A 54,161-nucleotide genomic window follows, 5' to 3' on the forward strand; every position below is an offset into this window, starting at 1 on the left:
ACATCGCGGGCCAGTCTTCGTTGCCCGGGGCGTGGGATTGTCGTTGCGGCACTTGATTGAAGCCCGCAAAGACACCGCCTCCGGAAGGCGAAGGCCATTTTCCGTACCGTCCTTCGAAGTCGGATTGTGGCGAAGACGGAAACGAAGCATCAGGCGGAATAGCGGGTATCGGTGCGGGATCATTCGAGTCGAAAGCAGATCGATCGGACTTTCCGGCAGGCATCCTCCTCAAAACCCGGACATCTTTGGAACGGGACCGCGGCATCATATCCGCGTTTTGCAGATCTCGCTTGTACTCCGGAATGTAGGCCGGCGCAGGAACTGGATCGAACGGTCCCAGTGCATCCGCAAACGCACCTGGGTCAAGAACATTACCTGCAAGATCCTTGATTTGATAATGGACGTGGTGGTGCCCTGGATTGCCCTTCTTGTCAGAAAGACCGGTATTACCCATCGTGCCAATCACCTGACCCGCCGCAACCACATCGCCGACCTTCACCTTCCGAGAGTTGGTATGCAGTATCTGGTGACGCAAGCCGTTATTGTCTCTGATCGAGATTGTCTCCCATTGATCATCACCGGCGCGCTCGACGACGCCATTCACGGGAGATCGCAATTCTGGGTGACTCGTGTTCAGCCGAGCACTTTGACCACCAACATAATTGAAATCGATGCCCCGGTGTGGGTTGCTTGATCCGCGTGGCCTGCCTGTCTCCGCGCCGTATGGACTCGTGACATGGGGCGAGATGCCCTCGACGGGCTGAAGAATGCGCCGCATCATGTCGTCCCACATTTGAATATCCTTTGCGGTAGTTGACTAACTAGTTCGCGTGCGGTGTCTTGATCGAGCCGATCTTGCGTGGCCGAGGAATGAGGGGCTGACATGAAAAGAGCTATCCGCCGCGTTCTCACTGCGGCCGCGACGGTCGCTCTCGCACTTCCTGCCTTCGCACAGGAACCACCTGCTCCGACATCCGACAAGTGGCGTCCCAAGGCCGGCGTCTATGCCGAACCTGGCAAGAACTTCCAGTTAGACTGTGATGAAAGTGGCGGCCTGACAATCGATCTCGGCAGGAAATCGGTCAGCGGTTACGAATGGAGCTGCAAGGTCAAGAAGATCAACGATCTCGGCCCGGACTCGCTGAAGGTAGAAATGGTCTGTGACGATTACAATCTGGCGCAGAACCTCAACCCGCGCGATCCCAACTGGGATAGCAGACAATTCAACGAGATCATGTTCATCAAACAACTGGATGCGGCGGCGATCTCGGTCCAGAAAAGCCTGAACGGAAAGCTCAAGGATCCTCCCTGGCGCGCGGCTTACTGCCCTCTGAGTACACAGCGCGCGCTTGCTGAAGCGAGGCTAAGAGCCGAGGCAGAGGCCAAGCAAAAGGCCGAGGAAGCCAAGCGGAAGGCCGAAGAGGAGCTCGCTCTCAAGAGCGCTCATCCGCAAGATGGCGTCTACGCCGCACTGGGTGCCGATTTCGAGGACCGTTGCGCGAAACTCAGCGATACCGTCGTTGCGTTCGCCAAGAAGTCGATAGTTACGGCCTCGAACAAGTGCGATATCCGCCGGATGCGTGTTCAACTCCCAGACACCGTCAGGATCAACGCTACCTGCACCTTACAGGCGGCTTCCGGCCCTGACGCCGTCAGTGTGCAGGACCCGAGCACCATCCCGGACCGCGAGAACCTGATGTTCAAGAAGATCGACGACAAGACCGTCGTCCTCTGGATCATCAAGGACGGGCGCTTCACCGGTGACGGCCGAAAGCTGTCCTATTGCAGCGACCAGGTGCAGCGCGCCTATGCCGTGCAGCACAGGGCTGGCAAGCAGACCAGGAATTAGCCGAAGGCACCAACAAAAAACCCGCGCCGGATTGCATCCGCGCGGGTAACAGCAACTTCTGTCGATGATGCCATTCTGCCAGTGTTTTGCCCGACGGGTCAACGCTCAATCGAGACGCGGTTGCAGATCGGGATATCCACTGTCTCGAGCGTCGTGACGGCGTCGCCGCTGTTCGAGCTTCCCGGATGCACGATGATGCGCTCGATCCGGTGAATCAATTCCAGCACGCCGTCCTGGCCGTTCTCGACCGGCTGTGCGGCCTTGCCCCAGCCGCGATCGAGGATGGCGTTGGCCGCCGAGACGCGCGCCGCGGGCGTTGCATCCTCGCTACGCATGATGCCGACGAGCACCCTGATGGCGGTTCGGGTGTGGCTGCGCGCGAGCGAGCGGATCTCGGTCAGGTTACGCGCCCGCGGCGTCTTCCCGCGCGCGGGCAAGCGGACCGGTGCAGGCTCGAGCTCACCTTCGATGATGTCCTCGTTCACGCGAACGTCTCCCACAGCACGATGGCAACGAGGCCCGCGACGGCGAGCGATATCAGGTAGGCGGTCATCGTCTCTCCCTATAAAAGAAATGCGCGGCAGATCGCGCGAAGAGCGCGATCGTTTCGGGCGCGAACCCTATCTCGGTTGAACCCGGAGACCGCAGCGGCGCAGGCAAATGCCCGGCGCCGCGGGCCGGCACGTTCGCGCGTGCACGGCCAGCAATGGTTTCGGACGACGGCGCGCCGATCGGCGCTCTCTCAACGCGTTATCAAGCGAGTGCGTGGCCGCAATGCGCCGCCGCCGTCCGATTCCAAAATCGAGAACGAAAAAACCCGCGGCGGATCGCGTTCCGCGCGGGTGAACCAAACTCGTCTCGATGATGGCATTACGCCGGTGTTTTGCCCGACGTGTCAAAACCTTCCGCTGAATTGAAAAAGCCCGCCGCGGATTGCGTCCCGCGCGGGCCATCTCAAACTCGTTTCGATGATGCCATTCTGCCAGTGTTTTGCCCGACGTGTCAAACGAACGAATTCGCACGAGCCGCGTTGGACAATCAGGAGCGACCGGCCATGACCATCAAGACGACCTCACCCGGCACATCGCAAGACGAGACGTCGCGAGATCGTCCGGGCTCAAAGCCGCGCATCGACAAGAAACAGTCCACGCAGATCGTCGAAGATGCCGACGTGACGGCTGACGACGGCCGCGATCTCGCGCATGGCGAGGGCGGCAGCATCGATCTGCCTACACAACCCGGCGATTTGGCGAAGGACGATTAGCCCGCGGCACAAGCGGCGCGCATCTCGATGATGCCATTGTGCCGGTGTTTTGCCCGACGTGTCAACGCGCCGAACAGGCGAGAGCCTCATCTCCCACCTCGATATGTGGTGCGCAAGGGGCTTGCTTCAAGCCCCCGGTGATCGCGTAAGACCCCTCGGCCTGAACAACCAGTCGAGGGGTCACGACATGCCTTTCCCGCTTCCGACGTCACGCTCGCGCGGCCGAACCAGCGCGGAACGCGCAACTGCCGCCGGCCATCAGGTTGTCATCGCCGGCGCCGGCCCGACCGGCTTGATGCTGGCCGCCGAGCTCGCGCTGGCTCAAATCGACGTCGCAATCGTCGAGCGGCGCGCGAGCCAGGACATCGTCGAGACGCGCGCCGGCGGACTTCACGCGCGCAGCATCGAGATCCTCGATCAGCGCGGCATTGCCGAGCGCTTCCTGCGCGAAGGGCAAATCACCCAGCTCGCCGGCTTCGCCTGGACCAGGCTCGACATCGGCGATCTCCCCACCCGCCATCCTTATGGGCTCGCGCTGCGGCAGAACCAGATCGAGCGCCTGCTGGCCGAATGGGTCTCCGAGCTCGCGGTGCCGATCTATCGCAGCCGCGAGGTGACGGGCTTTGCGGAAGACGACACCGGCCTCGACGTCACGCTGTCCGGCGGGATGCGCTTGCGCGCGCTTTATCTCGTCGGCTGCGATGGCGGCCGCAGCCTGGTGCGCAAGAACGCCGGCATCGACTTCGCCGGCTCAGAACCTTCGCTCAGCAACCTCATGGCCGAGGTCGAGATGCGCGAAGAGCCCCAATTCGGCCTGCGTCACGACGCGCTCGGCTTCCACGGCCTCAGCAAGACGGGAAGCGGGCGCGTGCTGGTCGTCGTGACGGAAGCCGAGCTCGCGCGCAGCGGCGAGCCGAGCTTGCGCGATCTCAGCGAGGCGCTCGAAGCCGTGTACGGCACCGATTTCGGCGTCAACAACCCCGCCTGGATCTCCCGCTTCACCGACGCGGCGCGGCAGGCCGCGTCCTATCGCAGAGGCCGCGTGCTGCTCGCCGGCGATGCCGCGCACATTCATCATTCCGTCGGCGGCCAGGGCCTCAACCTCGGTGTGCAGGACGCGGTCAACCTCGGCTGGAAGCTGGCGCAGGTGGTCAAGGGCATTTCGCCCGAGAGCCTGCTCGACACCTATCACAGGGAGCGCCATCCCGTCGCCGCGCGCGTCCTGAAGAACACCATGGCGCAGATCACCCTGCTCCGCCGCGGCGACGACGGCCGCAAGGCCGAGCGCGAGGTGATCGCCGAGCTGCTCGCCATGGACGAGCCGCGACAGCGCTTTGGTGCGATGATGAGCGGGCTCGACATTGCTTACGACCTCGGCGAAGGCCACGCGCTGCTCGGCCGCCGCATGCCCGATCTCGATCTCGTGGCGGACGGGCAGCCGCTGAAATTGTTCACGCTGCTGCACGGCGCGCGCGGCGTGCTGATCAATTTCGGCAAGCCGGGCGGCCTCGACATCTCTCTCTCGACGGAGCGCATAGGGATCGTCGATGCCGATTACGATGGCCGGTGGCTGCTTCCGGCGATCGGCGAGGTCACCGCACCGAGCGCGGTACTGGTGCGGCCCGATGGTCATGTGGCCTGGGTGGGCGACGAGAACGGACACGGACTTGCGGAGGCGCTGACGCAGTGGTTCGGGCCGGGTGGTGCGTAGGGCGCGAACGTCTCGTGCCCCGCCAAAACAAACAAGCCCTCGGCAGATCCGCGGGCTTGTTCCGAACTTTTCGATGATGCCATTCTGCCAGTGTTTTGCCCGACGTGTCAAACGACCACTCTCGCTCCACTACACAAACGTCATTGCGGCGGAAGCAAAGGCCGTATCCAGCGCGAGAACCATTCCTCGCCATCATCGCGCGGATGGAGGGAGCCGTCCACTCCGAAGATCTGTGGAGGAATGAGATAACTCGGCTCGTCTGCAAACACGCCGATCGGCTTGCTGGGTTGCGGCTGCTGGCCGCGAGCGGCCGGGATAGTCCAATTGCCATACCGATCGTCGAATGCGGTAGACGGCAGATACGGGACTGGCGCACTGCCCGATATAAACACGTTGCCCGCGTTCGTCTCATTCACACGGGCGAGACGCCGGACATCTTCGGGCGCGACTGATGCGCTTAAGCGCGAGACTCCTGATTGAAGCGCTTGCGGCTGCTCAGTTGGTCCCTCAGAGGTCTCGTCCTGATTTCCGCGGTGCCCCATCGCCAAGGGCGTTGCGATCGTTTTGGCATCTTCGTTCGACCAAGGGCCCGCATTCAAGCCGCCAACATAGCTGCTCGTCTGGTCGCGATTGAATGGATCATATGCGGGCGCTCCGGTGGAGAACACTCCTCCGTCGCCAGTCCCAGCAGTTGCCAGCGTCGGTACGCTAGCAGCTAGCCCAGCGACCCCTACCCGAGCCCAGAGAGGCAAGAATTGTGGCGCTAACACCGCAGCCGCAGCAAGTCCCGCTCCCATGTAGAGGCCAGCCGGCGGCGTTGCATGAGACGGAGCGCCAGGGTCCAATATCGGTGAGCGTTCGGAGAATGGAAGGGGCCAACCGGTTGCTGGATCATACTTGAGCACTAAAGGATCCTCGGCCACCCCGGTGGTCGGAGGTAGTTGTCCAAAGCCTTGAGGATTGGTCGCCGGAAATCCCGGCAGCCCGTACGTGATAAGTGGATTGCTAGGAGTAAATCCTTCCGGTTCGTTGATTTCCTCAAGCGAAGGCGGAATAAAACCTGGCAAACGCGTATTGACGAAGGGCGGCACCAGGCCCGGAAGGTCGGGGACGGGTCCAACGTTAGTAAATTGCAGCGAGATAGGAGAGCCTTTCGGCGAACGCTTCAGGATTGCGATCCTCTCTGCCATGCTGAGACCGCTGGTTGGAGAGAGAAGCGGAAAGTCCAAGGCCGCGTCCGCGCGACCGGCAGCGAGGAATTGGTCCACTGTCTCCTGCATCTCCCGGATCTGCGTCTGATGATCGGCGGCGTATGCTCTCCAGTTGTCGAACCATTGCTTGTTCACCGCATTTGCGTTTTCGGTGGTCATTCCCGTAGGAGTATTGGCAAATAGATGACCGCTCGCCAGCGCGTACTTGGCGGCCGCCACGAGTGCGTTTACGTCCGACACCAGCTCATCGAGCTCATGCGAGTCACCCGCGAGAGCCGCCGCGTACCTCGGAGATTCTTCTACCGTCTTAAGGTAGTCGCCGAACCCCTGATGATACGCCCCGAGATGGCCTCCAGTATGAGGGCTCGCACCCAGATCGCTTGCCGCCGATTGTACGGAGGGCAAACTCATACGATTTCGAGTTGCGTCAACTTCGAACCGTCCACGTAAAAAGCGGACGACCGGGTGGTCGGCGAAATGCTGAAGTAAAATGTGGTGATTTTGAAACATGAAATTGCGGCTCCTGCCGTGCGCCGGCATCCGAGCTGCTCCTGAATGCAGCCGGCGTTCTGGTTTGAATGCTGTTTAGATGGCCTGCACGGGGGAGGCCGGCCGCTGGATTTGCGGGTTGTATCGTCCGACGTGCCGGTAAACGTTGTGGCACGAAGCTGTTGCCGACGTCGGCATCTGCCGGAAGGCTTCGGGACAGCGGAGCGCTTGGCTACATCACGTAGATCGGGGGAATCCCCCGCGCCAACAACACGCAAGCACCTTCGGACGCGGGCGGTTCACGTGCGTTGATAGATCATTGAGTCTTGGGAGACTTTCGACGGTATCTCAGTGCGCTACGTCTGGGATCAACCCCAATTGATGTAGGGATTTCCGAATCTTAGACCTTTCAGGCCTGCAGCCTTACAAGCATCCTTCATTGCTTGACTACAAACAACTTTGTTCAAAAAGCGGGCTCGGAAGATATGAGCCGAACCGATGACCTCTTCGCGAAAGACGAACGTGGAATCCATCGCCGTGCCGACATACCGCCTGAAATCAGTCCCATCGTCCAGGACTTTGAAGTTCGACTTCTCCTCATCGATGACATCGAGCTCACGGACGATGTCGCAGAGCCAATATACCGGTGCTTCTCCTCTCAACGACCGCGTTTCGCATCTCAGAAAAGCAACCCCCTCTCTGTCCACCGACTCGAGAACGTTTTTCATCCGATCGGACACGAGCCAAAAGTCGTGAAATGGCTCCCAATCGGCCGGCGGCCGCCCGAGAGATCTGGCGATCAGCAGCCGCGGCGTTTCTAGGAGCGGAGGAAAGCTTCGCTTGCCTCGTGGTGAATACAGCACGGGGCCAACGCCCAAGGCGTCGAAATTTTCCATGTTCCAACCGGGCGACGTGCTAACTCTAATATCCCGTTCGAACTTGTATAGCTTTGACGACTTTTTCTTTCGCGCTGCAATACCTGACTCGGGCATCGTTTGTCGCTCCCTTGCCTATCGCTCGGCCCACGGCGCTTCTCAGAGCTTTGAAGTTCTCAAGCCGATTTCTTTCACCATGGACTTGCACGTGGAACAAGGCTTGCGCGCAACAATAAAGCCCGCGGCTTCCCGCGAGCTTGATCGGCCTTTCTCCATGATGCCATTCTGCCAGTGTTTTGCCCGACGTGTCAAAGCGATTTCGAGCAGTGCAACTACCATTCGACACGTGCAAGAAGTTTGAGAGACTAGTGCTCGAATTCATCCGTACAATAGAACACCGGCAGACCTCCAAAAACATCAGAGTTCTTGTAGCGCACTGCAATCCGCTCGCTCGCAGTTGCTCCGATCGTATCACCGTCCTTCACCACGTTTCCGTGCTCGATCGGATACACGGAAAGTCCTGCCACCTTGTCGAACAACGCCGGAAGCGCGAGCTTACCGGTCACGAATTCGATCTCGCGGCCGACAAACGCGGACAAGCCCATCGTGATCGCTCCGATCTTCGCACCTGACCGGAACGGAAGAATGTCGACCCATAGTCTAAAGGGATAGTCCGGATACGGTGCGAGCGACCAGCGAGACGCATCGAGCCATAGATCGGCCGGCTGTGCCACCCGGCCCGCCCACACCACGCCGCAACATTCCGGCACGGTGGCAATCAATGCACCGATGACTGCAGTCGTAAGGCGGGCGGCGACCAGCGGCTGCTCAGATTTTCCGAGCAGCGAGACGATGATGTGGCCTTGATGGTTCGTTGCCACAGCCTCGCTTTCGGGCCAAGTTCGCGCAGCGCGCGCCCAAAGCCCTGGATCCTGCGGGATGGGCGCCGGCATCGACATGACCGCAACAAGCTCGTTGCCACAGCGGATGAGCGGCGAATTCGCTTGAGCCGGTTGCAGCTCGTCATCGTCCGGCGCCTCTGCTGCCAATTCCGGATGGCGAGCGTGAAGAACTTTGGCGACTGCTGACATGTCAGGCGTCACCGGTCTGCTCAACAGGACAAAAGAGAGAAGCGAGCTACTCATCAACGACCCCGCAGAAATTCCAGTGTGAGTCAAACTTCGGCTGTTCGCCCAGAGGTTGAAACCCTCTTTAGAACAAATAGGGAACAATGTCAATCGGCGTTTTCCGCGCTCCGAGTGAGCGCAAGATAGAGGGGTTCACGCAACAACAAGAAATACCGCGCGCGCCGTCGCCAGAGCCACACCGGGGCCGCCCTCCCATGAACAACCGGCAACACACCGCGTTGCACCGCCCATGTACGGATCAACGGCCGATCCTCTGTTGACGCGCGCCGATGCCGCCCTCCTCTAAGCAGAACGGCTTCGCCTCGCCCTGACGTCAGCGCGCGATCGCCCGCGCGATCTGTGACGACGCCGAGCAAACCCGCGCCCTGCAGGCCGGCCCTCGCCAACCATCGCGATTGCGCTGACGGTCAACGCTCCTCGGTCGGCGTAGCGTCGCCCTCGCGCTGGAAAGGCTCGTGCGTCCTGCGTCCCAGAAACGTATCGGGTGGCGATTGCTTCAACAGCTCGCGGCATTCGCGCACGATCTGGCGCATGTATTCGGTCTGCTCGTGGTCGGCTGGCAACGGCCGATAGACGGTCATCGCGGTGCTCCCTTGCTTTGCAGGCGGGAGCGCGCTCGGTCTCTCAGCCACCGACGCCTACGGACAAAGCCTTGGCCGGTGATGCAACATCAACTAACAGAGGTCGCTTCTGTTCAATATTGAACTTTAGGACTCGCGCGGCGCAAATTGAGTAAGCCGCTCAACACGCTCAAGCTTCTCGCGAAAATTAATCCGCGCACCATATCAAATGATGTGACTCCGCTGTGCCGGAGGCGTAAGGTAAATTCATCACCGCAAGGCCCGTGGCATCGATCGGTGATGAGAACGCCAGTTGCGCTCCCGCCCTACTCTAACGAGGGAGCACGCCGATGCAGAAGCGGCGTCGATTCAAACAGACCACCACCTTGCGCGAGAGACTCGCGGACGAAGCGGAGCGCTGCCGCGAGGAAGCGCGCAAATTGGCCCCTGGCCCTCGGCGCGACATGCTGCTGCGCCAGGCGCGCCGCGACGAAACCGCCATGCAGATCGATTCCTGGCTGCGCTCGCCCGGCCTGAGGGCGCCGACATGATGCAATATCGCGCTTATCTCATCGGCGAGAACGGCGTCTTCCGCTCCGCCGAAGCGTTCGAAGCCCCGTCCGATTCCTCCGCGGTCGATTTTGCGAAGCGGTTCACGCGGCTCGGCAAGGTCGAGGTCTGGCAGCTCGGCCGAAAGATCGCGGTGCTGGACTCCGAGCAGCTCTGCCCGCCCCTGCCCGAGCCGTCCCGGCCGACGCTGACGCGTCAATGACCGCGTGACTGCGGGCGCGACCTGAGATCTTCGATCTGGAAATTGAACTTCACCTGCATGACCGGGCCCGTCGCATCGCGCACCTCGATCGCCATTTCCTGCCGGTCGCCGGTGGGCGGCGCGCCGAGCATCGCATCGCGCGCAAAGTCGGCAACGGACTTGGCGGCCTCGGCCTGAACCGCACGCGCACTGGACAATTCCAGTCCCTCCTCGTCCAGCGCAATTCCCTTGTCGTCGCGAAGGTCAAAGTAATATCGCGTCATGACCGTAATCCTCTGCCCCCTATAGCGCAGAGGGCGAGCGAAGGTTGCAAAGAACCGCAAAAAATCACTTTGGAATCAGCAGGTTCCGGGAACACCGGGCGGCACGCGATCGGGCCGCGCCGGCTCACTCCTCCGCGAGCTTGTGCTCGATATAGGCGTCCACCGTCTCGGCGAACGAGCGCTGCACGCCGACCGCGGCATCGTGCTGGTCCAGCGCATCGCGTTGAAGCACGCGCAGGCCCCGCCCGCGCATGCTTAACGGTGCGGTGTTGAGGTACTGGTCGATGGCGCCCTTGGCAAGCGGGATGGCCTTGGGATCGCCCCTGGCGATCAGGAGCCTGAGCAGGCTCTGGCATTCGGCCAAACCGGGCATGGCGTCACTCACCTCTGCTGCGATTTCGGCTTCGGCCGCTGCGCCGGCTGAGTGTGGGTGCCAAACAGCGCCAGCAGCAGCGCGACTTCTTCCTTCGAACCGATCTGGATCATGATTGTCTCTCCGTTTCGCTTGGTTGGTCGGCCCCGGCGGGCGCCGAGTTCAGGACGATCTGGTTTCAGCACTGTTTCAGGCGTGTTTCGTCATCGCCCTGGGCTTGGCAGAAAAGGAAAAGCCGCCCTGAGGCGGCCAGTTTCAGACTTTCCTTTTTTGGCTATTTCTTGAGGGCGTCAGAGGCGTCCCGCGCTGCGTCCTTCACATCTCCAGCGACGTTGTGGGCGGATCCCTTGGCCTTATCCATCTTGCCTTCGGCTTCGAGGTCCTTGTCCCCGCTAAGCTTGCCAGCCCCCTCCTTGATCGCGCCTTTTGCCTTGTCAGCGGCGCCCTTCACATGTTCACGGTCCATGATCGTTATCCTCCTTGTCTAGAAGACGAGCACAACGAAAACGCTGCGCTGTCGTTCCTGCGAGACGCGCACCACACGAACAACGGTCGATTGCGATGTCCATGAGCTGTTTACGCAGCTTGTACTTGTTGCTCGCCGCGAGTGTGCAAAAGTGGACAGACAGGGCCGTTGAGGTTTGGTTTAGCTCCTGCATTGGACTTGTAATTCTTACTTGCGATCGGCCCGGACGCTCACACTCCGGGTTTTTCGCTTGGTGTCCTCATCCGCCTTGAGCGTGAAGCAGACACCGACCCGCTGACCGAGTGTCGACGAGTCCACGCCCCCAGCACGCGCTATTTGCCGCGCCTCTGCGTGACGCCGCGCAACGCAATGCCGTGCTGCCAGGCCCGCACCCGCACGGCCGCTTCGCTCCGGTTGAGCTCTGCGGCAATCTCGTCGGGCCGCCGGCCTGCTTCGGCCAGCGCTTTCAGCCGCTCATGCTCGTCCGCCGTCCACCGCTTCAGCAAGGGATAGCGTGATTGCATGGCTGGAGCTGGCTCACCCGTCGTTTATAGCGCTGGCGACAATCGGCCGGGACGGACCAAGTTCCTATCTGGCCGCGCGTGGCGGACCGACACTAATGAACTTTGCAGAAATTAAGCCCGCGACGGATCGCTCCGCGCGGGCTTTGTTTCGAGCGCGGGCTCGGGTGAGACCTTCGCTCAGTGCATCAGTTCGAGGTGCAGACCTTGACGGTCTTCATGCCGGCCTCGGCTTCCGCCCTGGTCTTGTACACGGTATCGCCGCTCACGACCGTCGTTTCCGTGGTCGTCGGCTTCGACTCGGTGATGGTGCACTTCTTCGTCTTGACGTCCTGCACAACGTAGAACGATTGCGCAAACGCGGGAGCCGCAACTGACGTCAGCACGGCGGCGGCAATGATCGCTTTGATCTTCATCGTGTCCTCCTCCAGCAGCCCGGTCCTCCAGGCGTGTGTTCTACAAACCCGACAAATTGCCACTTGTTCCCGGCCATCGCCCCCGAACCAACTCCGGGGGATTGCGTTAGCACGCAAACAGGAGGCTTCGATGCTGGACGTGCGGCTGATGACAACTTCCCTGGCGCTGCTGGTTGCATTGATGAGCGTAGCGCTGGCCGAGCCCGTCAAGGAACAGGCCGCACCCGTGGTTCAAAGCGCCGCTGAAGCCCGCCCCATCCGCGTGATCCTTCCGGCGCCGTGGGAGCCCACCAAGGGCCAGGCCGAGTCCGTGCAATCTTCAAAGTAGCAGGTGGCGGACGCATGTCCGGCCGCGGCGGCAACTCGCTCGTCGTCGTGACCAAAGAGCCGCGGCCGAAGAGCCGCAGCAAACTCATCCAAACCAATAGCAACCAATCCGACTCTCACTTGTTGTCGCCCGCACAATCACTTGCAGGAGACAACAACATGAAACATCTGACAGTTCTGGCCGCAACCTTGTTGCTGCTTGGTTCGGTGCCCGCGGGCGCTCAGTCGCAGCCGGCGCAAAGCGGGCCGGGCAACAACGCCGTGAACAGCTCCGACCAGAACAACTCCAACGCGCCGGTCGCGGGCCGTAACAGCTTCACCGAGGGACAGGCGAAATCGCGGATCGAGGGCGCGGGCTATTCCAACGTCTCCGGCCTTCAGAAGGACGACAACGGCGTCTGGCGCGGCAAGGCCGACAAGGCCGGCACCAAGACCGACGTCAGCGTCGACTTCCAGGGCAACGTCAACCCCGCCAAGTAATTCGCGCAAGTAATCGCTCAAGTCATCCGCGAGCAAGGAGATCCAGACATGACGACGACCATCTCTCGCCTGTACGACAATTACGCCGATGCCGAGCGGGCCGTGACCCGGCTCGAAAGCGCCGGCGTGCCGCATTCCGACATCAGCCTCGTCGCCAACAATTCGGACAATTGGTACGGCTCACGCTCCGGCAAGGTCGATCGTGACCGCGACGGCACCGATGATCGCGCCGAAGGCGCCGGCACGGGTGCCGGCATCGGCGCCGGGCTCGGCGGCGCCGCCGGCCTGCTCGCAGGTCTCGGCTTGCTCGCCATCCCCGGCCTCGGCCCGGTGGTCGCGGCCGGATGGCTCGCCTCGACCGCGGCCGGCGCGGCTGCCGGCGCGGCCACCGGCGGAATCATCGGCGCCCTGACCGAGGCCGGCGTCTCCAGGGAAGACGCATCGCGTTATGCCGAGGGCGTCCGCCGCGGCGGCACGCTGGTGTCCGCGAGGGTGCCGGACCAGGACCGCGCGCGCCTCGATGCGCTTCTGCACGAGCGATCGGTCAACCTCCAGGAGCGCAGCGCCGCCTGGCAGAAGTCCGGCTGGACCGACTTCGACGCCGCAAGCCCGCCGCTGTCGCCGGAGGATGTCGTCCGCGAGCGCGAACTCTACGGCGTAGGCTCGCGGCGATAGGGCGGTAAGCTCTGACACGACAAAGGCCCCGCGGTGCGGGGCCTTTTTGATGTCGACGACCGGTCATCACGCCGGCACGGTCGATTGTGCCATCTTGCCGGTGTTTTGCCCGACGGGTCAAACTTTATCTCAAATGCCGCAAAGTGGATTGGCCGAAGTGAAATCTCTTCGCCTCATGCTGGGACATGTCGCCTGGACGGGGCAAGCCGGAGAGACCTTCGATGTATTACGTCGCCGCTGCATTGCTGGTGCTGTCGGGACTGTTCTATTCCGCGAGCCGTCATGAGCTCGGCCAATTCGGCGCGGACGTGTGCAGCTACGGCGGCACGTTCTGCGACAACCCGGTGGTCCTCTTCACCGGCGCGGCGCTGGCCGCCGCCTGGGGCATGTTCGTCAGCATCAGGTAGGCCGATGATGGCAATATAGCCCTGTTTTGCCCGACGGAGCAAACTCGACTTAGCATTTTCGGAAATCAGCCGCCCGCTTCGGCAGCGGGAACTTATGGCATTCGATTCGCATTTGCTAAAGACGACGTCCCGCACCCGTTCGAGCCCGTTGATGAGCGACAGCGCCCTCACCCCAACGAAATCCGCGCCGACGCTGTTGCAACGGCTGGGGCCCGGCCTCATCACCGGAGCTGCCGACGACGACCCGTCGGGCATCGCCACCTATTCGCAGGCCGGCGCGCAATTCGGCTTCGGTCTCTTGTGGACCGTGTTTCTGACCACGCCGTTCATGATCGCGATCCAGCTCGTCAGCGCGCAGATCGGCCGCGTCACCGGCAAGGGGCTCGCCGCCAACGTCATGCGCGTCGCGCCGCGCTGGGCGGTGCTGGCGCTGGTGTCAATGCTGGTCGCCGCGAACACGTTCAACATCGCCGCCGACATCGCCGCGATGGCCGAGGCGCTCTCGCTCGTCATCGGCGGCCTCAACCACGAGCACGCGCTGATCTTCGCGGCCGGCTCGACCCTGCTGCAGGTGTTCGTGCCCTATCGCCGCTATTCGCCGGTGCTGAAATTCCTCACGCTGGCGCTGTTCGCCTATGTCGCGACCGCCTTCACGGTGCAGATTCCCTGGAGCACGGCGCTGCTCGCCGCGGTCTGGCCGAAGCCGAATGTCAGCGCCGATTATCTCCTGATGGTGGTCGCCGTGCTCGGCACCACCATCAGCCCCTATCTGTTCTTCTGGCAGGCCTCGCAGGAGGTCGAGGAGATGAACCAGGGCGAGCGCGACAAGCCGCTTCGCCAGCTCAAGCACGGCGGCGATCACGAGCTCGACCGCATCAAGACGGACACCATCTCCGGCATGCTGCTCTCGAACGGCATCGCCTTCTTCATCATCCTGACCACCGCATCGGTTCTGCACGCCAACGGCGTCACCAATATCGGCTCGGCGACGGAAGCGGCAGAAGCGCTGCGGCCGCTGGCCGGCGATTTCACCTTCGCCCTGTTCGCGACCGGCATCATCGGCACGGGCCTGCTCGCCATTCCCGTGCTGGCGGGCTCGGCGGCCTATGGCGTTGCCGAGATCTTCGGCTGGCGCGCCACGCTGGAGGCCAAGCCGGACGAGGCGGCCGGCTTCTACACCATCATCGCCGCGGCAACCCTCATCGGCTTCGGCCTCGGCTTCACCGGCATCGACTCGATCAACATGCTGGTGTGGAGCGCGGTGCTCAACGGCATCGTCGCCGTCCCCATCATGGCGATGATGATGCTGATCGTCTCGAACCGCACCATCATGGGCCGCTTCAGGGCCCGCTCCTGGCTGATCGCGCTGGGCTGGCTCGGCACCGCAGTCATGGCGCTCGCCGTTCTCGCTTTGCTCGGCTCGTCGGTGATCGGCTGACGCAAGGCCTGCTTCGGACGCGCTGCCGCGCCGCATGTCTGCATCTTCCCGCCGCCCCGCGCTTGGCTTAACAATGCGGTCCGGGCCCGGCTCAAGATCGGGCGACAAGAAAAGCCCGGCCGGGCGACAGGGAGCGACATGACCAAATCTTCAAAAGCAACGAGCCTCGAGATCCTCGCCTGCGATGCCGGCTGGAGAAACTATCATTTCGTCAAGCTGACGACCGAGGACGGCATCGTCGGCTGGAGCGAATTCGACGAAGGCTTTGGCTCGCCCGGCGTCGGCGCCGCGATCCAGCGCCTCTCGGCGCGGGTCATCGGGCAGAACGTCTTCCAGCACGAGCGCATCTTTGCCGAATTGTTCGCGGCGACGCGTCCTGCGGCCGGCGGCGTGGTGGCGCAAGCGCTCGGGGCGATCGAGAATGCGCTGCTCGATGCCAAGGCGAAATCGCTCGGCGTCCCCTGCTATGAGCTGCTCGGCGGCAAGGTCCGCGACCGCGTCAGGGTCTACTGGTCGCATTGCGCCACGTGGCGCATCAACCACCCGTCCTGGTACAAGCCGGCGATCGAAACTCTCGACGGCGTCAAGGCGATGGGGCGCGAGGTGCGCGAGAAGAAGTTCACCGCGCTGAAGACCAACATCTTCTCCTATGACGAGGGCAAGCCGACCGGCTGGCGCCCCGGCTTCGGCTCGCCCTTCGCGCCCGAGATCAACGTCGACCGCAAGATCCTGCGCGACCTGCACATGCATCTGGAAGCGATCCGCGACGGCGCCGGCCCCGACGTCGACATCCTTCTCGACTGCAACTTCAACGCCAAGACCGAAGGCTACTTGAAGATCCTGCGCACCATCGCCGACCTCGACATGTTCTGGGTCGAGATCGACAGCTTCAATCCGGAAGCGCTCGCCTACATACGCAAGCAAAGCCCGCACCCGATCTCGTCATGCGAGACGCTGCTCTCCTTGCGTGAATTCCTGCCCTACTTCCACGCGCAGGCCATGGATGTCGCGATCATCGACACGCCCTGGAACGGCGTCTGGCAGTCGATGAAGATCGCCGCGGCGGCCGAAGCCTTCGAGGTCAACGTCGCCCCGCACAATTTCTACGGCCATCTCTGCTCGATGATGAACGCGCATTTCTGCGCCGCGGTGCCCAACCTGCGCATCATGGAGATCGACATCGATCGTCTGTCCTGGGATCGCGAGCTGTTCACGCACGAGCCGGAGATCGAGAACGGCCATCTCATCATCCCGAACCGGCCCGGCTGGGGCACCGAGCCGAACGAGGAAGCCTTGCGGGCCCATCCGCCGAAGACGAGTGGCGGGCTCCTCAACTACGGCCGCAAGAGCTGAGAGGCTAAAGCATGATCCGGAAAAGTGTCTAGCGGTTTTCCGAAAAGATCATGCTCAAACGATAACCTAAAGCGCGATGACGATTCATCGCGCTTTACGGCGTCACGGGATTGACGGTTGGAGACGTCTTCGGCCGCTGCGGCTCGATCGGCGATTTCGGATCGGTCGGGAGCACCAGGGCGCCAGCGGCCCGTGCCGCTTCACCCGTGGTCGCGTACATCGCGACGTGGGCCGGCTGTGTCTTGGCCCGGCTCCACGGGCCGTGGTCGACGATCAGCATGGCCGCAATCGTCACGCCCGCCACGATCAACGCCATCACGCCGGGGTGACGCAGGGCTCTGGACATGGAGTACGCGAAGCGAGCATTTGTCATCGAAGGGTCCGAAATTTTCCTATCGCAGGTTAATTCGGTCGAGCCCCCTCCGGTTCCCCTACTGTTGCGGCTCGTAGCGTTGGCGATGCCGCGCCGGTCGTGGCCTCGCGCGAGGCGACGGGGTTGCTGGGTGAAGTTCCCGGCTCGGACACTCCGGGCGCAAGCTCTATCCCTCGCACACGACGCGCAAAACCGTCACGATGGTCGCCGAGATGAGACATGAAATCGCAAGCAGGGTCCAACTCGGCCTCGTGCTCGTGCGGGCCACGCGGACAACGAGCATCTTCATGCACGTCAACATTCATCCCTGGGAAGGCGGTGCAGGTAGGCTATCCCGAAAGAGGCGAGCTCTTCGGTATCGCTTGGGTGCTCTTCCCACCTCCTCTGCAGATGGCGTTCCAGCAGACAGCGCCTTGTGTCTTGCGCGGCGACCTCGGGGTGCCGCGCCCGGTACACCGTCCAGGCGGTGTCCGCGGCGTTCTTCAAGACCATGTCGTCGTCCATGCCTGCTCTCCGGAAATCCGAACCTCGTGGCGTCCCAACTTAAGGACACGCTCCAAAGTTTCCGGTTTTTCCCGGTGTTCGACCATTTGATGATTCAGGGGCGATTTGATCGGATTCTTTCTCGGCGCGCCGCGCGCCGCTCGGGGCAGTCCCGAACCTCTTGGAGGCATTGGGTCGAACTGATGGGAACTGCAGGCGTCGCAGTCCAGGCCCGAATTCTCGGTGACGCCGTCCCGACGCCGAGCACCCATTGGCTCTCGCCACCGGCCAGCAGCAACCATTGCTTATTCTTCCCGTTATTCCCTAGGGCAATTGATGTGAGAGGTATGTTGATGAAGAAGATTGCAATGTCAGCCCTGATGGCCGGCGCTCTGGGCCTGAGCTCGATCGCAGCAACGTCTCCCGCCGAAGCCCATTGGCGAGGTTGGGGACCTGGCATCGCCGGCGGCCTGGTCGCAGGCGCCGTCATCGGTGGCCTTGCCTCCTCCGCCTACGGCTGGGGACCCGGCTATGGCTACTATGGCGGTCCCCGCTATTACAGTGCCGGTTACTACGGCGGCCCCTACGCCTACGACTACGGATACGACGAACCCTATCGATGGGGCGGTGGCTACACCACCACCTACTACACGGCGCCTGTATCCTACGGCTATCGCTATCGTCGCGTCGTGCGCCCCGCCTACGCCTATTACGGCGGGTCCTATCCGGTCGTTCGGCACCACTGGCATCGGCACCACCGCCATTGGTGAGAGCAGCCGATCAGGCGCCACGAGAGCCGCGCTCGACATGGGCGCGGCCTTTCGCTTGCAGGCCAGCGGCCATCACTCGCCTGGTGCGATGGCATTGCTCGGCGTCGGCCGGTCGGTGATCTGCTGACCGAACAGGCTGCCGATCAATTCGACCGCCGTGCGCGCGGTCCGACCGCGTTCGTCCAGGAACGGATTGAGCTCGACGATGTCGACCGATCCGACGACGCCGGAATCGTGCAGCAGCTCCATGATCAGATGCGCCTCGCGATAGGTGGCGCCACCCGGCACGGTGGTGCCGACGCCCGGCGCCACGGAAGGATCGAGGAAATCGACGTCGAAGCTGACATGCAGCACGCCATTGCTCGCCTTGACCCGTTCGATGACGCGGCGGATCAGGACGGCGACACCGAACTCGTCGATCTGGCGCATGTCGACGATCCTGATCCGGCGCGTGCGCATCAGCTCTTTCTCGAGCTTGTCGATCGAACGCGCACCGAACAGATCGAGCTTGTCCGGGCCGATCGGGGCGCGTGGATCGTCGCCGAGCAGGCCGTCGAGCCCGGGCTCGCCGCACAGGAACGCGGCTGACATGCCGTGCATGTTCGCGGTGATCGTCGTCTCCGGCGTGTTGTAGTCGGCATGGGCGTCGAGCCAGAGCACGAACAGTTCGCGGCCGCGCTCCTGCCAATGCCGCGCCATGGCATTGACCGACCCCATCGACAACGTGTGATCGCCGCCGAGAAAGATCGGCAGCGCACCTGATGTCGCGATCTCGTAGCCTCTGCGGCTCAGAACGCGCGTCCAGCGCTGGATCTCGCGGTAATGATTGGCCTGTTCGGGCGGCCTGTCGGTGAGGTCCCGGACGTCGGCTATGGACAGATCGCCATAATCGACGACCTCGAAATCAAGGCTTTCCAGCAATGTGGCAAGGCCGGCGGTGCGCAGCGCCGCAGGCCCCATCAAGGTGCCGCGCTGCGAAGCCCCCATGTCGATGGGAGCGCCGAGCAAGGCGATGCGCCGGGGTCGATCCGTCATGGTCCGGTCGGTCACGGCTGCCTCCTGACGTCAGCAAGGTTCACCCAGCCTAACAGAGATTCGCACCCGTCGTTTCCCGGGGAGCGCGCAAGCCGCCGGCATATCATCCGGAACAAAATTCCCTGCGCTGAATTGCCCATCCAAGGCCGGCACCCGCCGTCAATCACGGCGCCTGTCGCGGATAGCCAAAGGTCACCAAGACCCGCTGTTCAAAACGAGCGCTCGCGCGGATAGCCAAAGGTGCCGGCTTCGATCATCACGCCAGGAGGTCGCGTCCTTGAGCACGGAGATACCGCAATCCTCGTCCCAGCCCGGCATGGCCGAGCGTGCCATCGATACGGCCGCGGACGTCTCCCGCACCATTGGTGAAGTCGCCGGAGGCCTGCACGCAGCGGTCGATCGCCTCACTTCCGCAGTCGAGGAATCGCGCAAGCCCGGCGGGGCACTCGCGACGGTTTCCGCGATCACGCGCGAAGCACCGCTTGCCAGCCTGTTCGTCGCCTTTCTGTTTGGCGTCGCGGTGGCGCGCCGGCGGTAGCTGTTCTGCGACCGCCCCCTCGGTGAGACCGTCCTGCGTCAGGCCTGGCTCGGCGCTGCGGTCCGGCCTCGGAGCCGATCTACGTCAGAGCCAAGCGGAGTGCTACTTTTACCAACGAAAGGTCAGCGCCACAGAGTGTGGCGCCAGCATCGCCTTATACGGTCGAGAACGGCTAATCTAGCTGATGCTTCACGAAAGCGGCACTTACGTGAAGCTGCTCGCCCCCGACGAAAATCTCCTCGCTTTATAATAGGAACGTCTCCGTTCCGGATGCTTTCCGGAAAGCAACGAGCCGGAGCTCCGCCAACAGTGCCGTGCTGCTGTTCACTTGCAGGGCAAGCCCGACGGATCGGCCCGCTATGCCGAGCACGTCAATTGCTACGTCCGCAATGGCGCGGAATATCCCAGCCTTGCCGCCCTGCTCCGCGCGATCGAGGCCGAACACGCTTACAACGAGACGTGATATGTAGGTGGTCCTCAGAACAGTCCCTACGCTCTTCTTCACTGGCTCAGATCAGACCCACGATCATCAAGACTCCGATCTCAATCATGAGGAGCGTAGCCGTTGCCGCGGAGATGAGAAACAAATCACCTAATGACAGGTGCATGATTTGCCTCACAATTTGCCCTAGAAGCGGCCCTTACATCCTTGGAACGGGGCGACAGGGCGGGATGATGAGGCCGCTTCTAGGAGGTCCTTGACGCGTTCATCCGGCGCCAAGCGGCCCTCATTCTATCCAAATTTAAATCTCGTCCAGCATTTAATTCATTTAAAATGGCGTATTATATTAATATTTAATTGCGCCAGGACTTGAACGATGCAGTCCGCTGGGGAATTAGTTTCTTCACGGCGAGCTATCTATCTGCCCGAGCATGCGAGGGACACAAGCTGTGGCTGGCGACAGCCGGCAAGCAAGCCTCCTCGGGGCCTGACTGGATCCAAGACGATGACCGAATGCTGGCATGCGTGACAACGAGCGCGTGCGGCTGCTCTCTCTCGCAATGGCACCGAGGGACCAAGCGGTACCTGGATCGATGAGGCGGCTCTGAAGAATCGCCAGACAAGGAACCAGCCCGGCGCCAGCGCAGTGCTCTGCGGGCACAAGCAGCTTTAATCTGCCCGGCACATGAGATTGGCTTCGGCGAAAAGCGGTGGCGAGCGGGAACGTTGAGACGGAGCTGAGGTTGATCGAAAAAGAAGAGATTGGCGGCGCCAGCTGAGCACACTGATGGACAAGACCTTCGTCTATGATGCGTTGAGGCAGGTCGAGCGCGATGTAGTTGAAGGAGAACGACGCCTTGCAGAGCAAGAGAGAGCGATCCTTCAGTTGAAGCGGGAAGGAAAGGATACCGCTACCGCTGAAGCAGAGCTGGACACATTGCGCAGAGCCCAGCGTGTTCTTGATCAGGACCGACAACGCCTCCTTTCGCTGTTACAGCCTTGAACGGGTGACGGCATTCGACGCCTCTGTGCGTTAGAGCATGATCCGGAAAAGTGCGTAGCGGTTTTCCGATAAGATCATACTCAAACAATAACCTAAAGCGCGATGACGATTCATCCTAATCGCATCGCGCTTTGGTGCATCGTGAAAATCGCTGCGGAGCCAAAGCTGACGCGAACCAATGTCCCTCAACGCTGTTGTCTGCGACCGCCCCCTAGTGAGACCATCCTCCGTCAGGACTGGCTCGCGCTGCGGTTCGGTCCCGGAGCCGAGTACCGAAGGCACTATTCGTCGCATTGCCGCGGTGGCACCTGCCAACGGTAGACTTCACCTTGAAAGGTCGAATGCTGAGCGCGGCTCGCGCAAGCGTCCGCCGATTGCGTTCGCGATGTCGCCGTGCTTTAGGCAGCAGCACGGCCGCTTGAGCAACTTGCCAACGCGAACAGCCTAACGTCTGCCGTGGGGTCATAAGCGCGCTTCACGCGCGAGCCGCCCCTTTCCTTGGCACGAATAGCCAGCGCAGGCAGATCATCGCCTTATGCGTAAACGCCGCGCAGTCGTTTGAGGGTGCGTTCTGTCAGAAAGCCGGAAAGCCGGGGCGGGTCTGCTGGTGGATTAGTCTTCTTGTTTCTCGCCTGCGCTTCTTCCATCGGAGCTTTTCGAGCGCTCTTCGAAACGATCAGCGCCCTTAGCTAGATCCTGCCCCATCTTGCTCTCGGTTTTTTCTTCCTCCTTGGAAGCTGCTTCGCGCAAGCCTTCAGCGGCCCGTTTCCCCGTTTTTGATGATTTTCGTTCGTCGTCCATTTTTGGCTCCCTCCTCATCAAGATGCTTGCCAAGAAACCGCTGGTCCTCAGCTGGGATGGACAACGTTCCAATTAGATCGTCTGAACATGGTTCCAAGTTCCGCGGGGCTCTCAGTCGGATCGCGTGCGACTCCGTCGAATACCGTGATAGAGTAATCACGAAAGCAGCAGCGGTTGTTCGGAGTTTCCAATGAAAGCCAAGTGGGCTCTCTTTGTGAGCTTCTTTCTCGTGATCGTCCCGGGCTATCCCGCAGCCCAACCGGTGGAAGTGCTTTGGCTTGGGCACGCAACGACCCGCATCACTAGTGTCGCCGGCAAAGTGATAGTGATTGATCCCTTCCTCACCAGAAACCCGAAGACGCCGCCTGAGTACCGGGACTTGAAGGCGATTGGAAAAGTGGACCTGATCCTAGTGACGCACGGCCACCAGGATCATATTTCCGATCTCCTCGATCTGGCACGTCTGACGGGCGCCAAGGTTCTTGCCAATTACGAGTTCGGACGAAATCTTGTCGCGCTGGGTCTCCTTGAAGAGAACAACGTCATTGCCATGAATAGGGGCGGCATGGCCGAGCCGCTCGGCCGGGGCGTCAAGATCCATATGGTGCCGGCCGATCACAGCTCGTCGCTCGACTACAATATTCTCGGCATAAGGAACCCTGACCAGTCAGCATCCATCCGGCAAGGCGGAGGGGCCGGAGTTTCCGTTGGCTACGTGATTGAGATGGAGAACGGCTTCAAGGTCTACCACACGGGCGACACCAGCGCCTTTGGCGACATGGCGCTCATTCGGGAGCTCCACAACCCGGACCTCGCGCTGGTGTGCATCGGGGGCTTTTTCACCATGGGGCCTGACGAAGCCGCTTACGCGGTTCGGGAGCTGATCAAGCCGAAAGCGGTGATACCAATACACTACGGCACCTTTCCGGTGCTGAACCGAACCCCGGCCGAATTCAAGAAAGCTTTAGGATCTACTAGTGTCCAGGTCTTGGACGTCGCCCCAGGTCAGGTAATGAGATTTTGAGCCCGCTAATCGGGCACGTTGGCGAGTCTAAGGCCCGTCGCCATGCGTTCCCAATCCGCTGAATCCTTGAAGGGATACCAGAAAGCAGTTCCTCGAATAGAGAGTGGGTCTAGTCCCTGTCGATTCTTCTCGGCCAACGAAAAGATCCGTTCAGCGTCCGCTTTCCGGCCCAAATGGCCGTAGGCGGCGAGAAGCACACGATAAGCCCATCGGTCGTCTGAATTGAGAGCGATAGCCCGCTCCAAGCTTGCCGCTGCACTTTGAAATTGCTCCAACCCGAATTGGGCCAATCCGAGTTCATAAAAGTAAGAAGGTGGGGAGAATGGATTGAGCCGCATGCCATGGAGGACGAGCTCAAGAGCCTTGGCCGGCTGACCGGCTAAGCTCAACGCTCCAGCGAGCGCGACGTAGGCGTTCGCGTCGTTGGGATCCATGCTGATTGCTCGCTCTCCCTCTTTGATCGCCTTCTCGTGCATTCCTTGCTGAGACAGAATGGCCGAAGCGACCTGATGATTGAGGGAAATCGGAGACTGTTGTGCTTTTGTGATGTACTCTTCAGCCTTCAAGCGCGCATCGTGCACCGATCTTAGCCCGAACCTCTCTTCCTGCCATTGTCTCCTTGCAATCTGCCAGTATGTGGCCGCGAGCGCAGCAAAAGCACGAGAGTAATTCGGCTCGATTTCGATCGCTCGCTCGAAGTGGCCGATCGCCTCGCGCGCGGCCTTCGGATTCTGCTGAAGGTACCTGTTCCAACCCTTCAGGAATTCGTCGTAGGCCACCGGGTTTTCGGTGCGCTTGGTGGCGATTTGCCCCTGCTCCTTGGATGTCAACTGAACCGCCAATGTTCGCGTGATCTTGCCGGCGATTTCGTCTTGCAGCCCGAAAACATCTCCCATCGCGCCCTCGTAGCGATCTGCCCAGAGCTGCCCGCCGCTCGCCGCATCGACCAGTCGAACGTTGATGCGAATCCGGTCCGCGGCTCGGCGCACGCTGCCTTCCACCACGTAGCGGACCCCGAGATCCGCAGCGGCCTTTCGCACGTCCACGGCAGTGTTCTTGAAGGTAAAGGTGGAGTTGCGGGCGACGACGAAGAGCCCGGCCACTTTGGAAAGCTCGTTGATCACATCATCGGTAATCCCATCCGAGAAGTATTCTTGGGCTTTGTCGTCGCTGAGATTGGAGAACGGCAGCACGGCAACTGAGGGTTTGTCGGACCGCACCGGGGTGCTGTCGCCCGCGTTCTGCACCCCGCCTCGCTGCTGGGCCCCCATCCACCACACGGCTCCGCCCGCGCTCGCAAGCACCAGGGAAGCGACGGCGATCGCAGCAAGGGCAATGCTTCGCGCCCGCTGCGACGCGCCATCGTGCGCGGTCGGGTCGGCGAAGCCCGTCCGCGCCGAACCCAGGCTCTCGCTCGAAACAGCGTAGGCCTGGACCGCTCGGTCGATGTTCTTGAGTTTTTTAAGACCCAGATTCTTGAAAGAGAATGGGAGCGCCTTGTGGACCTGCTCGTAGACGGCGCCCGAGATGCACACACCCCCTGGCTCGGCGACTTCTTGGAGCCGCGCGCCGACATTGACCCCATCTCCAAGCAGATCTCGCCCGCGCGCTACGACATCCCCCACGTGAATACCGATCCGGAACTGGACACGCCGGTCTCGAGCGATCTCTCGTCCCATTTCTAGCAGTCGACCCTGGACCGCAACGCCGCATTGAACGGCATCGACCGCGCTCGGGAACTCCGCCAGGACGCTGTCACCCGCAGTGTTGGCAATCCGGCCCCCATGCTCCTCAATGAGAGTGTCCATGACCTCACGCGCGCTGGCGAGGCCTTTCAAGGTGCCAAGTTCGTCCAGGCCTACCAATCGCGAGTAGCCCGCGACGTCCGCCGCAAAAATCGCGGCAAGGTGCCGCTCAACCCGTTGTTCCTGCCGCAGCGGCATCCATCGTCAGCCTTTGGGGTGCTTGGCAATTCTGCAGCTTGAGATGCAAGGTTTCAAGGCACAGCGGGGTACGAAGCGAGGCTTTGGTACGTGAGGGTCGGCTGTCCGGCCAGTCGACGCCCAGCGGACGCCACCGCTGACACTTGGACCGGCTTGAATCAGGACTGATGTACTCCGTCCGGACCCCAGTCGCTGACGTCCGACCGGTGATCCGTCGTCAGGCAGGAAAGCCTAGCCGGGTACGTTCGAGTAAGGCCGTGTTGGCTCGGGCAGCTCCTTGTCGTCTGCATTCATTCCATTGCGGCAGGTCGGCTTTGGGGCAAAGGCTGCCCTCGGCGGCTCCGGCGACGGTTTCCCCTCAGCCCTCGGAAGCGGACCCTGTGAGCCTAAGAGGCGAAGTCAGCGGTGGGCCAAAAGCGGTCATCGGTGCGTTGACCGCATGGCGGGTGAAGACGTGCTAGGTCGTTACCGCACGGAACAGACGCCATTTGTCGGGCACGCCTTTGAGAATGTGGCGGCCGCGCTCCTCAAACGTCAATCCAGAGCCTGCCACGAGATCGCGAACCGTCTGTGAGACCAGAACTTCACCCGGGGCAGCTAGCGCCGCCACACGTGCACCAATATGCACGGCAATGCCAACAATATCGTGAGCGACGAATTCGCACTCGCCGGTATGCAAACCGCAACGGACCTTCAGATCGAGTGGGCGCACCGCGTCGCCGATTGCGCTTGCGCAACGCACAGCGCGCGCAGGGCCATCGAACGTGGCAAGGAAACCGTCGCCGGCGGTATTGACTTCGCGGCCGCGATACTGGCCGAGCACGCCCCGAGCTTTGGCATAGAACGCATCCAGCAGCACGCGCCAGGCGCCGTCGCCGAGAGCGGCCGCGCGCTCCGTCGATCCCGCAATGTCGACAAACAGCACAGTTGCAAGCACCCTGTCCGGCTCCGCTGCTTGCCGATGCCCGGTGACGAACTCTTCGACCTCATTGATAATTGCATCCTGATCGCCAGCCCAGACCATATGGTCCTGACCGCTGAGCTCAATCAGTTTGGCGCAAGGAATCTGCTGCGCCATGTAGCGCGCATGCTTCACGTCAATGACGCGCTCATCGGTGCGATGCAAAATCAAGGTCGGCACACGCGTCACGGGTAGGATGTCCCTGACATCGATCTCCCGGTTCATGCGCATGATCGCCGATGCCGCGCCTGGGCTTGCCGAGGCCCTGAAGTAGGCGGCGGTTTGCTCAAGTGCCTGCTTATTGCCAGCGAGGCTAGGCGCCCACATCAGCAAACTCATCGCATCTGCCGAACCCCAATGGTGCTCAATGTCATCGAGGAAAGCGCTCCACTGCGCATCGGTCCACGCGAATGCGTAGTCAGGGGCCCACGAGCGTCGCGCATAAGTGCCACAAAGCACCAGAGCTGACGTGCGTTCGGGATACGTAGCTGCATAGAGCAGCGACATCGGACCGCCCTCGGACACGCCAAACAAGGTGGCCCGCTGAGAACCAACCTGGTCCAGCACCGCCTGCACGTCGTGCATCCGCTGTTCAAGCGTGAAGATCTGGGAACCGCGATCGGACATTCCGGTGCCGCGCTTGTCGAACGTGATGACCCGCGCAAACGTTGCAAGCTTGCGGAAAAAGGAAGCGCGTGCCGGCGATTGCCAGAGCGCTTCGACATTGGAGACAAAACCTGGGACGAACAGCAGGTCGCGCGGACCGTCGCCCATCACCTGATAGGCAATATGGACGTCGTCACTTTTGACATAGTGAGTGGCCGGGATGTCAGCCATGGTGGCCTACTGCGTGACAAACCGCGGGCGCGAGTGTCGCACCTCATTCCGCGTCAGGCTAGCGAAATTCGGTGGAGAATTTGGCTGCCGCCCACCCGTAAGTACCGGCGCGACTGGGGAACCAGGTGCGGCCGCGATGTGCGTTTCGGGTCAAACGCGACCGGTCCGGCCGATCTTGCTCACCAATGTGACACGATGGGCCATGAACGGACTCATGCACCGCAGCAAACAACAGCTCTATTCGATCACTTCATCTGCGCGGGCAAGCATCGACGGCAGCAAAGCTAGGCCGAGGGCCTTGGCGGTCCTCAAGTTTACGACGAAGTCGAACTTGGCCGGCTGCTCCACCGGAAGATTAGCGGGTTTTGCTCCACGCAAAATCCTGTCGACGTATTCGGCAGCGCGGCGATACAAATCCGTAAAATTCGGCCCATAAGACATGAGGCCACCCGCTTCGACGTGCTCTCTGGCGTTGTAGATTGTTGGCAGTCGCGCTCCCATTGCTAAAGTCTGGATCCGATCGCGGTGGGTATTCACAAGCGGATCGGCAACTATATACAATGCCCCTGCACCACCTTTTAGCGCCTCAAAGGCAGACGGGATGTCCTCTGCTTGACGAATTGTGAGGATGTCGGTCTCAAGACCAAGCCTCGCCGCCGCCGCTTGCACTTCACTAAGCTCCAGTGCGGACAAGGAATTGCCAATGTTCCCAATAGCTGCCAAACGCCGAAGACTTGGAATGGCCTCGCGCAAAAGTTCTAGGCGCTTGCCGGCAAGATCGGTTGCTACCGTCGAGAGGCCCGTGACGTTGCCGCCAGGTTTCGCCAAACTCGCAACCAGTTTGTTTGCAACTGGGTCTCCCGCCACCGCGAACACGATCGGAATAACCGATGTTGCCTGCATCGCCGCGATAACGTTTGCGGTCCCCGAGGTTACAATGACATCGACTCTAAGCCGAACGAAATCCGTCGCAAATTTAGCGAAGCGTTCACTGTTTCCTTCGCCCCACGCATACTCAATCGCGACTGTTCGCCCCTCGATCCATCCGAGTTCACTCAGTCGCTTCAAGAATGCAGCAAGCCGTTGGCGCTCGATCGAAGGGGTGCTCTGACCCAAGAACCCGATGGTTGGCAATCGAGGGGATTGCTGCGCGCGGCCCGTTACCGGCCGCACGGCCACCAGACCAGCAAGAGCACCAAGCAAATCCCGGCGCCTCATACCTACCTCAACCGCAGACGACGGCATCATATGACTGAGGCCAGCGTTTTGGTAGGGATGAAACCGGCTTCGCCGCGGTCCCTGGACTTTATCGTCGACGTCGCAAAAGCCTACGGGAAGCACGTTGTGAAGGACCGATTGGGCGTTGATCTCTAGATTTCTGGAGTCCGATAAGAGCCCTTAGCGGACTCCAGCGACTTTCCGTTCAGATCATCAGCAGGAAGATCACGATCGATGGCGCCCCTACCGAAGCGATTTCTTACTTTTCCCGTTTTGATCGATGTCGCCGGCATGGTAGCGGCTTCTTCTATTCCGACGAAGCGAACCTGTTTCTGGTCAGCGCCAAACACGTCCTTTTTAAAAACAGCCTGGAAACGCACACCGCAGAGCTGCGACTCACTGCTCTCGACTTCGCGCTAAAGGATCGGGTTTACTTCCAGATTGACTGCACAACCCTTTTCGCAGACGGCAATTTGCTAAAGCACTCGAATGCGGACGTTGCCGTCGCGCGGATTGCGACCCTTGAAAAGATAGCAGAAGGCAAGCCGCACAGCGGAAAGTACGACATTCTCGAAATGCCGGGCTTAGCTGGAACTTGCCCAACGATCGAAAACTGGAATGTTGCGGGACTATTTAGGGAAGACACGAAACTGCTCAAGGACGTGCAGCTCGGCGATGATATTTTTCTCCTCGGCTATCCGACATCTTTAGCCGACCTCGATTTCTTCGAGAAGAGTACTCCGTTGCTGAGAACGGGCATCGTTGCAGGCATTGTCAACGACGCCCACGTTGTCATCGACTGCCCGGTCTATTTTGGTAACAGCGGCGGTTTTGTGCTCGAGAAGCGAGCCCAGGGCGAGGTGGCAATTGGTGTCGCGTCCCGCATGGTCCCCTTTCGGGAAAACCTTTTCAGCATGGAATTTCAACGTCAAGTGGGCACAAGGTACGAAACTCGGGGTATTCCATTGTCGAGCCGATGGACAGAGTGTTTGACCTCATCAGCCAGCTAACTGGCTAACAGTGCAACTATCCCAAGAGTCCGATAACCGCCCTTAGTGGACTCCAGAGACCTTGTACGCGTTGGCTCACCCTGAGGAAGTGGACAGCTCAAAACGAACTCAGACCCCTCTTGACAGCTTCAGATGCTAGAACGAAAACTTACATTCAATCTCAACGAGATACTTTTTTATGACGCAGCCTTTTATCCTACTGTCAGCACTTTCGATCGCGGCATTTCTCAACCAAGCTCACGCGGCAGATCTGAGGGCGTCACCGCCGCCACCTTCTCCAGCTTACGATTTCAGCATCCACGGAAGGATTCTCTCGTCAATCGGACCGGTAGCCTATCGAGTGTGCAGCAGGAAATCGCCCGCCAACGCCGTCTTCATGTGGGATCCAACCGATCCGACGATCTACGCTGAAGCATTCCAATCTTGCAGAGACATCCGCATCGCTAGACAGCTCGCTGTCAGGCAGAAGCCCATGTACGGCGGTTATCCAGAGTCCCTGCTTCAGGGCACATTTCAGTTGCTCCCCGTGCGGGCGAAACGACCAAGCCATCGCAGGCTATGATCTTCCCTGAGGAGACTGCTGCTGTGAACCCAAAAAAGCGCATCGTGCTTACCCTCAAGAGCGCACTAAATTATATCGCGCGCCAGCAAGAAGTGCTCTCAAAGCCAGAAGTGACGACGAGGGAAGTCCTACCGACGCTAATGTTGATGCTCGCCTCAATCTTCCTGTTCGACTGGATCGAGGAAAAGCTGTTCGGCCGCACGACTGGCATAGGCATCGCGGTCGGATGGATTGTCGGACTGTCGATCTGCTATGGAGCAAGTCAGTTCCGAAATTCAAAACTAGACTCACTCAACGGGGGACGCCGGGAAGCCGGAGAGGAGTGAACGGCGGCCCTGAGAGGAGCGAACTCGGTGCCTGAGGGAGCGAACGATCAGCTTGCGCTGTAGTCCCTGAATCCGTTGTAAAGCATGTACGGAGTCCCGACAGGGACTTTACCCTTCTGCAAGCCCCACAGCGTCGAACCCTGCAACACGAGATGGGCGGGCGAGAACGAATGCACCTGTGCCCCGTAGTTCGGCATGGTCGGGTCAAGCCCCATAAACTGCTTGTAGTAAGTAGTGATTGTAAGCCTTGCGGCAGGACTATCTTTCCATGCCTCGATTGCCGCGTTGATGGATGCATTTGGACTCGTGCCGGTAACGCCAAGCGTCAGGAATCGCTCGTGGCGATACGGCTGAAACGGTAGGTGCCGGCCGCGACGATCATCACCGCCTTATTGCGCGCGCCGAGACTGTCGACCTGGAAGTATTGCCCAGCGTCGTCCCTCAAAAGGATATCGACCTGGACGTTCGGTCCGAGGTCAGGCCCTAACGTATCCTTCAGGCAGTAGGTAATGGGCGTGCTGGCGGTGACGACCTGGTCGGCCGAATTGGCTGCGCCAGTCCCAATCGCAAGAATTTCGGTCGGCATTGCCCAAGCCCTCTTCTAGAGAAAATCGCTGCGTTGTCGCGGCGGTCGTATATCGCGAGCGTGCGAGCTGCACGTGGCGGCTCTGCTTCTTGACCATGAGCGGATCGGCACGGCGATCGAGCGCCTCGGTGACGAAGCCGGCGCGCATCGAATGGCCGGAGAAGGCCGCTTCATCCAGGCCGGCCGCGTTGATCGCCCGTTTCACGATCCGGGCGACGGATCTGTCGGACAGCGCGCCGGCGCCGACGCGGCCGTATCGATCGACTTCGCGGAAGATGAGGGCGCTTGTCGGACGCCAGCCGTCGATTGCCAGAATGCCCGCGAGTGACCCAAGGAGGACGTCGCGTTGATGTAGGGGCAGTCCTTCGCCGATGCGATCTCAGCGCGCACAGCGTTGCCCGAGTCAATACTCAAGCGTGCCCTTGCCTTGAATGGCTCCTGATCTTGCGCAATGAACGGCACCTTCGGCAGAACGATGGTAAGCACGCGCACGATGGCTCCCCATTCTAATTCTTTCGCTCACCGGGGATCGTCGGAGGTCATCTTCTTCATTCTCTCCCAAAATGCCGGGATTGTGGTCCTCTAACAGCGCAATCGCTTCCTGGATCTGTTCGTCGGTATAGAACGTACCCACGAGGAAAACACCTGCCGGCTGTGGGGGACATCGTCACTTGAGGGTGCCGTCTCGCTTCATTGCCGACTTCATTTCGGCCATGGTTGCGCTTGCGGGGAGGCGCCTCTTGAGAACCCAAGCACCGCAGAGCCAAGGGGCGATCCGTACTCGGCCCATACCAAACGTTCCGACGAAAGGGCGACCTTCGCCCCGGTGAGGGCGTTGCAGAGTGCGCGCCCAAGCTGGGTGAGCCGCCATTTGGATTCATCTGGAAGAGCATCCGTTGAGCCGCAGCGCGAGCTGAAGCGTTCGCCGACGGTGCGGCGGACCTCCCACGACCAGCCGCCGTCTCAGGCAGCGCTGACGGCGGCGAGCTCAGCCGCCAGGAACTGTTTCTCAAACGCCTCGGCGGGCATCGGACGGCCGAAGAAATAGCCCTGCCCTTCCTCGCATCCCATGCTGACCAGGAAGTCGGCCGTTGCGCGGTTCTCGATACCTTCGGCCACGACGGTGAGACCGAGCTGCTTGCTGAGGCCGATGGTCGAGCCGACGATGACGGCGTCGTCGGAATTCGACAGAAGACCGAAGACGAACGACCGGTCGATCTTGAGGCCGTCGAGCGGAAATTTCTTCAGATAGCTCAGGCTCGCATATCCGGTGCCGAAATCATCGAAAAGGATCCGGAGTCGTTGAACCGATCCATCCCAAGGCCATGGCGGCGATCCTGACGAGCGCGGAGGAATGGGACGTGTGGCTGCGGGCGCCTTGGGATGAAGCCGAGGCGTTGCAGCGGCCGCTTGAAGACAACATATTGAAAATCGTGGCGCGAGGGGCTCAAAAGAAAGACGTGATCGCCTAGCGCCAGATGATGCCATCCTGCCGGTGTTTTGCCCGACGTGTCAAATGATGGGTTAGCGCGTCTACTTATAAGAGCCGCCAGGTCCGCTTATGCCCCATGAGCGGCGCGGACGCTGACGTTGCGCGAGGTCCGAGAAGGGCCGGAACCGGAACTGCGCTGGGTCTCAGACTTGAGACCGCGACAAGTCCAGCGTGAGGGAGACCACCACCAGCGTAAGAAGGAACAGAGCAAAGATCGAAATTTTCACGCTTCGTCCCCAGTCGGTGACCACCCGCGCCAACCACAACATGGCAACGAGAGACGAGCATCCGGAGACACCGATGGCCAGGGCGTCCGCCTCGCGGGTAAGACCTAGCGGGAGTTTTAGTCCAATGTAGACCACGAACCCCGCCATAAAAATCGACCAAGCCACCCATCCAATCGAAACCGCTTCCTCTAGCGATAGCTTTCGGCCGAAGAACCACTGAGCGCGCGACACCATGAATGCAGAGGCGGCGAGCACGGCCGCAGAGACTGTCCCAAGGTGTTCAGCAGGGGTCATGGCGTTCCCGGTCGTAGGATTTTTGAGGTCTCAGATGAGGCCGAAAGTGATCGCGATTAAAAAGAACACGGTCAGCCCGATGGCGACCATCTTAAATATGTAAGCGGCCTCAACGTCGTGCCCAAGCCATTCGAAGTCCGGCCCCCATAGGACGGTCGCGACGAACCCCAGAACGAGCGTCGTGATCAGCAGGATCACGTAGACGGTGTCCATATGGAACGACCTTTATCGTCACTGCCACGACCACTCACCCATGACGCCGATAAACCACCCGGCATTGAAGGCGACAACAAGCATAAGGAGGCAGGTCAACAAAGAGGGCTCGACGTCCTGAACACCTTGGGCACGCCAAATTGCGAGTAGTCCCAGCGCACAAATTCCCGAGCAAACAACAGGCCAGATCGCTGCGAACCGCCCCCGATGGGTCCGTGGCAGACGCCTGGCACGGCGAGATGCCACCAAGGCAGTCAAGGCCAACACAATCAGACAAGCGGTGAGCAAGTACATTCGACGGGATCCCTGGCGCAACCGCCGCCATCTCGAGGGCGCTGGCGAACCAATAGCGCGCGTTGATTTCCTCAACCTTAAAGCGATGGAGAAATTGTTAGTCGTCCGACGGCCAACCTCTTTGAGCGCATATCGCAAGCTTTTACCTATCTTCAGACGCTTTGGCTCACGTTAGGCACGGGCAGACGCGCCTTAAAGGTATGCAAACCTTGTTCGTATAGCGGCGCGAGCCTAGGCGGCTTTGTGTTACCATGGTGAGCATGTTTCGCATCAAAATCCCGCCCACCGTTCTCCTCTTCCTTATCGTCGGGGGCGCGTCCTGCATTTTCGTGTTTTACGGCCTCTATCTACTGATCGCGCTGATTGCCTTGAATCTGGCCTGCCTGCTGTTCGCCCCGATCGCGAGGCGGCGCGGATGGGGCGCAGAAGGGCGGCTCACGAGACATCTCAACCGTCCCCGGATGGAACACGAAAGCCGCAGGGCCATTAGGCGCGAGAGCGTACGTACCCTGCAGGAAGAGCGATGACTGCTTCAGAGGAAGTCCGAATTTGGCGGTTTCGAGTGCGCGGCTTTACGCTTGCTGGAGTTGCATGTCTCGCCTTGATTTTCTTGCTGAAGATTCTCGATCCAATCGAGCTTGTGAAAAGCTTTCTTAGTGCCCTTGTTCTGTTTTTCGCCTTCCTTTGGCTGTGCGGGCTATATTGCACCTACCGGTATTGGAGAGGTTTCAGAGAGGATGAAATACGGCGCGGCGGATCAGCGGAAACCGCTCGCGCAAAATGGCATGAACTGCACCCGCCCCCTGACTAGATGGTGGTGGGCCGCTTTGGGTCAAAAGCTGCCGTGAGCAGCTTCAAGATGCCTTTCCGCTCAGCTTTCGAAAGCAGACAATGGCCGGCCAATCCCCGTGGCGCATTCCCGCGCTGAGATCGCGCTGCGACCTCGCAGAAAGCAAGGATGCGCATCGTCACTTGGAAGCCGAATGCCAGGTCGATGTTGCCCCCCGGGACACCGCTCGCCAAAACAACGAGCCTCCTAGGAGTGCTGGTGTCAAGCGAACGCCGCCCGCTCAGGCCGCGCTGACGGCGGCGAACTCAGCCGCCAAGAACTGCTTTTCGAATGCCTCGGCGGGCATCGGACGGCCGAAGAAATAGCCCTGCCCTTCCTCGCATCCCATGCTGACCAGGAAGTCGGCCGTTGCGCGGTTCTCGATGCCTTCGGCCACGACGGTGAGACCGAGCTGCTTGCTGAGGCCGATGGTCGACCCGACGATGGCGGCGTCGTCGGAATTCGACAGAAGACCGAAGACGAACGACCGGTCGATCTTGAGGCCGTCGAGCGGAAACTTCTTGAGATAGCTCAGGCTCGCATAACCGGTGCCGAAATCATCGAACAGGATCCGGACGCCGAGCTCCTGAATTCGCTTGAACATTTCAAGCACGCGGCGCTCGTCATGCAGCAGGATGTCTTCGGTGACTTCGATCTCGAGCAGCGACGGCGCCAGCCCGGTCTCTTCGAGCAGCGCTGCAACGGAATGCGCGAGGTCGCCGGACTGAAGCTGCGAGGGTGAGAGGTTGATCGCGACGCGCACATCGCTGCCGGACAATTCCCAAGCCCGCGCCTGGCGGCAGGCGGTCTCCATGACCCAGTTCGCGATCCGCTCCGACAGCGCAGAGGTGTTGACAACAGGCATGAATTCGGCCGGCGAGACGTAGCCGCGCACCGGATGCCGCCAGCGGATCAGCGCTTCGGCTCCGACCAGGCTGCCGTCGATCAGACGAACCTGCGGCTGGTAGAACAACTCGAATTCGCTGCGATCGGCGGCAAGCGCCAGCTCGCCCTCCAACCTCAAGCGGTTCTCGAGCTCCTGCCGGATCGCGGCTTCGAATACGACGTGGCCGCCGCGCCTGGTCGCCTTGGCTTTCGTCAGCGCGAGATGGCCGTTGCTCAGGAGATCATCGGCGTTGCTCCCGCCTTCAGGATAGACGGCGACGCCAACGCTGGTCTTGACCCGGTGCTGGCGCGTGCCGGTTGCGAGAGGGGCTTCGAACGCGCGCGCGATTCGCTCGGTCACCGCCGCGACCGGCTCGGTGATCTCTGCGCAATCGATCGCGATGGCAAATTCGTCGCCGCTGAGCCGGGCGACGATCGCCTTGCCACCGACCTCGCTCCGCAGCCGCTCGGCGACCGCGCGCAGCACGAGATCGCCGGCGGAGTGGCCTAGCATGTTGTTGATCTCTTGGAAGCCGTCGAGCCCGAGCACGAGCAACGCGACGCTCGAAGACCGTCGCTCCGCCGCGGCGATCAGATCGGTCAGGCCCACATGCAGCATGTTCCGGTTGGCCAGCCCCGTCAGCGCGTCATGTTCGGCGAGATATCGAATGCGTTCGGCTTCACGTTTGCGCACAGAAATATCGCGCAGGATGGCACCATATTGAAAGCCGTCCGTTCCCTGCCAGCCCGAGAAGCTCGCCTCGACCAGGAAGGTTTCCCCGTTCTTGCGCCGGCCTTCGAACTCGACGACGACGGCGCCGCCCGGAACCAGAAGCGCCTGGCGCGCGGCGTCGTGCATGGATGGCCTTGCGCCGGCGTGTGCCGGCAAAGCGCACAGCGTTTCGAACGGGCGGCCGATGATCTCGGCCGGCATGTAGCCGAAGATCGCGCTGGCGCCGGGATTCCAGACCGTGATGCGGTGATCCTCATCGGTGCAGACCAGCCCGTCGCCGAGCGACATCGCGATGCGATGAAAGCGGCTCTCGGCGATGCGTCCGAGCAGGCTGCGGAAGTCGATTTCGTCGAGCGCAATCGCGGTCAGGTAAGCGACGATGGCGATGTGGAACAGCGACGTATCGATGACCAGGGGCCATCTTGCCTGCACAAGGATTGCGGCCAGTTCGACCACCGCCCCGGTTGCGAGGAGGATTGCGACGCGAAGTCCTGGCGCCACGCGGCGCCACGAATACAGCATCAGCAGGCAGATCGCGCCCAGTCCGACCACCATGCCGATATCGGAGGTCCAGCGCAGCGTCCGGTTCTGAAGGATCGATTCAGCGGCGAGGGCCTGGAGGACTGGCCCTGAGATGATCCTGCCGTTGGGAACGCTAAAGCGGTCGCCGAGCTCGAGCGCCGTGGCGCCAATGATGACCTTCTTGCCTTTCAGCTTGTCGAGCGTGGCGCGATCGCCGCGCAGCACGTCGACATAGGAGACGGCGGGAATGGAGGGCGCGCGAATGCTGAAATCGATCAGAAAGGGCGGTCGCCGATTGGCGTCCTGGCCCGCCAGCACGACGGCCATCGAAGGCATGAAAGCGTCGCCGAGCTTCTCGCCGAACGGATAGCGGCGAACCAGCCCGTCGGATTCGATTGCGACATTGACGAGAGCCGGCCACGACTGGTTGCTGAACGCCTTCAGCGGCCGGTTGACGTGGGCCGGGCCGCCCCTCGGTGTCGGCTGCTTGAAGGATGGCAGGATCGTCGAACCGCCGGCGTCTCGCAATGCCTTGGCGAAGGCCGCGTCGGAGGCGGGATCCGACGGCGTGCTGAAATCGACATCGAAGGCAACGTCCTGCGCGCCTGCCGCTTCCAGCCTTTGCAGCATTTCGGCATGGAGACGCCGTGGCCAGGGCCACACCCCGATCTGGTCGATCGACGGCGCATCGATACCGACCACGACGATGTCACCGGTGGCCGCACGCGTTTGCCACTTGAATCGAAGATCGGTGAGCGCATTGCGAAGCGCAGCGTGCCAGCCCGTGGACAACACCACCGCGAGCGCGATCACGACAAGAATATGCGGCCGATAGCGTTTCACCCGAGCCTCCCCCCACACCCGCCCCGACGGACGCATCAACCTAGAGTTCAGCGTCTGCCGTGCCCATTGCTGCCATTTCCGTGGCCGTGGCCGTTGTTGCCTCTGCCATTGCCGGTGGCGCCGTTGTCGGCATGGCTGCTGTTGCCGTGACCGTTGTTGCCGCCGTTACCGCTATTGTTTTGATTGCCGCCGTTGCCGCTGTTGCCGCCGTTGCCGTTGTTGTTACCCGAATTACCGTTGCCGCCGTCCTTTCCGTTGTTTGGTCGCGGGGCATCGCTGGATGCGCCGGCCGTCGTTGCGGCGATCGTGGCGTTCGCGCTGGCGGCACCGCTGCTTGCCGCACCGTTGGATGCAGCCGGGCTCGTCTGGCCATCGTTCCAGACCGTCTGACTGTCGCCCCTGGCATTCGCGTTACGTGCCTGCCCCGGCGGAACGCCGCCGTGCGCAAGGCCGCGCGTCGCCTTGTGGACGTTCAGCTTGACCTCTCCCAGCGCGGCCGAAATGCGCACGGCTCCTGCCTTGGGGGCATGCCCCCCGGCCGCCTGCCCCGAGGCCTTGGGTGCGCCGGCCGCCTTGCTTCCCTTGTCGACTGGGCCGAGCGCATGGATGGCATGGCCATTGGCCGCATGGCGCGGCGCCGACAGGCCCGACTTCGGCACTGGGACACGCTCGATCGTGGGTGCACGGGGCTTGCCCTGCTCGATCGGATTGAGCGTCCCCGCACCGCTGAGGCTGAGACCGGGCTTGCCGTGTTCGAAGACGGTGGCCGCTTGTCCGGGCATCACTTGCGCAATCTGTCCCGTCTTGAAATCGGAGACTTCGACCTGGCCGCGGAGCACGCCGACCTTGGTGCTACCGGCACCGACCGTGACGCTGAACTGCGTCCCCTTGACCACGGCGGCGAGATAGGGCGTCTCGACCTCGAAATGTTTGACGTTGCGCTTCTCGACCTCGAGCAGGATCGAACCCGCCTGCTGGATGATGGTGGTCGACAGGCCGTCCTTCTTCTCGGCCGGCAGGCCCACCACCGAATTGGGAGAGATCAGGATCGTTTCCTCGCCGCGGACGAGGAGAACGCGCCCGTTGCGACCGGTGCGAATGGTATCGCCAGGTTTCAGCGTTCCTTCTGACGTCAACGACACCTGCTGGGCGCCGCTCGTGGCAAGCCAGACCTCGCCCGAGGATTTGCTGACCGACCACACACCGTCGTCCGCCGCGAATGCGCTGGAAGCCGTCCCCAGGATCAGCGCCGCCGCCAGGGCGCGCCGCATTCCAACTCTGCCGAACATGATGATCCTCAGCCCGCGTTTACAGCCAAGCCTGAGGGGTATCCGAAATCACTCAAGATAGGATTATCGGAAAGCGGCCAGCGGAGCGGCCGGATTAACCAATCGTTGACCATAAAAACCTATGAAAAATCATGCGGCTAACGAACCCTTACCGTCCCGTGGCAGATCCTCCGTTGAACTACGGAGACAAAGTCGACGCGCGCGGTGAGACGCGGCATCGCCTTACCGCATTGGTATCGGCGGCAGTAATTTTGGCGGCAACTCCAGCGGCATTTGCTCAACAGGCGAACCAGCCGGGTTTCGACCCGCGCCAGCCCGAGAAATATTTTGATAACCAGACCGAGCAGGAATCGCTCGGTCGGCCGCCGGTTCGGTTGCCGAGCGTCGGACAGCCCACGACGGGCGGCGATACCAAGCCGCAATTCGTGCTGCGCGGCGTCAGCGTCGGCGGCGCCCATGCGGTTTCCCCTGATCGCATCGCCGCTGTCTACCAGCCTTATCTCGGCCGGAAGGTCTCGCAGGCGGATCTGGCCGCGATCGCAGGCGCCATCAGCGACCTCTACCGCGAAGCTGGCTTTCATCTGAGCCGCGCCATCGTGCCACCACAAGACATCGCCGACGGCCGTGTCCGGATTCAGGTCCTGGAAGGTGCGATCGTGCAGGCCGAGCTGAAGGGCGACGGTGCAGAGCGGTTCGGCATAAGGCCGATGCTGGCGCCGGTTCTGACCGAACATCCTTCGCGACTGGCAACGCTCGAACGCCAGCTCTTCCTGATCAATGGCAGGCCGGGCGTCCGGATCACCGACACTGCGCTGGAGGAGATCGGCGGTACGACGGGCCGCTTCCGCCTGACCATCTACTTGAAAACCTGGCACGTCTTCTCCTCGTTCGGCCTCGACAATCTCGGATCCTCGTCGGTCGGTCCCTGGCAAACCTACGCCACCGGCGCGTTCAACTCTTACCTCACGCCCGGCGATGCATTGGCGGTCAACCTGTCGACCATTGCCAACGACCCCCGCCAACTCGGCTTCGCACGGCTGTCGTACGATGCGCCCGTCGGCGTCGACGGTGTCCGCCTGGGTGCTTCCGTGCTGTACAGCGCGGTAAGGCCGGGCGATATGCGCCGGCTCGATAGCGACATCACCACGACCCAGGCGTTCGAGCTGCGTGCCAGCATGGTCCCGTTGCAGTCGCAATCCTCCACGCTCACGCTGACCGCCGCCACGACCTTCAGCAATGTGTCCGAGCATGACCTTTACGGGCCCTGGTACAACGACCACATCAGGACGGCGAGCCTGACCGCCGACTACCGGCTGTTGGATCCTTTTGGCGGCACCAATTTTGCGACTCTGACCTACCGTCAGGGGTTCGACGTTTTTGGCGCCTCACATTTCGAGGACAATCTATTGTCACGCGACGGAGCCTCCTCGAACTTCTCGGTCCTGAACCTCTGGTTCACGCGCTACCAGACACTCAACGATGTCTGGTCGCTCAAGCTCGCTGCCGCGAGCCAGACGGCGTCGCGCCCGCTGTTCACTTCGCAACAATTCTATCTCGGCGGCGCGGCCTTCGGCCGTGGCTATGGCGCAGCCGAGATCAGCGGCGACAACGGCCTTGCCGGCTCGCTCGAGCTGCGCTTCGACCAGAAGCTCAATTTCCGCTATTGGACCGGCTACCAGCTCTATGCCTTTGGCGACGCTGGCGCAGTCTGGAACCACGGTTATCGCCTGAGCGACGGGCTGTCGCTGACATCGGCCGGAGCCGGTGTGCGCTTCTTCCTGGCGGACGACCTCCAGGCCGATTTCGGCGTCGCCGTCCCCTTAAGCTACCGGGCGCCGGACAACGAGCGTCGCAGCCCACGCTTTCTTTTCATGCTGTCGAGCGCGTTCCGGCTCTGCCCCGAACGCGGCCGGGCGAGCTGTCTCTAGCCGCCCGGTCCTTCGGGCGGGATGTCGCATCCTGACAGCTTTTCCCCGCGGCCATCCTTCGAGACTCCCGCTTGAGGCGGGCTCCTCAGAATGAGGCCGGAGTGCGCGGCCGGAGTTTCCACGGGCACAGACGCTGATGAGCCTCATCGTGAGGAGACGCTCGACCGCTTCCTGCGTGACAGCGCCAGCAGCGCGCTCACGCCTGCGGATACGAAGAGCCCAATGATCATGAACCCGGGCGACTATTGGCCGGGACGCTTTGCGGCAGATCAAGGCGGCTCCGACACGGCACGGTAAGAAACCACATGCTGTCGGAGAGACACGTGTCGCACTATACCGGAAGTCTTGGTACGAAAAGCCTTGTTCCGAAGGGCCTGCCCGCGGCGAGAGTGCCGGCATTCATGCGGCATCTCTATCGTTCGACCCGCAGGCTGCTGCGCTCGATCGTCGCTCGCATCGATCTCTCGCAATTTCCAGGATCCTGCTGCGGATGAGCGCGGCAGCCGCAAGCGAATGCAGAAAGATTGCCCTATGCTCCGACATGTGAGACGGATTTTCCTGCTGCTTGGCCTCGTCTCTGGCTTCGGCTCGTCGTCCGCTCTCGGTGCTGATGCCGGTCACGGCGCCGAACTCGCCAGGCGCTGGTGCGCGAGCTGCCATGTCGTGGCGAACGGACAGGCTCAGGCGAGCGCCGACGTCCCTTCCTTTGCGTCCGTCGCGCGCAGGCCGGATTTCAGTGCGGAAAGGCTCGCATTCTTCCTGCTCGATCCGCACCCGAAGATGCCGAATTTTCCCCTGAGCCGAACCGAAGCCGGCGATATCGCGGCCTACATCGCATCGCTGCGTTAGATGCCTGATCGGCCGCCGAAGGCCGCGCTCGCGCAAACCGAGCGGCGCGCTTTTCCGAAGGTCATACTTCAGCAATAGTCTGAGCTTCATCCCGGATGGTCACGCCGGGCTGCACGAAGGCTGCAAATGCAAATCCCTGCCGGTGGACCGGCAGGGATCAGCAGAAAGGATGACAGACGGCGAATGAGATCATTCGGTGGCCCATCATGGACCTGCACCGGTATCGAAGCGCGGATCTTCACGTCATACAAGATCAATTTGTGGGCACGCTGTACACAGACCGAAAATCAGGACTTGCCCTTGCCGGGTTGCATGAGACTGCCGGTCATCTGACGCATGTGATCTCCGGCGCTGGTGAACTGACTGCGGAGGAAATCGGATTGGATTCGCATCGCCTCCTGGAGGTCGGTGGCATGCACCAGCTTGCGCGCATGCTCGAAGGCCGACTTCATGTTCTGCTCCGTGAAAGCCAACGCCTGCTTCGACACCTCTGTCCCCGCCCCCGGAACGGACGACATCGATTTGGTCGCCGCTTCAAAGAACATGCCGAAGGCCTTTTCGGCCTGGTCGATGGTCTTCTCGGCCAAATCACGCAGTTCGGCCGGAACTTCGATTTTCGGTTCGATCATGGTCTCACTCCTCCCTTTTTCCGTCTGAATACCACATTTGCCTGACCGCCATCCAGCCGCCAGCGTTCCGGCGAACGATGCCGGGGAGCCTGCTCTGGCAGGAAAATGGGCAGGATGGGCGCGCGGCCGGGCTCTAGGATAAGGGGTGCTCGGGAAGAGCTTCGTCGGTGGCGAGATCTTCGACCAGCTTGATCACCTCGAAGCGCTGTCGCGGCGCGAGCTTCAGGAAGGCCCGGAGCAGACGCAGACTTTCCACGGTGCTGCCTGCAGGCACACCGAGCTTGAGATGCAGCTCAGCCGCGAAATTGAGGTTTTTCATCTCGCACCTATGACAAGCATCGGTCGTGATCCGCTCGAGAACCGAACGCCGCAACAGAACTATGGCGACGAACGTTCGGCCGAAGGGACCCGCCGGGTTGCAGGCTGAACCGCGTCCAAACGACGGCTTCCATCTGGTTGCAACTATGCCAAGCAACAACCCATCCGGCAAGCCCAACCGTGGGTATAGCGATGCTTGGTCTGCATCGCGCCACAGCGTTTTCCGGATAACAGGAATATCGATCGCCGTCACCCACCTGCGTCAAGAAGCGTCATCAATCACGCGCACAGCCCCTCTTGCTGTCAATCAACACGGGGTTTCGTCGTGTTTCCGATGTTAAATGCACGTTAGCGCGCACGAATTGGCGATTCTTCAGCAAGATACACGCATTTGTTGAATCCGTCCCGGCGGTTGCATTAAGCGCGTGAAAGTCGATCTCGCGGCCGGTCCACCGTGAACCGCCGTCCACGCGCGAGCGACCAAGCCGTTGCGGCACGGCCACGCAGACACGGGCGCCATGGCTGAAAACTCTTCGATTTGGGCGCGCCTCAGCACCAAAAGGACGACGGCATGCTTTCTCGCTGCGATCTCATCAAGGGCGCCGCAATCGCGCTTCTCACCCTCTCGACACAAGGCGCATGGGCGCAGGAGACCAAGATGAACCTGTTCAAGATCGTCACCGTCAAGGACGAAATCGTCGTCGGACTGTCGGCGCAGGAGCTTCAGGCGCTCGGCGGCAATGATGCGAGCGCCGTTGCACACGCGCTGGCACAGAGGGGCGATCTCACCGTCTGGCAATACAACGTGCATCGTGGCCCCAACGGCGAATTACCGCAGGCACCGACAGCCAAGATCGGGCTGCTGGCCCATGCCTCGCTGCGCGTCGAGCCCTACACCACGCCTTACCAGATCGTCCCTCACCCGTAAGCAATGGGCGGGACGCCGGCGGCCGAGACCGCCGGCGCTCCGCAATCATCCACGTCGGCCCCCGCGCGCCGTTCCCGTCTCCGTCGCGAAGCCGTAGATCAGCGCCAGCCGGTCCAGGCATTCGCGGAAACGCCGCGCGAAGTAATCGTTCCAGCGTTGCGTGCGGACGGCACGACGCTGCCCAACCTGATCCATGGTCAGACCCAGCACCAGCACGTCGTGCACCAGCGCGGCGCCGTCGGTGCCGAGCTCTCGTTCGATCCTGTTGAGCCGCAGCACCGCCTGGCGCTGGCTTTCGGTGACGGGCTCACGCGTGCCCGTCCCATCGACATATTCGCGCGTCGTATCCACCGCCTGCGGGCCGCGCTCCGCCCGCTCCCAATCGTTCTGGAAAGCGCGGCCGCCGCGGTACTGCGCCTCGTCGATCTGATGGTGCGCGTGCAGCCGGCCAAGCGGATCGCCGCGGACCGATCGGATCGCCAGGATCTTCTCGCCGGAATCGAGCGCGAGCGGATTGTCGACCTCCACCTCCGCGATCTCGGCGTTGAACGGCACCTCCCGCGACCGCCGGTCGTAGATCTGCGCCAATTTGTAGGACTTGTTGCGTCGGGCACGAGCCACTCGGATCTCCTTGCAAGACTGAGAGTTGAACGGAGGGCGGCACCGTCAGAGCGCCGAGACCAGCTTCAGCACGACCGGGCCTGCGGCACGGGCCGCCGACGCAGCCTCGGAACGGCGCGTCAGACGGCCATGCGGCGCGCAATAGCTCGAGCCCGGCTGGCGCGGGTGGCCGCAGAAGGTGATCTCCTCACCGTCCTTGTCGCCGCCATAGGGATAGCGGCAGTCGGCCGGCCCGAGCTCGACCAATTGGATCAGGCGCGGCTGGATGCCGACACAGCGCAACTTCACCCGCGCCGCAGGCTTCATGGCGGACTTCGGCGGCAGATTGAGGCTCGGCCACGCCACCCGGCGCGGCGAAAGCAGGCTGGGTTCACCCGGCAAGGGCGGCGCGAGCGCCGGGCTCGTCATCCATTGCGGCACGATGAGCCGGAGCCGCTTGGCGCGGCCGACCACCGCGCTGCGCGTATAAGCCGTTCCAAACCTTGCGTTTATCTGTCTTCCGATCTCCGCATAAGACATGCCTTTGTGAAAATAGTCGCGAAGCGCGTCGGAGTGCTCCGACGGCCAATGGCCCGGTTCCATGCTGCTGTCCTGTGATGCGCCTCCACCCGGGAGGCGGGACGCACATTCCGTTATTCCGAATACAAAGTCAAGCCGCATTTCTGATATTCATAATTGCATCAATTCCGAATTTCGGATTACAAGAGGCGAGACGGTGCGCAATCGAGGGAATCACCATGTTGGACGTAGCAATGATCGAGCGGGGCCTGGAGAAGACGGGCAAGAGCAAGGGCGGCCTGGCTGCGGCCATGGGCGTGCGGCCCGGCGCGGTCTCGGAGATTCTCGGCGGCGAGCGCCTGGTGAAGGCCTCGGAGATCATTCCGATCATGGAGTATCTCGAGCTCAATCTCGCGCCGATCATGGGGCGCGTCGGAGCCGGCGCCGTGATCGAGCCGGACTACGAACAGGTTCCGCCGGAAGGTCTCGGCGACGTCGCGTTGCCCTTCCCGATCATGGAAGAGACGATCGCATTCGAGATCGTGGGCGATTCGATGCTGCCCAAATACGAAAGCGGCGACGTGATCGTCGTCTACAAGGACCAGCGCCACCCGCTGTCGAGCTTCTACGGCGAAGAGGCAGTGGTCCGCCTCAAGACCGGCGAGCGCTATCTGAAGACCATCGAGCGGGGCAAATCTCCCTCAGTGGTCAACCTCACGAGCTTCAATGCCAAGCCGATCGTCGGCGTCAAGCTTGACTGGGTCGGGGAGATCTGCCTGTCCATGCCCAAGGGACAGCTTGAGCGGCTGCGTGCGAAGTCGGCGCGGCCGCGCAAGAAGGGCAAATGAGAGCCGCCGCTTCTGATTAATAGAAATCACACTTGACATAGTTTCGATTTTCGGAAACAATCTGCCGCGTCCCGACCATGGGGCGCGGCAGGGTCGTTTCATGCAATACTTCGTCGTGATGATCGATTACGGACGGCGGGGCCGCGAGGCGGTCGTCGATCCCGAAATCACCCGGCGCGAGGTCATTTCCCGCCTCGCCTCGGGTGAGTATCGGAACGTCTCGTTCATCCACGAGATCGTGGAGAACTCGGTCGAAGATGTCACCGCGGCCATCCTGGCCGAGGCGGCCCTCCCACGGATCGAGCCTGAGGACGTCGATCTCCAGGCAATCCGCCTCGACCACATCCACGACCTGCGCAAGCACGAGAGGACGTGACGCAGGCCCACAGCATGATCCGGACCTGAAGGGCCGCGTTAGCGCAAAGTGTGCAGCGGTTTTCCGAAACGATCATGATCAATCAACAGCCTAAAGCGAGATGACGATTCATCCTAATCGCATCGCGCTTTAGAGCTCGCGCCACCATCCCGTTGGGCATTACACCAGGAGAACGGTCGATCCCGTGGTCTTGCGTGCCGCAAGATCGGCATGCGCCTTGGCGGCGTCCTTCAGCGGGTAGGTCTGGTGCACCTCGATCTTGACCGCGCCGGACTTGACGACGTCGAACAGCTCATTCGCCATCGCCACCAGATTTTCGCGCTTGGCGGCGTAGGTAAACAGCGTCGGACGCGTGACGTAGAGCGAGCCCTTCTGGGCGAGCAGGCCAAGATTAAGCGGCTCCACCGCGCCGGAGGACTGGCCGAACAGCGCGGCGACGCCGAGCGGGGCGAGGCAATCCAGCGATTTCAGGAACGTGTCCTTGCCGACGGAGTCGTAAACCACTGGCACTTTCTTGCCGCCGGTGATCTCGTCGACCCGCTTCACGAAATCTTCCCTTGTATAGATGATGACATGGTCGCAGCCATGCGCCTTGGCGAGCTTCGCCTTCTCGTCGTTGCTGACGGTGCCGATCACGGTCGCGCCGAGATGCTTGGCCCACTGGCTCAAGATCAGGCCGACACCGCCGGCGGCGGCATGCAGCAGGATGGTATCGCCGGCTTTCACCCGATAGGTCTGGCGGATCAGATATTGCGTGGTGAGCCCCTTGAGCATCATCGCCGCCGCCGTCTTGTCGTCGACGCCGTCGGGCAATTTCAACAGCCGGTCGGCGGGGATCAGCCGCGCCTCCGCATACGCCCCGAGCGGCGAGGCACCATAAGCGACGCGATCGCCCGGCTTCAGATCGGTGACGCCAGGCCCGACCTCCTCGACGACGCCAGCCGCCTCGCTGCCGAGCCCGCTCGGCAGTTGCGCCGGATAAAGGCCGGAACGGTTATAGATGTCGACGAAATTGAGGCCGACCGCGGTGTGGCGGATGCGCGCCTCGCCGGGCCCAGGTTTGCCGACGCTGACCTCCTCCCAGACCAGGACTTCCGGACCGCCGGTTTTGTGAAAGCGAATGGCATGCGTCATGGGCGTGCTCCTTTATCGTTGAAATGAAAGTTCGAACACCGGATCGGCCTGTGAAATAGGCATTTGGTCCGCCCGTTACAGTATAGAAGCCGTAACAAGAATGTCACAGCGAACCACAAACAGCCGCCGTTCCGCCTCCGTTCGAAAGAGTTGATGAGGGCCCCGCGGCGACCCGCAGTAGCCTTGCGCGGGGTTTGATGGTCGCCTGCGAAGGAGAGCCGAGATGCCAGCTTACGTTCAGCATCATCAGGACGTCGAAATCGCGCCAGTGAATTGCCCCACCTGTATGGGGTTCCTGCCGATGTATGTGCGCGAGGTCGAGCCGCATTGGAGCCTTGCCAAGATCGACTTCGTCTATGAATGCGCCGATTGCGGCGCCGAGCTGAGGCAGACGATCCGCAAGCCGGAGCTGCTGCGGCACTGATCGCGCCGACAGCGAAGCGCTCAACTATTTGCGCTTAGCGGAAAAACGCCGTTCACGCGGGTCAGATGTCTCCCAAACGTGGCTTGTTCTTTGCCTGGAACGCAGGCAGAACAAGCCTCAAGCAAGACCTTTGGGAGCGCCCTTTCGTGGCTGATCAGAAGGCCTCGACCTCGATCGAGGCAGTGGAGAGCGGCCTCGCCGCGCAGGGCTACATCGCGAGCCGGCAGATCGCGACTGCCGTCTATTTGTCGCAGCAGATCGAGAAGCCGATCCTGGTCGAGGGCCCCGCGGGCGTCGGCAAGACCGAGCTCGCCAAGGCGATCGCGGCTTGGCGCGGCATGAAGATGATCCGCCTGCAATGCTATGAGGGCCTCGACGAGGCCAAGGCGCTCTACGAGTGGAAATACGCCAAGCAGCTTCTCTACACGCAGATCCTCAAGGACAAGCTCGGCGAGGTTCTCGGCGGCGCGCAGACGCTGCATGCCGCGCTCGACCAGCTCCACGATTTCGGCGACGTGTTCTTCTCCAAGGAATTCGTCGAGCCGCGGCCGCTGCTCCAGGCCCTTGAGCAGCCGGGCGGCTGCGTGCTCCTGATCGACGAGATCGACAAGTCGGACGCCGAATTCGAATCGCTGCTGCTGGAAATCCTGTCCGACTTCCAGGTCACGATCCCCGAGCTCGGAACCGTTTCGGCGATCACGCCGCCGACGGTGATCCTCACCTCCAACAGCGAGCGCGACCTCGGCGATGCCCTGAAGCGACGCTGCCTGCATCTGCATATCGGCTTTCCCGAGCAGCGGCTCGAGGAGCGCATCGTCGAAAGCCGTGTGCCCGGCATCTCGCAGACGCTGCGCCGGCAGATGGTCGGCTTCATCCACGAGATCCGCTCGCTCGACCTGAAGAAGCTGCCCTCGGTCAGCGAGACCATCGACTGGGCGCGTGTGCTGGTACTGCTCCAGGCTTCCGAACTCGATACTGAGATCGTCCAGGACACGCTCAACGTGCTCCTGAAATACGAAGCCGACATCGAAGCCGCGACGCCGCAGGTGACGACCTTCATTGCCAAGGCGGCCCGGTCCAACGTCTTCGGTTGACGCCGATGCGCGAAAATCTCCATCGCTTCTTTCGGGCGGCACGCGGGGCTGGCGTTCACGTCTCGCCGGCCGAAAGCATCGATGCGATGCGCGCCGTCGCGCAGGTCGGCATCTCCGACCGCGCCGTGCTACGCGATGCGCTGCTGCTGACGCTCGCCAAGTCGCAGGACGAGAAGCTCGCGCTCGGCGACTGCTTTGATCTGTTCTTCAGCCAGCCGGAGCCGCGACAGGAGCAGCCTGAGGCTGCCGGCGAAGACGATGCTGCGCAAGGCGAGGATCAGCCGCCCTCCGCCGGCTCGGCGAGCGAGGCGGGCGAAGGTCAGCCTTCCCAGGGCCTGGGTCCCTTGGCGCAGATGCTATTGTCGCAGGATCGCAACGCGATCGCTGCCGCGATTGCCAGCGCCTCCGGCGCGGCCTCCCTGTCCGACATCCGCTACTCCACCCAGCGCGGCATATTCTCCAGCCGCATCCTCGACGCCATGGGCCTCCAGCGCCTGCGCGACGATCTCGACCAGCTGACCGCGACCAACCCGTCGCTGGCCGAGCGACTGCGCGCCGCGCTCGACGCCTTGCGCGAAGCCGTGCGCGATACGGTCTCGCAAGGGCTCGCACTCTATGCCCGCGAGGAGGCCGAGAACCTCCGCAACGAGATCCTGCGCAACGCGCCGCTTGCCCGCATCGAGCGGCGCCAGGTCGCCGAGATGCGTGCCCTCATCCGCCAGATCGCACGCCGGCTGCGCGAGCGCTATTCCAAGCCGCGCAAGCGCCAGCGCCGCGGCCATCTCGACGTTCGCCGCACGCTCCGCCGCAACGCGGCCTGGGGCGGCGTGCCCTTCCTCACGGCATGGAAGCGCAAGCATCGCGACCGGCCGAAGATCGTCGCGCTGTGCGACGTCTCGGGCTCCGTTGCGCAAGTCTCCGACTTCTTCCTGCTGCTGATTCACTCGCTGCATGAGGTGGTCGACGACGTCCGCTCCTTCGCCTTCTCTTCGCACCTGATCGAGGTCAGCGAGATCCTGGAGACGAAGTCGCCGGAGGAGGCGATGTCCGAGATCATGTCCAAGGTCGGTTTTGGCTCGTCGGATTACGGCGCCTCGCTGGTCGATTTCGAGAAGGAGTTCATGAGCGCGCTGACGCCGCAGACCACGGTGATCGTGCTCGGCGATGCCCGCAGCAACAATCTCGACCCACGCGCCGACATTTTGCGCCGGATCTCCGAGCGTTCGAAGCGGTTGGTCTGGCTCAATCCCGAGGGGCGGCTCGCCTGGGGCTTTGGCGATTCCGAGATGCCGCGCTACACAACCTTTTGCAGCGTCGTGCGCCAATGCGCCACCGCGCAACAGCTCGAACGCGCTGTTTCCGATATTGTGGCGACTTATCAATAAGCAGTAACAGCCGCCTCCGTCAGGCGGCGTTCAGCTCGGCCTGATTGCATTCCCGAAAGTGACGCGCGATTTCGTCGAGCGCGCGCTGCTCCCATTCTTCTGCCTGCGCCAGCCAGAACGGCCGGCGCTTCGAATCGAGCGCCGCGCGCTCTCGGCAAAGGAATTCCTGACTGCGAATTTCCACCAGCCTGTTCATGCACTCCACTCCTGCCGTGTGAAGCCATTCCCCGCAGGCCAAGGTAACAGAGTCCTCAATCTCCCGCCTCATCATTTCTGTGCATATCGCGACGCCAAATAGGACAGTGATGCTTGCCGTGCACTGCGGCAGCTCGCATCGCAACATCAAGTGCGGATCATCAATTAGTGATCGGAGATCGTGACGGTGGTCGTGCACAACGACGTTAACTCTTGTGGCGCAACGAAGTGCCGCAATTTGTGAAGAGATGTTCTAAACAGCTGACCGAATTCCCGACTCATTGTCGTCGCATGGTCTTCATGCGGCGCCGCTAACAGGGGCACGCGAACCGGACGATCGGCTGAGGCACCATGAGCAACGATTTCGACTTTGATCTATCGACCGACCAGTGGGAAGCGCTAAAGGCGCTTCGCAACCCGGTGTCGAACGGTCGCCTCGCGAAGGCCTATCTCGTCGAAAGCCTCGCCAAGCTCGGCCTCGTTGTCATGAATGACGGCGTGCCTGCGATAACATCCACAGGACGCAAGGTGCTGGTGCGCGGCTCATGCCGGCTGCTCGATCTCGTGGCGTGACGAGATCGCCTGCTGCCGCGTAACTGCGCCATCGCCTGAAAAATAACCTTTAGCTCTTCATCGAAATCGGATTTGCTTCTTGCGACAAGATCTGGCGCGCAACGACGCCGCGCCAGACAGGCAAGGGAGCTGATCATGAACGGGCTTGGCGGGCTGAACAAATCCCCCAACGGTGTGGTTATCGGACTTGTGCAGCTGCAGCTGCCTAGCGTGGTGAGCGCGGCCGATCTCGCCAGGCAGACCGAGCGCATCGTCTGGATGGTCGGCAAGGCCCGCCGCAATCTCTCCACCATGGATCTGGTGGTCTTCCCCGAATACTCGCTGCACGGCCTGTCGATGGACACCAATCCGGAGATCATGTGTCGGCTTGACGGACCGGAGGTTGCGGCCTTCAAGCGGGCCTGTGTCGATAACAAGATCTGGGGCTGCTTCTCCATCATGGAGTTCAACCCGCATGGCAATCCCTACAACTCGGGCCTGATCATCGACGATCACGGCGAGATCAAGCTCTACTATCGCAAACTTCATCCCTGGATTCCGGTCGAGCCGTGGGAGCCCGGCGACATCGGCATTCCCGTGATCGAGGGACCGAAGGGCGCGAAGATCGCGCTGATCATCTGCCATGACGGCATGTTCCCGGAGATGGCACGGGAATGCGCCTACAAAGGCGCGGAGATCATGATCCGCACCGCCGGCTACACCGCGCCGATCCGCGAAGCCTGGCGCTTCACCAACCAGGCTAATTCGTTTCAGAATCTGATGATCACCACAAATGTCTGCATGTGCGGCTCGGACGGCTCGTTCGATTCCATGGGCGAAGGCATGATCGTCAATTTCGACGGCACCGTCCTGGCGCATGGTACGACCGGCCGTGCCGACGAGATCATCACCGCAGAGGTCCGGCCGGATCTCGTGCGCGAAGCCCGCATCAACTGGGGCGTCGAAAACAACATCTACCAGCTCTGGCACCGCGGCTATGTCGCGGTGAAGGGCGGCGCGATGGACTGCCCCTACACCTTCATGCAGGACATGGTCGCCGGCACCTTCCGATTGCCGTGGGAAAATCAGGTCAAGGTCACCGACGGCACCTCGTGCGGCTTCCCGGCCCCGACGCGGATGTTCGGCAAGACGGCGAAGGCGGCGGAATAACCCGGTTTCTCCGGTGAAACCGCGACAATCTGGCACCGTGGCCTGCGCGCTCGGCAACCTCGTCGGCAATTGCGTCGCAACCGTCGCGGTCGCGGCCTGGGAAGGCGATCTCGCCCGGCCAAGGCGGCCAAGGTGCTGGAGGGTGGCGAGGTGGTCGACGTGACGGCGGGATAGAGGTTCGGCGATCAATCGTTCCACTGGAGGAGTGGCGTGCCGTAGGCCCTCCTCCAGACCGACAGAAAGCGCGGAAACCACGAGTGGGCCACGGCACCCTTATAGGCCCAGGTGCGATACTTCAGACCCTGCTCCGAAATCAGCTCCTGATAGCCGCCGTGGAGTTCGGTCGCGGCGCGAATGTCCTTCAGGATTCCTTGCGCGCAGGCCCGATAGGTATCGCCACCCGAGAACTCATCGTAATCCAGCATGCGGTCGGCAAATTCGACGTTGAACGTCGGCCAGGAGGAACGCCCCTGATATGCGGGAGCTGCAATCTTGTGGATCATCTTGGTCCGCGGGTTGCCCGCCGAAACCAGGAAGTGGAACGTGCTCGGAATGCGAAACCGTGGCTCGGCGATGATCACATCCGTCGTGGCCGCGAACAGCGCGCGCTCGCTCGCCTCGCTCATATCCCAGAAGCCGCGATGCACGCTGACGAAATCCAATGCGACCGACGATGCCGGTGAGCTCGCCGGGCCGTCCAGGGAATGCCTGATGTAGCCGTTCTTGCCGAAGAGGCGGAGCAGATCCCTCTTGTACTGCGCAAGGTCGCGCCCGAGCAGCCGCTTCAGCTCGTTCTCGCCGACGATCCCGAGCTGCACGCCCCACACGAAGGTCGTGTAGACGCAGGCATTGGTGACGAAACGCCGGCGCTCGGCGCGGGTATCCGTCGCCGCGGAGCGCGGGCCGCTGGCGTCGCACAGCAAATATCTGGTGCCGTCAGCGTCGAAGGACTCCAGCTCGCTCGCAAGCTTCAGGATCGCGCGCTTCAGGTCTCCGCCATATTCGGCCAGCAACAAGCGGCCGGCGTGCGCGCATTGCGACATCGCAAGGTAAGACGACGCCCTCTCCTCGGCAGAGATCATCTGCTGCAGACCGGCGAGAATGCCGAGCAGCGTATCCGAGGGTCGCGAAAAATAGTTCACGCCGAGATACCGGCCGCGCCCGGCCGGTACGATGGTCGTGGTGACCACGTCGGCGCGAACGGCCTCCAGCAGCAGGCGCACGCTCTTCTCGAGCAGACGGACCCGTCGCACGGCGTCCTGCGCATCCATGATGGTTTCAGGATCGAGAACGTCGGGATAGAACCAGGCGAAGTCGCGGGGGTAATAGGCCGAGGCATGCGGTGCGCCGGTGACGAGGAAGGCCTCGGTCACCGAAAAGGCGCTGTCCATCGAGTGCCGATAGAGGTCCTCGATCGCCGACAACGAATGATGCGATTGTCTCAGGAATCGATCACCGAGGAAATTGACCGCCTGAAGGGCGTTGGCGACGAAGGTCGCAGCCATCCCCTGATAGAACCGGTTTTCACGATGTGATGGAAAAGAGATGTCGCTGTTCATGTCCGTCAATCGGCTGATTGTCTCGTGACCCTCGTGATGATGGCCACCATCTTAAACATGACTAATTCGTATCTCTACCCGGTGACTTGCGGGTTCGTGACGCTCGCCTAGGCCTTGCGCGGCCCGAAATTCTCGATCACCCGCAGCAGCACACGCGCGCCGGCGTCGGCATCGGCGAGCGCGACATGCTCGTCCGGGTGATGGCTGATGCCGCCGCGGCAGCGGACGAAGATCATGCCGACATCGGCAATGTCGATCATCGCCATGCCGTCGTGCCCTGCCCCGCTCGGCAGCTCGAACACGGAGAAGCCTTCGGCTTCGATCGCTTGCGCGATCTGCTGCTTGAGCCAGGGCGCGCAGGGCGCGGTGCGGTTCTCGTGGGTAACGTCGAGCTGAAGCGCCAGCTGTCGCCGCTTGGCGATCGCCTCGATCTGGCGGACGACATCGGCCACCGCGCGCTTGCGATGCATGTCGGTCGGCGCGCGCATGTCGATGGTGAAGGATACCTCACCCGGAATGACGTTGGTCGCGCCGGGCCTCGCCTGGATGTAGCCCACGGTGCCGACGAGGCCGCCCTCGTCGGTGCGGCAAAATTGCTCGATCGCATTGATGCATTCGGCCGCGCCGGCGAGCGCATCTCGGCGCAGCGGCATCGGCACGGTGCCGGCGTGACCGGCCATACCGGTGAGCCGGGCCGCAAGGCGCGTGGCCCCGGTAATGGCGGTGACGACGCCCACCGGCAGGTTCTGCGCTTCCAGCACCGGCCCCTGCTCGATGTGCAATTCGAGATAGGCAAGCAGCTCGCGCCGCGCGCGCGCGGCCGCACCGATATGGTCGGGATCGAGGCCGAACTGCACGAGCGCCTCGCGCATCGACACGCCGTCGCGGTCGCGCGTGTTCAGGATACTCTCATCGAAGGTGCCGGCCACCGCACGGCTGCCGAGCAAGGTCGAAGCGAACCGCACCCCCTCCTCGTCGGCAAAGCCGATCACCTCGATCGCAAATGGCAGGCGCTTGCCGCGGCGGTTGAGATCGGCGACGCAAGAGATCGCCGTGATCACACCCAGCGGTCCATCCCATTTGCCGGCATCGCGCACGGTGTCGTAATGCGAGCCGAGCATCAGGCAGGGCATGCCCGGCCGGTCGCCTTCGTACCGTCCGCAGACATTGCCGATGGCATCGAGATGGGCGCTCATGCCGGCCTCGCGCATCCACCCCATGATGAGGTCCGCGGCCTTGCGCAGCTCCTTGCTGAGGAAGATGCGGGTGAGCTTCTCGGGCTCTTCCGAGATCGCGCCGAGCTCGTTGATCCGGCGAACGATCTCATTGCCGAGCGATGCATCGTGAACGGTACCAGCGCCCATCTCGGCGAGCTTTCCATCTTCTGAGGACACCGCGGTCCTGACGACAATCGATACAAGTTCGGTGCCAGCGGGCATCCTCCGGCGCCGTCTCAGTCAGCGCGTGGTTAGCATGAATGCGCCTTGCCGGCCGACCGTCCGACGCGGGTCATGCACATGCG

Annotated in this window: 62 protein-coding genes and 3 pseudogenes (1 of these 65 cut by a window edge); 32 read left to right on the forward strand and 33 right to left on the reverse strand. The window is 61.8% G+C overall.

Going from position 1 to position 54,161, the window contains the following annotated elements; translation table 11 throughout:
* A protein-coding gene (locus I6F16_RS17030) for a M23 family metallopeptidase (protein ID WP_225111958.1) crosses the window boundary here: on the reverse strand, positions 1-793 show its 5' portion. It extends 56 nt beyond the left edge of the window; 793 of the gene's 849 nt are visible here — the first part of the coding sequence; it begins with the start codon at positions 791-793; its stop codon lies off the left edge, out of view.
* Between the two features lie 90 nt (positions 794-883).
* Between I6F16_RS17030 and I6F16_RS17035 the strand changes: the two genes are divergently transcribed.
* On the forward strand, positions 884-1,849 hold the full coding sequence (locus I6F16_RS17035) for a hypothetical protein (protein ID WP_225173881.1): 966 nt from the start codon (positions 884-886) through the stop codon (positions 1,847-1,849).
* Positions 1,850-1,947: 98 nt separating this feature from the next.
* On the opposite strand, the gene I6F16_RS17040 is transcribed toward I6F16_RS17035, so the two are convergent.
* Positions 1,948-2,286, reverse strand: coding sequence for a hypothetical protein (locus tag I6F16_RS17040; protein WP_225112035.1), 339 nt, complete (start codon positions 2,284-2,286; stop codon positions 1,948-1,950).
* A gap of 617 nt (positions 2,287-2,903) precedes the next feature.
* Here I6F16_RS17040 and I6F16_RS17045 point away from each other — a divergent pair.
* Together I6F16_RS17045 and I6F16_RS17050 are read left to right on the forward strand one after the other, a co-directional pair.
* On the forward strand, positions 2,904-3,113 hold the full coding sequence (locus tag I6F16_RS17045) for a hypothetical protein (RefSeq protein WP_225111960.1): 210 nt from the start codon (positions 2,904-2,906) through the stop codon (positions 3,111-3,113).
* A gap of 187 nt (positions 3,114-3,300) precedes the next feature.
* A complete protein-coding gene (locus I6F16_RS17050; RefSeq protein ID WP_225111961.1) occupies positions 3,301-4,824 on the forward strand; it encodes an FAD-dependent monooxygenase in 1,524 nt (507 codons plus the stop codon).
* Positions 4,825-4,964: 140 nt separating this feature from the next.
* On the opposite strand, the gene I6F16_RS17055 is transcribed toward I6F16_RS17050, so the two are convergent.
* The 4 genes from I6F16_RS17055 to I6F16_RS17070 form a co-directional block, all read right to left on the reverse strand.
* On the reverse strand, positions 4,965-6,575 hold the full coding sequence (locus tag I6F16_RS17055) for a hypothetical protein (protein WP_225111962.1): 1,611 nt from the start codon (positions 6,573-6,575) through the stop codon (positions 4,965-4,967).
* A 317-nt stretch (positions 6,576-6,892) separates the two neighbouring features.
* Positions 6,893-7,516, reverse strand: a complete 624-nt coding sequence (locus tag I6F16_RS17060; RefSeq protein ID WP_225111963.1) for a DUF1629 domain-containing protein — start codon at positions 7,514-7,516, stop codon at positions 6,893-6,895.
* A gap of 248 nt (positions 7,517-7,764) precedes the next feature.
* Positions 7,765-8,490 carry a DUF4261 domain-containing protein gene (locus tag I6F16_RS17065; protein ID WP_225111964.1) on the reverse strand — a complete coding sequence of 242 codons (726 nt, stop codon included), beginning with the start codon at positions 8,488-8,490 and terminating at the stop codon, positions 7,765-7,767.
* A 464-nt stretch (positions 8,491-8,954) separates the two neighbouring features.
* Entirely contained in the window at positions 8,955-9,128 is a 174-nt protein-coding gene (locus tag I6F16_RS17070; protein WP_225111965.1) for a hypothetical protein, read from the reverse strand.
* Between the two features lie 329 nt (positions 9,129-9,457).
* Between I6F16_RS17070 and I6F16_RS17075 the strand changes: the two genes are divergently transcribed.
* Positions 9,458-9,658, forward strand: coding sequence for a hypothetical protein (locus I6F16_RS17075; RefSeq protein ID WP_036007627.1), 201 nt, complete (start codon positions 9,458-9,460; stop codon positions 9,656-9,658).
* On the forward strand, positions 9,655-9,879 hold the full coding sequence (locus tag I6F16_RS17080) for a hypothetical protein (RefSeq protein WP_036043971.1): 225 nt from the start codon (positions 9,655-9,657) through the stop codon (positions 9,877-9,879). Before I6F16_RS17075 ends, I6F16_RS17080 begins: the two co-directional genes overlap by 4 nt.
* Here I6F16_RS17080 and I6F16_RS17085 read toward each other — a convergent pair.
* The 5 genes from I6F16_RS17085 to I6F16_RS17105 form a co-directional block, all read right to left on the reverse strand.
* Positions 9,873-10,142: a hypothetical protein gene (locus I6F16_RS17085; RefSeq protein WP_225111966.1), complete on the reverse strand. Its 270-nt coding sequence runs from the start codon at positions 10,140-10,142 to the stop codon at positions 9,873-9,875. The genes I6F16_RS17080 and I6F16_RS17085 overlap by 7 nt on opposite strands.
* Before the next feature lie 124 nt (positions 10,143-10,266).
* Positions 10,267-10,515, reverse strand: a complete 249-nt coding sequence (locus I6F16_RS17090) for a hypothetical protein (protein ID WP_225111967.1) — start codon at positions 10,513-10,515, stop codon at positions 10,267-10,269.
* A gap of 274 nt (positions 10,516-10,789) precedes the next feature.
* Positions 10,790-10,981 carry a CsbD family protein gene (locus tag I6F16_RS17095; protein WP_225111968.1) on the reverse strand — a complete coding sequence of 64 codons (192 nt, stop codon included), beginning with the start codon at positions 10,979-10,981 and terminating at the stop codon, positions 10,790-10,792.
* 332 nt (positions 10,982-11,313) lie between these two features.
* Positions 11,314-11,505: a Myb-like DNA-binding domain-containing protein gene (locus tag I6F16_RS17100; protein WP_036007637.1), complete on the reverse strand. Its 192-nt coding sequence runs from the start codon at positions 11,503-11,505 to the stop codon at positions 11,314-11,316.
* 185 nt (positions 11,506-11,690) lie between these two features.
* Entirely contained in the window at positions 11,691-11,918 is a 228-nt protein-coding gene (locus tag I6F16_RS17105) for a hypothetical protein (protein ID WP_225111969.1), read from the reverse strand.
* Positions 11,919-12,048: 130 nt separating this feature from the next.
* On the opposite strand from I6F16_RS17105, the gene I6F16_RS17110 reads away from it, so the two are divergent.
* From I6F16_RS17110 to I6F16_RS17135, 6 genes are all read left to right on the forward strand, one after another.
* Complete coding sequence (locus tag I6F16_RS17110) at positions 12,049-12,246, forward strand: hypothetical protein (protein ID WP_225111970.1); 198 nt, start codon at positions 12,049-12,051, stop codon at positions 12,244-12,246.
* A gap of 158 nt (positions 12,247-12,404) precedes the next feature.
* Entirely contained in the window at positions 12,405-12,725 is a 321-nt protein-coding gene (locus I6F16_RS17115) for a hypothetical protein (protein WP_225112036.1), read from the forward strand.
* 48 nt (positions 12,726-12,773) lie between these two features.
* Positions 12,774-13,400 (forward strand): hypothetical protein, encoded by a 627-nt coding sequence (locus I6F16_RS17120; protein WP_036028865.1) that lies wholly within the window; start codon positions 12,774-12,776, stop codon positions 13,398-13,400.
* A 221-nt stretch (positions 13,401-13,621) separates the two neighbouring features.
* A complete protein-coding gene (locus I6F16_RS17125; RefSeq protein WP_057028642.1) occupies positions 13,622-13,807 on the forward strand; it encodes a hypothetical protein in 186 nt (61 codons plus the stop codon).
* A 151-nt stretch (positions 13,808-13,958) separates the two neighbouring features.
* A complete protein-coding gene (locus tag I6F16_RS17130) occupies positions 13,959-15,245 on the forward strand; it encodes a divalent metal cation transporter (RefSeq protein ID WP_225111971.1) in 1,287 nt (428 codons plus the stop codon).
* A gap of 138 nt (positions 15,246-15,383) precedes the next feature.
* Complete coding sequence (locus I6F16_RS17135; RefSeq protein WP_074448219.1) at positions 15,384-16,598, forward strand: mandelate racemase/muconate lactonizing enzyme family protein; 1,215 nt, start codon at positions 15,384-15,386, stop codon at positions 16,596-16,598.
* Between the two features lie 94 nt (positions 16,599-16,692).
* Here I6F16_RS17135 and I6F16_RS17140 read toward each other — a convergent pair whose 3' ends face one another.
* Together I6F16_RS17140 and I6F16_RS17145 are read right to left on the reverse strand one after the other, a co-directional pair.
* Positions 16,693-16,971, reverse strand: coding sequence for a hypothetical protein (locus tag I6F16_RS17140; protein WP_109142988.1), 279 nt, complete (start codon positions 16,969-16,971; stop codon positions 16,693-16,695).
* A gap of 294 nt (positions 16,972-17,265) precedes the next feature.
* Positions 17,266-17,475, reverse strand: coding sequence for a hypothetical protein (locus I6F16_RS17145; RefSeq protein ID WP_225111972.1), 210 nt, complete (start codon positions 17,473-17,475; stop codon positions 17,266-17,268).
* A 332-nt stretch (positions 17,476-17,807) separates the two neighbouring features.
* On the opposite strand from I6F16_RS17145, the gene I6F16_RS17150 reads away from it, so the two are divergent.
* Entirely contained in the window at positions 17,808-18,224 is a 417-nt protein-coding gene (locus I6F16_RS17150; RefSeq protein WP_036007763.1) for a hypothetical protein, read from the forward strand.
* Between the two features lie 72 nt (positions 18,225-18,296).
* Here the strand turns inward: I6F16_RS17150 and rocF are convergent, their stop codons facing one another.
* Positions 18,297-19,274, reverse strand: a complete 978-nt coding sequence (gene rocF, locus I6F16_RS17155) for an arginase (RefSeq protein WP_225111973.1) — start codon at positions 19,272-19,274, stop codon at positions 18,297-18,299.
* 262 nt (positions 19,275-19,536) lie between these two features.
* Here rocF and I6F16_RS17160 point away from each other — a divergent pair, with 262 nt between their 5' ends.
* The 3 genes from I6F16_RS17160 to I6F16_RS17165 all read left to right on the forward strand — a co-directional run bounded on the left by I6F16_RS17160 (position 19,537) and on the right by I6F16_RS17165 (position 21,242).
* On the forward strand, positions 19,537-19,797 hold the full coding sequence (locus I6F16_RS17160; RefSeq protein ID WP_036007657.1) for a hypothetical protein: 261 nt from the start codon (positions 19,537-19,539) through the stop codon (positions 19,795-19,797).
* Positions 19,798-20,125: 328 nt separating this feature from the next.
* The gene (locus tag I6F16_RS38000; RefSeq protein WP_260343353.1) at positions 20,126-20,260 is read left to right on the forward strand and encodes a hypothetical protein; all 135 of its coding nucleotides are present in this window, start codon (positions 20,126-20,128) and stop codon (positions 20,258-20,260) included.
* A gap of 766 nt (positions 20,261-21,026) precedes the next feature.
* The gene (locus I6F16_RS17165; RefSeq protein ID WP_225111974.1) at positions 21,027-21,242 is read left to right on the forward strand and encodes a hypothetical protein; all 216 of its coding nucleotides are present in this window, start codon (positions 21,027-21,029) and stop codon (positions 21,240-21,242) included.
* Between the two features lie 612 nt (positions 21,243-21,854).
* Here the strand turns inward: I6F16_RS17165 and I6F16_RS17170 are convergent.
* Positions 21,855-22,043, reverse strand: coding sequence for a hypothetical protein (locus I6F16_RS17170; protein WP_225111975.1), 189 nt, complete (start codon positions 22,041-22,043; stop codon positions 21,855-21,857).
* Positions 22,044-22,233: 190 nt separating this feature from the next.
* Between I6F16_RS17170 and I6F16_RS17175 the strand changes: the two genes are divergently transcribed.
* A complete protein-coding gene (locus I6F16_RS17175; RefSeq protein WP_050992072.1) occupies positions 22,234-23,067 on the forward strand; it encodes a metal-dependent hydrolase in 834 nt (277 codons plus the stop codon).
* Between the two features lie 5 nt (positions 23,068-23,072).
* On the opposite strand, the gene I6F16_RS17180 is transcribed toward I6F16_RS17175, so the two are convergent.
* The 3 genes from I6F16_RS17180 to I6F16_RS17190 all read right to left on the reverse strand — a co-directional run bounded on the left by I6F16_RS17180 (position 23,073) and on the right by I6F16_RS17190 (position 28,026).
* Entirely contained in the window at positions 23,073-25,010 is a 1,938-nt protein-coding gene (locus tag I6F16_RS17180) for an adenylate/guanylate cyclase domain-containing protein (protein ID WP_225111976.1), read from the reverse strand.
* Positions 25,011-25,467: 457 nt separating this feature from the next.
* A complete protein-coding gene (locus I6F16_RS17185) occupies positions 25,468-26,808 on the reverse strand; it encodes an adenylate/guanylate cyclase domain-containing protein (RefSeq protein ID WP_225111977.1) in 1,341 nt (446 codons plus the stop codon).
* A gap of 237 nt (positions 26,809-27,045) precedes the next feature.
* Positions 27,046-28,026, reverse strand: a complete 981-nt coding sequence (locus tag I6F16_RS17190; RefSeq protein WP_036028964.1) for an ABC transporter substrate-binding protein — start codon at positions 28,024-28,026, stop codon at positions 27,046-27,048.
* Between the two features lie 254 nt (positions 28,027-28,280).
* On the opposite strand from I6F16_RS17190, the gene I6F16_RS17195 reads away from it, so the two are divergent.
* Together I6F16_RS17195 and I6F16_RS17200 are read left to right on the forward strand one after the other, a co-directional pair.
* Positions 28,281-29,036 carry a trypsin-like peptidase domain-containing protein gene (locus I6F16_RS17195; protein WP_345960810.1) on the forward strand — a complete coding sequence of 252 codons (756 nt, stop codon included), beginning with the start codon at positions 28,281-28,283 and terminating at the stop codon, positions 29,034-29,036.
* Between the two features lie 585 nt (positions 29,037-29,621).
* Positions 29,622-29,924, forward strand: a complete 303-nt coding sequence (locus I6F16_RS17200) for a hypothetical protein (RefSeq protein ID WP_225111979.1) — start codon at positions 29,622-29,624, stop codon at positions 29,922-29,924.
* A gap of 325 nt (positions 29,925-30,249) precedes the next feature.
* On the opposite strand, the gene I6F16_RS17205 is transcribed toward I6F16_RS17200, so the two are convergent.
* The gene (locus I6F16_RS17205) at positions 30,250-30,510 is read right to left on the reverse strand and encodes a hypothetical protein (protein WP_225111980.1); all 261 of its coding nucleotides are present in this window, start codon (positions 30,508-30,510) and stop codon (positions 30,250-30,252) included.
* Between the two features lie 73 nt (positions 30,511-30,583).
* Between I6F16_RS17205 and I6F16_RS17210 the strand changes: the two genes are divergently transcribed.
* Positions 30,584-30,838 carry a hypothetical protein gene (locus I6F16_RS17210; RefSeq protein WP_225111981.1) on the forward strand — a complete coding sequence of 85 codons (255 nt, stop codon included), beginning with the start codon at positions 30,584-30,586 and terminating at the stop codon, positions 30,836-30,838.
* Between the two features lie 75 nt (positions 30,839-30,913).
* On the opposite strand, the gene I6F16_RS17215 is transcribed toward I6F16_RS17210, so the two are convergent.
* A complete protein-coding gene (locus I6F16_RS17215) occupies positions 30,914-31,144 on the reverse strand; it encodes a hypothetical protein (RefSeq protein WP_225111982.1) in 231 nt (76 codons plus the stop codon).
* 329 nt (positions 31,145-31,473) lie between these two features.
* Positions 31,474-31,809: pseudogene (locus I6F16_RS17220) on the reverse strand (EAL domain-containing protein); the annotation flags it as partial.
* Between I6F16_RS17220 and I6F16_RS17225 the strand changes: the two are divergent.
* Positions 31,803-31,982: pseudogene (locus I6F16_RS17225) on the forward strand (SOS response-associated peptidase); the annotation flags it as partial. The pseudogenes I6F16_RS17220 and I6F16_RS17225 sit on opposite strands and share 7 nt — an antisense overlap.
* Before the next feature lie 163 nt (positions 31,983-32,145).
* Here the strand turns inward: I6F16_RS17225 and I6F16_RS17230 are convergent.
* Positions 32,146-32,523 carry a hypothetical protein gene (locus tag I6F16_RS17230; RefSeq protein WP_225111983.1) on the reverse strand — a complete coding sequence of 126 codons (378 nt, stop codon included), beginning with the start codon at positions 32,521-32,523 and terminating at the stop codon, positions 32,146-32,148.
* Between the two features lie 30 nt (positions 32,524-32,553).
* A complete protein-coding gene (locus I6F16_RS17235; RefSeq protein WP_225111984.1) occupies positions 32,554-32,736 on the reverse strand; it encodes a hypothetical protein in 183 nt (60 codons plus the stop codon).
* 554 nt (positions 32,737-33,290) lie between these two features.
* Between I6F16_RS17235 and I6F16_RS17240 the strand changes: the two genes are divergently transcribed.
* Complete coding sequence (locus I6F16_RS17240; RefSeq protein ID WP_225111985.1) at positions 33,291-33,557, forward strand: hypothetical protein; 267 nt, start codon at positions 33,291-33,293, stop codon at positions 33,555-33,557.
* A 543-nt stretch (positions 33,558-34,100) separates the two neighbouring features.
* On the opposite strand, the gene I6F16_RS17245 is transcribed toward I6F16_RS17240, so the two are convergent.
* Positions 34,101-36,842, reverse strand: a complete 2,742-nt coding sequence (locus tag I6F16_RS17245) for an EAL domain-containing protein (RefSeq protein ID WP_225111986.1) — start codon at positions 36,840-36,842, stop codon at positions 34,101-34,103.
* 47 nt (positions 36,843-36,889) lie between these two features.
* Positions 36,890-38,131: a FecR domain-containing protein gene (locus I6F16_RS17250; RefSeq protein ID WP_225111987.1), complete on the reverse strand. Its 1,242-nt coding sequence runs from the start codon at positions 38,129-38,131 to the stop codon at positions 36,890-36,892.
* A 131-nt stretch (positions 38,132-38,262) separates the two neighbouring features.
* Between I6F16_RS17250 and I6F16_RS17255 the strand changes: the two genes are divergently transcribed.
* The gene (locus I6F16_RS17255; RefSeq protein WP_225111988.1) at positions 38,263-40,059 is read left to right on the forward strand and encodes a POTRA domain-containing protein; all 1,797 of its coding nucleotides are present in this window, start codon (positions 38,263-38,265) and stop codon (positions 40,057-40,059) included.
* A gap of 531 nt (positions 40,060-40,590) precedes the next feature.
* Positions 40,591-40,908 carry a cytochrome c gene (locus I6F16_RS17260; RefSeq protein ID WP_036007678.1) on the forward strand — a complete coding sequence of 106 codons (318 nt, stop codon included), beginning with the start codon at positions 40,591-40,593 and terminating at the stop codon, positions 40,906-40,908.
* A gap of 287 nt (positions 40,909-41,195) precedes the next feature.
* Here I6F16_RS17260 and I6F16_RS17265 read toward each other — a convergent pair whose 3' ends face one another.
* Both I6F16_RS17265 and I6F16_RS17270 read right to left on the reverse strand, forming a co-directional pair.
* On the reverse strand, positions 41,196-41,537 hold the full coding sequence (locus tag I6F16_RS17265) for a phasin (protein ID WP_036007681.1): 342 nt from the start codon (positions 41,535-41,537) through the stop codon (positions 41,196-41,198).
* A 133-nt stretch (positions 41,538-41,670) separates the two neighbouring features.
* Complete coding sequence (locus I6F16_RS17270; protein ID WP_036007684.1) at positions 41,671-41,856, reverse strand: hypothetical protein; 186 nt, start codon at positions 41,854-41,856, stop codon at positions 41,671-41,673.
* 570 nt (positions 41,857-42,426) lie between these two features.
* Between I6F16_RS17270 and I6F16_RS17275 the strand changes: the two genes are divergently transcribed.
* On the forward strand, positions 42,427-42,783 hold the full coding sequence (locus I6F16_RS17275) for a hypothetical protein (protein WP_225111989.1): 357 nt from the start codon (positions 42,427-42,429) through the stop codon (positions 42,781-42,783).
* 45 nt (positions 42,784-42,828) lie between these two features.
* Here I6F16_RS17275 and I6F16_RS17280 read toward each other — a convergent pair whose 3' ends face one another.
* Complete coding sequence (locus tag I6F16_RS17280) at positions 42,829-43,404, reverse strand: hypothetical protein (RefSeq protein WP_036007689.1); 576 nt, start codon at positions 43,402-43,404, stop codon at positions 42,829-42,831.
* Positions 43,405-43,449: 45 nt separating this feature from the next.
* Positions 43,450-43,986 carry a GcrA family cell cycle regulator gene (locus tag I6F16_RS17285; RefSeq protein WP_225111990.1) on the reverse strand — a complete coding sequence of 179 codons (537 nt, stop codon included), beginning with the start codon at positions 43,984-43,986 and terminating at the stop codon, positions 43,450-43,452.
* 155 nt (positions 43,987-44,141) lie between these two features.
* Here I6F16_RS17285 and I6F16_RS17290 point away from each other — a divergent pair, with 155 nt between their 5' ends.
* Entirely contained in the window at positions 44,142-44,750 is a 609-nt protein-coding gene (locus tag I6F16_RS17290) for a S24 family peptidase (RefSeq protein ID WP_036045323.1), read from the forward strand.
* Between the two features lie 100 nt (positions 44,751-44,850).
* Positions 44,851-45,126 carry a hypothetical protein gene (locus I6F16_RS17295; protein ID WP_036045322.1) on the forward strand — a complete coding sequence of 92 codons (276 nt, stop codon included), beginning with the start codon at positions 44,851-44,853 and terminating at the stop codon, positions 45,124-45,126.
* A 159-nt stretch (positions 45,127-45,285) separates the two neighbouring features.
* Here I6F16_RS17295 and I6F16_RS17300 read toward each other — a convergent pair whose 3' ends face one another.
* A complete protein-coding gene (locus I6F16_RS17300) occupies positions 45,286-46,260 on the reverse strand; it encodes a quinone oxidoreductase (protein ID WP_036045319.1) in 975 nt (324 codons plus the stop codon).
* A gap of 223 nt (positions 46,261-46,483) precedes the next feature.
* On the opposite strand from I6F16_RS17300, the gene I6F16_RS17305 reads away from it, so the two are divergent.
* The 3 genes from I6F16_RS17305 to I6F16_RS17315 all read left to right on the forward strand — a co-directional run bounded on the left by I6F16_RS17305 (position 46,484) and on the right by I6F16_RS17315 (position 49,163).
* Positions 46,484-46,684 carry a hypothetical protein gene (locus I6F16_RS17305; RefSeq protein WP_036007702.1) on the forward strand — a complete coding sequence of 67 codons (201 nt, stop codon included), beginning with the start codon at positions 46,484-46,486 and terminating at the stop codon, positions 46,682-46,684.
* Positions 46,685-46,830: 146 nt separating this feature from the next.
* Complete coding sequence (locus I6F16_RS17310; protein ID WP_225111991.1) at positions 46,831-47,778, forward strand: MoxR family ATPase; 948 nt, start codon at positions 46,831-46,833, stop codon at positions 47,776-47,778.
* A gap of 5 nt (positions 47,779-47,783) precedes the next feature.
* Positions 47,784-49,163, forward strand: a complete 1,380-nt coding sequence (locus I6F16_RS17315; RefSeq protein WP_225173882.1) for a VWA domain-containing protein — start codon at positions 47,784-47,786, stop codon at positions 49,161-49,163.
* 19 nt (positions 49,164-49,182) lie between these two features.
* Here I6F16_RS17315 and I6F16_RS17320 read toward each other — a convergent pair whose 3' ends face one another.
* A complete protein-coding gene (locus I6F16_RS17320) occupies positions 49,183-49,359 on the reverse strand; it encodes a hypothetical protein (RefSeq protein ID WP_192893126.1) in 177 nt (58 codons plus the stop codon).
* Positions 49,360-49,709: 350 nt separating this feature from the next.
* Between I6F16_RS17320 and I6F16_RS17325 the strand changes: the two genes are divergently transcribed.
* The 3 genes and pseudogenes from I6F16_RS17325 to I6F16_RS17335 form a co-directional block, all read left to right on the forward strand.
* Positions 49,710-49,931 (forward strand): hypothetical protein, encoded by a 222-nt coding sequence (locus I6F16_RS17325; RefSeq protein WP_036045311.1) that lies wholly within the window; start codon positions 49,710-49,712, stop codon positions 49,929-49,931.
* A gap of 135 nt (positions 49,932-50,066) precedes the next feature.
* Positions 50,067-51,080 carry a formamidase gene (locus tag I6F16_RS17330; protein WP_225173883.1) on the forward strand — a complete coding sequence of 338 codons (1,014 nt, stop codon included), beginning with the start codon at positions 50,067-50,069 and terminating at the stop codon, positions 51,078-51,080.
* A gap of 37 nt (positions 51,081-51,117) precedes the next feature.
* Positions 51,118-51,254, forward strand: a pseudogene (locus I6F16_RS17335) (C4-dicarboxylate transporter DctA); the annotation flags it as partial.
* Positions 51,255-51,265: 11 nt separating this feature from the next.
* Here I6F16_RS17335 and I6F16_RS17340 read toward each other — a convergent pair.
* Both I6F16_RS17340 and I6F16_RS17345 read right to left on the reverse strand, forming a co-directional pair.
* Positions 51,266-52,639 (reverse strand): hypothetical protein, encoded by a 1,374-nt coding sequence (locus tag I6F16_RS17340; RefSeq protein ID WP_225173884.1) that lies wholly within the window; start codon positions 52,637-52,639, stop codon positions 51,266-51,268.
* Between the two features lie 107 nt (positions 52,640-52,746).
* Positions 52,747-54,003 carry an allantoate amidohydrolase gene (locus I6F16_RS17345; protein ID WP_225173913.1) on the reverse strand — a complete coding sequence of 419 codons (1,257 nt, stop codon included), beginning with the start codon at positions 54,001-54,003 and terminating at the stop codon, positions 52,747-52,749.
* Positions 54,004-54,161 lie beyond the last annotated feature (158 nt).

The organism is Bradyrhizobium sp. IC4060 (assembly GCF_020193715.1).
Classification (GTDB): domain Bacteria; phylum Pseudomonadota; class Alphaproteobacteria; order Rhizobiales; family Xanthobacteraceae; genus Bradyrhizobium; species Bradyrhizobium yuanmingense.

Bases quoted from the DNA above. Each gene is read 5' to 3' on its own strand.
- I6F16_RS17175 (WP_050992072.1), top strand. From the start codon at position 22,234: ATGAAAGCCAAGTGGGCTCTCTTTGTGAGCTTCTTTCTCGTGATCGTC.
- I6F16_RS17145 (WP_225111972.1), bottom strand. From the start codon at position 17,475: ATGGACGACGACATGGTCTTGAAGAACGCCGCGGACACCGCCTGGACG.
- I6F16_RS17050 (WP_225111961.1), top strand. From the start codon at position 3,301: ATGCCTTTCCCGCTTCCGACGTCACGCTCGCGCGGCCGAACCAGCGCG.
- I6F16_RS17120 (WP_036028865.1), top strand. From the start codon at position 12,774: ATGACGACGACCATCTCTCGCCTGTACGACAATTACGCCGATGCCGAG.
- I6F16_RS17205 (WP_225111980.1), bottom strand. From the start codon at position 30,510: ATGCCGACCGAAATTCTTGCGATTGGGACTGGCGCAGCCAATTCGGCC.
- I6F16_RS17170 (WP_225111975.1), bottom strand. From the start codon at position 22,043: ATGGACGACGAACGAAAATCATCAAAAACGGGGAAACGGGCCGCTGAA.
- I6F16_RS17035 (WP_225173881.1), top strand. From the start codon at position 884: ATGAAAAGAGCTATCCGCCGCGTTCTCACTGCGGCCGCGACGGTCGCT.
- I6F16_RS17290 (WP_036045323.1), top strand. From the start codon at position 44,142: ATGTTGGACGTAGCAATGATCGAGCGGGGCCTGGAGAAGACGGGCAAG.
- I6F16_RS17055 (WP_225111962.1), bottom strand. From the start codon at position 6,575: ATGCCGGCGCACGGCAGGAGCCGCAATTTCATGTTTCAAAATCACCAC.
- I6F16_RS17130 (WP_225111971.1), top strand. From the start codon at position 13,959: ATGAGCGACAGCGCCCTCACCCCAACGAAATCCGCGCCGACGCTGTTG.
- I6F16_RS17330 (WP_225173883.1), top strand. From the start codon at position 50,067: ATGAACGGGCTTGGCGGGCTGAACAAATCCCCCAACGGTGTGGTTATC.
- I6F16_RS17115 (WP_225112036.1), top strand. From the start codon at position 12,405: ATGAAACATCTGACAGTTCTGGCCGCAACCTTGTTGCTGCTTGGTTCG.
- I6F16_RS17135 (WP_074448219.1), top strand. From the start codon at position 15,384: ATGACCAAATCTTCAAAAGCAACGAGCCTCGAGATCCTCGCCTGCGAT.
- I6F16_RS17070 (WP_225111965.1), bottom strand. From the start codon at position 9,128: ATGACCGTCTATCGGCCGTTGCCAGCCGACCACGAGCAGACCGAATAC.
- I6F16_RS17060 (WP_225111963.1), bottom strand. From the start codon at position 7,516: ATGCCCGAGTCAGGTATTGCAGCGCGAAAGAAAAAGTCGTCAAAGCTA.
- I6F16_RS17090 (WP_225111967.1), bottom strand. From the start codon at position 10,515: ATGCCCGGTTTGGCCGAATGCCAGAGCCTGCTCAGGCTCCTGATCGCC.
- I6F16_RS17185 (WP_225111977.1), bottom strand. From the start codon at position 26,808: ATGGCTGACATCCCGGCCACTCACTATGTCAAAAGTGACGACGTCCAT.
- I6F16_RS17100 (WP_036007637.1), bottom strand. From the start codon at position 11,505: ATGCAATCACGCTATCCCTTGCTGAAGCGGTGGACGGCGGACGAGCAT.
- I6F16_RS17295 (WP_036045322.1), top strand. From the start codon at position 44,851: ATGCAATACTTCGTCGTGATGATCGATTACGGACGGCGGGGCCGCGAG.
- I6F16_RS17265 (WP_036007681.1), bottom strand. From the start codon at position 41,537: ATGATCGAACCGAAAATCGAAGTTCCGGCCGAACTGCGTGATTTGGCC.
- I6F16_RS17180 (WP_225111976.1), bottom strand. From the start codon at position 25,010: ATGCCGCTGCGGCAGGAACAACGGGTTGAGCGGCACCTTGCCGCGATT.
- I6F16_RS17320 (WP_192893126.1), bottom strand. From the start codon at position 49,359: ATGAACAGGCTGGTGGAAATTCGCAGTCAGGAATTCCTTTGCCGAGAG.
- I6F16_RS17300 (WP_036045319.1), bottom strand. From the start codon at position 46,260: ATGACGCATGCCATTCGCTTTCACAAAACCGGCGGTCCGGAAGTCCTG.
- I6F16_RS17150 (WP_036007763.1), top strand. From the start codon at position 17,808: ATGAAGAAGATTGCAATGTCAGCCCTGATGGCCGGCGCTCTGGGCCTG.
- I6F16_RS17340 (WP_225173884.1), bottom strand. From the start codon at position 52,639: ATGAACAGCGACATCTCTTTTCCATCACATCGTGAAAACCGGTTCTAT.
- I6F16_RS17275 (WP_225111989.1), top strand. From the start codon at position 42,427: ATGCTTTCTCGCTGCGATCTCATCAAGGGCGCCGCAATCGCGCTTCTC.
- I6F16_RS17140 (WP_109142988.1), bottom strand. From the start codon at position 16,971: ATGACAAATGCTCGCTTCGCGTACTCCATGTCCAGAGCCCTGCGTCAC.
- I6F16_RS17105 (WP_225111969.1), bottom strand. From the start codon at position 11,918: ATGAAGATCAAAGCGATCATTGCCGCCGCCGTGCTGACGTCAGTTGCG.
- I6F16_RS17325 (WP_036045311.1), top strand. From the start codon at position 49,710: ATGAGCAACGATTTCGACTTTGATCTATCGACCGACCAGTGGGAAGCG.
- I6F16_RS17085 (WP_225111966.1), bottom strand. From the start codon at position 10,142: ATGACGCGATATTACTTTGACCTTCGCGACGACAAGGGAATTGCGCTG.
- I6F16_RS17255 (WP_225111988.1), top strand. From the start codon at position 38,263: ATGCGGCTAACGAACCCTTACCGTCCCGTGGCAGATCCTCCGTTGAAC.
- I6F16_RS17045 (WP_225111960.1), top strand. From the start codon at position 2,904: ATGACCATCAAGACGACCTCACCCGGCACATCGCAAGACGAGACGTCG.
- I6F16_RS17075 (WP_036007627.1), top strand. From the start codon at position 9,458: ATGCAGAAGCGGCGTCGATTCAAACAGACCACCACCTTGCGCGAGAGA.
- I6F16_RS17190 (WP_036028964.1), bottom strand. From the start codon at position 28,026: ATGAGGCGCCGGGATTTGCTTGGTGCTCTTGCTGGTCTGGTGGCCGTG.
- I6F16_RS17235 (WP_225111984.1), bottom strand. From the start codon at position 32,736: ATGGACACCGTCTACGTGATCCTGCTGATCACGACGCTCGTTCTGGGG.
- I6F16_RS17080 (WP_036043971.1), top strand. From the start codon at position 9,655: ATGATGCAATATCGCGCTTATCTCATCGGCGAGAACGGCGTCTTCCGC.
- I6F16_RS17345 (WP_225173913.1), bottom strand. From the start codon at position 54,003: ATGGGCGCTGGTACCGTTCACGATGCATCGCTCGGCAATGAGATCGTT.
- I6F16_RS17270 (WP_036007684.1), bottom strand. From the start codon at position 41,856: ATGAAAAACCTCAATTTCGCGGCTGAGCTGCATCTCAAGCTCGGTGTG.
- I6F16_RS17250 (WP_225111987.1), bottom strand. From the start codon at position 38,131: ATGTTCGGCAGAGTTGGAATGCGGCGCGCCCTGGCGGCGGCGCTGATC.
- I6F16_RS17260 (WP_036007678.1), top strand. From the start codon at position 40,591: ATGCTCCGACATGTGAGACGGATTTTCCTGCTGCTTGGCCTCGTCTCT.
- I6F16_RS17165 (WP_225111974.1), top strand. From the start codon at position 21,027: ATGGACAAGACCTTCGTCTATGATGCGTTGAGGCAGGTCGAGCGCGAT.
- I6F16_RS17095 (WP_225111968.1), bottom strand. From the start codon at position 10,981: ATGGACCGTGAACATGTGAAGGGCGCCGCTGACAAGGCAAAAGGCGCG.
- I6F16_RS17285 (WP_225111990.1), bottom strand. From the start codon at position 43,986: ATGGAACCGGGCCATTGGCCGTCGGAGCACTCCGACGCGCTTCGCGAC.
- I6F16_RS17230 (WP_225111983.1), bottom strand. From the start codon at position 32,523: ATGACCCCTGCTGAACACCTTGGGACAGTCTCTGCGGCCGTGCTCGCC.
- I6F16_RS17240 (WP_225111985.1), top strand. From the start codon at position 33,291: ATGTTTCGCATCAAAATCCCGCCCACCGTTCTCCTCTTCCTTATCGTC.
- I6F16_RS17065 (WP_225111964.1), bottom strand. From the start codon at position 8,490: ATGTCAGCAGTCGCCAAAGTTCTTCACGCTCGCCATCCGGAATTGGCA.
- I6F16_RS17125 (WP_057028642.1), top strand. From the start codon at position 13,622: ATGTATTACGTCGCCGCTGCATTGCTGGTGCTGTCGGGACTGTTCTAT.
- I6F16_RS17315 (WP_225173882.1), top strand. From the start codon at position 47,784: ATGCGCGAAAATCTCCATCGCTTCTTTCGGGCGGCACGCGGGGCTGGC.
- I6F16_RS17305 (WP_036007702.1), top strand. From the start codon at position 46,484: ATGCCAGCTTACGTTCAGCATCATCAGGACGTCGAAATCGCGCCAGTG.
- I6F16_RS17110 (WP_225111970.1), top strand. From the start codon at position 12,049: ATGCTGGACGTGCGGCTGATGACAACTTCCCTGGCGCTGCTGGTTGCA.